The sequence below is a fragment of the Flavobacterium sp. JAS genome (genome assembly GCF_020991455.1).
GTDB lineage: Bacteria > Bacteroidota > Bacteroidia > Flavobacteriales > Flavobacteriaceae > Flavobacterium.
The window spans coordinates 57,672-115,342 of the sequence record NZ_JAJMOX010000010.1; the positions used below are offsets into that span (position 1 = coordinate 57,672).

57 protein-coding genes (1 of these 57 only partly in view) are annotated in these 57,671 nt (G+C 33.4%); 24 read left to right on the forward strand and 33 right to left on the reverse strand.

Going from position 1 to position 57,671, the window contains the following annotated elements; all coding sequences use genetic code 11:
* Nucleotides 1-56: 56 nt before the first annotated feature.
* The 3 genes from LPB88_RS15950 to LPB88_RS15960 all read left to right on the forward strand — a co-directional run bounded on the left by LPB88_RS15950 (nucleotide 57) and on the right by LPB88_RS15960 (nucleotide 3,774).
* Complete coding sequence (locus LPB88_RS15950; RefSeq protein WP_230716648.1) at nucleotides 57-1,442, forward strand: MATE family efflux transporter; 1,386 nt, start codon at nucleotides 57-59, stop codon at nucleotides 1,440-1,442.
* A gap of 85 nt (nucleotides 1,443-1,527) precedes the next feature.
* Complete coding sequence (locus tag LPB88_RS15955; protein ID WP_230716649.1) at nucleotides 1,528-1,755, forward strand: hypothetical protein; 228 nt, start codon at nucleotides 1,528-1,530, stop codon at nucleotides 1,753-1,755.
* 84 nt (nucleotides 1,756-1,839) lie between these two features.
* Nucleotides 1,840-3,774 carry an LTA synthase family protein gene (locus tag LPB88_RS15960; RefSeq protein ID WP_230716650.1) on the forward strand — a complete coding sequence of 645 codons (1,935 nt, stop codon included), beginning with the start codon at nucleotides 1,840-1,842 and terminating at the stop codon, nucleotides 3,772-3,774.
* A 69-nt stretch (nucleotides 3,775-3,843) separates the two neighbouring features.
* Here LPB88_RS15960 and meaB read toward each other — a convergent pair whose 3' ends face one another.
* From meaB to LPB88_RS15985, 5 genes are all read right to left on the reverse strand, one after another.
* Nucleotides 3,844-4,941: a methylmalonyl Co-A mutase-associated GTPase MeaB gene (meaB, locus tag LPB88_RS15965; RefSeq protein ID WP_230716651.1), complete on the reverse strand. Its 1,098-nt coding sequence runs from the start codon at nucleotides 4,939-4,941 to the stop codon at nucleotides 3,844-3,846.
* A gap of 172 nt (nucleotides 4,942-5,113) precedes the next feature.
* Entirely contained in the window at nucleotides 5,114-5,755 is a 642-nt protein-coding gene (locus LPB88_RS15970; RefSeq protein ID WP_230716652.1) for an NAD(P)-dependent oxidoreductase, read from the reverse strand.
* 57 nt (nucleotides 5,756-5,812) lie between these two features.
* The gene (locus LPB88_RS15975) at nucleotides 5,813-6,220 is read right to left on the reverse strand and encodes an Rrf2 family transcriptional regulator (RefSeq protein WP_230716653.1); all 408 of its coding nucleotides are present in this window, start codon (nucleotides 6,218-6,220) and stop codon (nucleotides 5,813-5,815) included.
* Between the two features lie 142 nt (nucleotides 6,221-6,362).
* Nucleotides 6,363-6,827 carry a hypothetical protein gene (locus tag LPB88_RS15980; protein ID WP_230716654.1) on the reverse strand — a complete coding sequence of 155 codons (465 nt, stop codon included), beginning with the start codon at nucleotides 6,825-6,827 and terminating at the stop codon, nucleotides 6,363-6,365.
* A 55-nt stretch (nucleotides 6,828-6,882) separates the two neighbouring features.
* Nucleotides 6,883-7,449 (reverse strand): Crp/Fnr family transcriptional regulator, encoded by a 567-nt coding sequence (locus LPB88_RS15985; RefSeq protein ID WP_230716655.1) that lies wholly within the window; start codon nucleotides 7,447-7,449, stop codon nucleotides 6,883-6,885.
* Between the two features lie 320 nt (nucleotides 7,450-7,769).
* Here LPB88_RS15985 and LPB88_RS15990 point away from each other — a divergent pair, with 320 nt between their 5' ends.
* Together LPB88_RS15990 and LPB88_RS15995 are read left to right on the forward strand one after the other, a co-directional pair.
* A complete protein-coding gene (locus tag LPB88_RS15990; RefSeq protein WP_230716656.1) occupies nucleotides 7,770-8,681 on the forward strand; it encodes an AEC family transporter in 912 nt (303 codons plus the stop codon).
* 141 nt (nucleotides 8,682-8,822) lie between these two features.
* Complete coding sequence (locus LPB88_RS15995; protein ID WP_230716657.1) at nucleotides 8,823-9,461, forward strand: peroxiredoxin; 639 nt, start codon at nucleotides 8,823-8,825, stop codon at nucleotides 9,459-9,461.
* Between the two features lie 70 nt (nucleotides 9,462-9,531).
* On the opposite strand, the gene LPB88_RS16000 is transcribed toward LPB88_RS15995, so the two are convergent.
* The 5 genes from LPB88_RS16000 to LPB88_RS16020 all read right to left on the reverse strand — a co-directional run bounded on the left by LPB88_RS16000 (nucleotide 9,532) and on the right by LPB88_RS16020 (nucleotide 14,884).
* On the reverse strand, nucleotides 9,532-11,769 hold the full coding sequence (locus LPB88_RS16000) for a cation:proton antiporter (protein WP_230716658.1): 2,238 nt from the start codon (nucleotides 11,767-11,769) through the stop codon (nucleotides 9,532-9,534).
* The gene (locus LPB88_RS16005) at nucleotides 11,766-11,918 is read right to left on the reverse strand and encodes a hypothetical protein (RefSeq protein WP_230716659.1); all 153 of its coding nucleotides are present in this window, start codon (nucleotides 11,916-11,918) and stop codon (nucleotides 11,766-11,768) included. The genes LPB88_RS16000 and LPB88_RS16005 overlap by 4 nt, the downstream gene beginning before the upstream one ends.
* 137 nt (nucleotides 11,919-12,055) lie before the next feature.
* Nucleotides 12,056-13,402, reverse strand: a complete 1,347-nt coding sequence (gene purB, locus LPB88_RS16010; protein WP_230716660.1) for an adenylosuccinate lyase — start codon at nucleotides 13,400-13,402, stop codon at nucleotides 12,056-12,058.
* A 91-nt stretch (nucleotides 13,403-13,493) separates the two neighbouring features.
* The gene (locus tag LPB88_RS16015) at nucleotides 13,494-14,186 is read right to left on the reverse strand and encodes a sterol desaturase family protein (protein WP_230716661.1); all 693 of its coding nucleotides are present in this window, start codon (nucleotides 14,184-14,186) and stop codon (nucleotides 13,494-13,496) included.
* Nucleotides 14,183-14,884, reverse strand: coding sequence for an NAD-dependent deacylase (locus tag LPB88_RS16020; protein WP_230716662.1), 702 nt, complete (start codon nucleotides 14,882-14,884; stop codon nucleotides 14,183-14,185). Before LPB88_RS16020 ends, LPB88_RS16015 begins: the two co-directional genes overlap by 4 nt.
* Nucleotides 14,885-15,289: 405 nt before the next feature.
* Between LPB88_RS16020 and cysC the strand changes: the two genes are divergently transcribed.
* The 4 genes from cysC to LPB88_RS16040 all read left to right on the forward strand — a co-directional run bounded on the left by cysC (nucleotide 15,290) and on the right by LPB88_RS16040 (nucleotide 18,339).
* Nucleotides 15,290-15,823 (forward strand): adenylyl-sulfate kinase, encoded by a 534-nt coding sequence (cysC, locus tag LPB88_RS16025; RefSeq protein WP_230716663.1) that lies wholly within the window; start codon nucleotides 15,290-15,292, stop codon nucleotides 15,821-15,823.
* A gap of 125 nt (nucleotides 15,824-15,948) precedes the next feature.
* Entirely contained in the window at nucleotides 15,949-16,632 is a 684-nt protein-coding gene (locus LPB88_RS16030) for an aspartyl/asparaginyl beta-hydroxylase domain-containing protein (protein WP_230716664.1), read from the forward strand.
* A 10-nt stretch (nucleotides 16,633-16,642) separates the two neighbouring features.
* Entirely contained in the window at nucleotides 16,643-17,602 is a 960-nt protein-coding gene (locus LPB88_RS16035) for a sulfotransferase family protein (RefSeq protein ID WP_230716665.1), read from the forward strand.
* 74 nt (nucleotides 17,603-17,676) lie between these two features.
* Nucleotides 17,677-18,339 carry an RNA methyltransferase gene (locus tag LPB88_RS16040; RefSeq protein WP_230716666.1) on the forward strand — a complete coding sequence of 221 codons (663 nt, stop codon included), beginning with the start codon at nucleotides 17,677-17,679 and terminating at the stop codon, nucleotides 18,337-18,339.
* A gap of 111 nt (nucleotides 18,340-18,450) precedes the next feature.
* On the opposite strand, the gene LPB88_RS16045 is transcribed toward LPB88_RS16040, so the two are convergent.
* The 13 genes from LPB88_RS16045 to LPB88_RS16105 form a co-directional block, all read right to left on the reverse strand.
* Nucleotides 18,451-19,350: a YARHG domain-containing protein gene (locus LPB88_RS16045; protein ID WP_230716667.1), complete on the reverse strand. Its 900-nt coding sequence runs from the start codon at nucleotides 19,348-19,350 to the stop codon at nucleotides 18,451-18,453.
* Nucleotides 19,347-19,982: a DUF2306 domain-containing protein gene (locus tag LPB88_RS16050; RefSeq protein ID WP_230716668.1), complete on the reverse strand. Its 636-nt coding sequence runs from the start codon at nucleotides 19,980-19,982 to the stop codon at nucleotides 19,347-19,349. The genes LPB88_RS16045 and LPB88_RS16050 overlap by 4 nt, the downstream gene beginning before the upstream one ends.
* Nucleotides 19,983-20,105: 123 nt before the next feature.
* Nucleotides 20,106-21,701, reverse strand: coding sequence for a PepSY-associated TM helix domain-containing protein (locus tag LPB88_RS16055; RefSeq protein ID WP_230716669.1), 1,596 nt, complete (start codon nucleotides 21,699-21,701; stop codon nucleotides 20,106-20,108).
* 98 nt (nucleotides 21,702-21,799) lie between these two features.
* Entirely contained in the window at nucleotides 21,800-23,959 is a 2,160-nt protein-coding gene (locus LPB88_RS16060) for a TonB-dependent receptor (RefSeq protein WP_230716670.1), read from the reverse strand.
* Nucleotides 23,960-24,029: 70 nt separating this feature from the next.
* Complete coding sequence (locus LPB88_RS16065; protein WP_230716671.1) at nucleotides 24,030-24,407, reverse strand: hypothetical protein; 378 nt, start codon at nucleotides 24,405-24,407, stop codon at nucleotides 24,030-24,032.
* Between the two features lie 243 nt (nucleotides 24,408-24,650).
* The gene (locus LPB88_RS16070) at nucleotides 24,651-25,610 is read right to left on the reverse strand and encodes a transporter (protein WP_230716672.1); all 960 of its coding nucleotides are present in this window, start codon (nucleotides 25,608-25,610) and stop codon (nucleotides 24,651-24,653) included.
* A gap of 359 nt (nucleotides 25,611-25,969) precedes the next feature.
* A complete protein-coding gene (locus tag LPB88_RS16075; RefSeq protein WP_230716673.1) occupies nucleotides 25,970-27,010 on the reverse strand; it encodes a cytochrome-c peroxidase in 1,041 nt (346 codons plus the stop codon).
* A gap of 153 nt (nucleotides 27,011-27,163) precedes the next feature.
* Entirely contained in the window at nucleotides 27,164-27,967 is an 804-nt protein-coding gene (locus tag LPB88_RS16080; RefSeq protein WP_230716674.1) for an MbnP family protein, read from the reverse strand.
* A 112-nt stretch (nucleotides 27,968-28,079) separates the two neighbouring features.
* Nucleotides 28,080-28,457 (reverse strand): hypothetical protein, encoded by a 378-nt coding sequence (locus LPB88_RS16085; protein WP_230716675.1) that lies wholly within the window; start codon nucleotides 28,455-28,457, stop codon nucleotides 28,080-28,082.
* Nucleotides 28,458-28,626: 169 nt separating this feature from the next.
* Nucleotides 28,627-31,968: a preprotein translocase subunit SecA gene (secA, locus tag LPB88_RS16090; RefSeq protein ID WP_230716676.1), complete on the reverse strand. Its 3,342-nt coding sequence runs from the start codon at nucleotides 31,966-31,968 to the stop codon at nucleotides 28,627-28,629.
* Between the two features lie 87 nt (nucleotides 31,969-32,055).
* Nucleotides 32,056-32,277 carry a DUF2795 domain-containing protein gene (locus LPB88_RS16095; RefSeq protein ID WP_007138072.1) on the reverse strand — a complete coding sequence of 74 codons (222 nt, stop codon included), beginning with the start codon at nucleotides 32,275-32,277 and terminating at the stop codon, nucleotides 32,056-32,058.
* Between the two features lie 261 nt (nucleotides 32,278-32,538).
* Nucleotides 32,539-33,108 (reverse strand): cob(I)yrinic acid a,c-diamide adenosyltransferase, encoded by a 570-nt coding sequence (locus LPB88_RS16100; protein ID WP_230716677.1) that lies wholly within the window; start codon nucleotides 33,106-33,108, stop codon nucleotides 32,539-32,541.
* Nucleotides 33,109-33,168: 60 nt separating this feature from the next.
* The gene (locus tag LPB88_RS16105; protein ID WP_230716678.1) at nucleotides 33,169-33,873 is read right to left on the reverse strand and encodes an ABC transporter ATP-binding protein; all 705 of its coding nucleotides are present in this window, start codon (nucleotides 33,871-33,873) and stop codon (nucleotides 33,169-33,171) included.
* 309 nt (nucleotides 33,874-34,182) lie between these two features.
* Here LPB88_RS16105 and LPB88_RS16110 point away from each other — a divergent pair, with 309 nt between their 5' ends.
* Nucleotides 34,183-34,842, forward strand: coding sequence for a DUF6565 domain-containing protein (locus LPB88_RS16110; protein ID WP_230716679.1), 660 nt, complete (start codon nucleotides 34,183-34,185; stop codon nucleotides 34,840-34,842).
* A gap of 57 nt (nucleotides 34,843-34,899) precedes the next feature.
* Here the strand turns inward: LPB88_RS16110 and LPB88_RS16115 are convergent, their stop codons facing one another.
* A complete protein-coding gene (locus LPB88_RS16115) occupies nucleotides 34,900-35,679 on the reverse strand; it encodes an O-methyltransferase (protein WP_230716680.1) in 780 nt (259 codons plus the stop codon).
* 170 nt (nucleotides 35,680-35,849) lie between these two features.
* Here LPB88_RS16115 and LPB88_RS16120 point away from each other — a divergent pair, with 170 nt between their 5' ends.
* Nucleotides 35,850-37,400, forward strand: a complete 1,551-nt coding sequence (locus LPB88_RS16120; protein WP_230716825.1) for an SDR family oxidoreductase — start codon at nucleotides 35,850-35,852, stop codon at nucleotides 37,398-37,400.
* A gap of 96 nt (nucleotides 37,401-37,496) precedes the next feature.
* On the opposite strand, the gene LPB88_RS16125 is transcribed toward LPB88_RS16120, so the two are convergent.
* From LPB88_RS16125 to LPB88_RS16140, 4 genes are all read right to left on the reverse strand, one after another.
* Nucleotides 37,497-37,970, reverse strand: a complete 474-nt coding sequence (locus LPB88_RS16125; RefSeq protein ID WP_230716681.1) for an FKBP-type peptidyl-prolyl cis-trans isomerase — start codon at nucleotides 37,968-37,970, stop codon at nucleotides 37,497-37,499.
* Nucleotides 37,971-38,027: 57 nt separating this feature from the next.
* Entirely contained in the window at nucleotides 38,028-39,032 is a 1,005-nt protein-coding gene (locus LPB88_RS16130) for a hypothetical protein (RefSeq protein ID WP_230716682.1), read from the reverse strand.
* Nucleotides 39,033-39,279: 247 nt separating this feature from the next.
* On the reverse strand, nucleotides 39,280-41,142 hold the full coding sequence (locus tag LPB88_RS16135; RefSeq protein WP_230716683.1) for an ABC-F family ATP-binding cassette domain-containing protein: 1,863 nt from the start codon (nucleotides 41,140-41,142) through the stop codon (nucleotides 39,280-39,282).
* A gap of 93 nt (nucleotides 41,143-41,235) precedes the next feature.
* Nucleotides 41,236-42,201, reverse strand: coding sequence for a T9SS C-terminal target domain-containing protein (locus tag LPB88_RS16140; protein WP_230716684.1), 966 nt, complete (start codon nucleotides 42,199-42,201; stop codon nucleotides 41,236-41,238).
* Nucleotides 42,202-42,347: 146 nt separating this feature from the next.
* On the opposite strand from LPB88_RS16140, the gene LPB88_RS16145 reads away from it, so the two are divergent.
* Complete coding sequence (locus LPB88_RS16145; RefSeq protein ID WP_230716685.1) at nucleotides 42,348-43,766, forward strand: undecaprenyl-phosphate glucose phosphotransferase; 1,419 nt, start codon at nucleotides 42,348-42,350, stop codon at nucleotides 43,764-43,766.
* On the opposite strand, the gene LPB88_RS16150 is transcribed toward LPB88_RS16145, so the two are convergent.
* Nucleotides 43,767-44,504 carry a tyrosine-protein phosphatase gene (locus LPB88_RS16150; RefSeq protein ID WP_230716686.1) on the reverse strand — a complete coding sequence of 246 codons (738 nt, stop codon included), beginning with the start codon at nucleotides 44,502-44,504 and terminating at the stop codon, nucleotides 43,767-43,769. It lies immediately after the preceding gene.
* A gap of 149 nt (nucleotides 44,505-44,653) precedes the next feature.
* Between LPB88_RS16150 and LPB88_RS16155 the strand changes: the two genes are divergently transcribed.
* Nucleotides 44,654-45,844: a DUF5009 domain-containing protein gene (locus LPB88_RS16155; RefSeq protein WP_230716687.1), complete on the forward strand. Its 1,191-nt coding sequence runs from the start codon at nucleotides 44,654-44,656 to the stop codon at nucleotides 45,842-45,844.
* 72 nt (nucleotides 45,845-45,916) lie between these two features.
* Here the strand turns inward: LPB88_RS16155 and LPB88_RS16160 are convergent, their stop codons facing one another.
* Nucleotides 45,917-46,318 (reverse strand): hypothetical protein, encoded by a 402-nt coding sequence (locus LPB88_RS16160; protein ID WP_230716688.1) that lies wholly within the window; start codon nucleotides 46,316-46,318, stop codon nucleotides 45,917-45,919.
* A 5-nt stretch (nucleotides 46,319-46,323) separates the two neighbouring features.
* Entirely contained in the window at nucleotides 46,324-46,917 is a 594-nt protein-coding gene (locus LPB88_RS16165; RefSeq protein ID WP_230716689.1) for a hypothetical protein, read from the reverse strand.
* Between the two features lie 143 nt (nucleotides 46,918-47,060).
* Here LPB88_RS16165 and LPB88_RS16170 point away from each other — a divergent pair, with 143 nt between their 5' ends.
* The 11 genes from LPB88_RS16170 (at nucleotide 47,061) to ftsY (ending at nucleotide 56,217) form a co-directional block, all read left to right on the forward strand.
* Nucleotides 47,061-48,242 carry a hypothetical protein gene (locus LPB88_RS16170; RefSeq protein ID WP_230716690.1) on the forward strand — a complete coding sequence of 394 codons (1,182 nt, stop codon included), beginning with the start codon at nucleotides 47,061-47,063 and terminating at the stop codon, nucleotides 48,240-48,242.
* 31 nt (nucleotides 48,243-48,273) lie between these two features.
* Entirely contained in the window at nucleotides 48,274-49,437 is a 1,164-nt protein-coding gene (locus tag LPB88_RS16175) for a glycosyltransferase family 2 protein (protein WP_230716691.1), read from the forward strand.
* An 84-nt stretch (nucleotides 49,438-49,521) separates the two neighbouring features.
* Complete coding sequence (locus LPB88_RS16180; protein WP_230716692.1) at nucleotides 49,522-50,841, forward strand: dihydrolipoamide acetyltransferase family protein; 1,320 nt, start codon at nucleotides 49,522-49,524, stop codon at nucleotides 50,839-50,841.
* A 218-nt stretch (nucleotides 50,842-51,059) separates the two neighbouring features.
* Nucleotides 51,060-51,830, forward strand: coding sequence for a 3'-5' exonuclease (locus LPB88_RS16185; RefSeq protein ID WP_230716693.1), 771 nt, complete (start codon nucleotides 51,060-51,062; stop codon nucleotides 51,828-51,830).
* Between the two features lie 90 nt (nucleotides 51,831-51,920).
* Nucleotides 51,921-52,532: a fumarylacetoacetate hydrolase family protein gene (locus LPB88_RS16190; RefSeq protein ID WP_230716694.1), complete on the forward strand. Its 612-nt coding sequence runs from the start codon at nucleotides 51,921-51,923 to the stop codon at nucleotides 52,530-52,532.
* Nucleotides 52,532-52,876, forward strand: a complete 345-nt coding sequence (locus LPB88_RS16195; RefSeq protein WP_230716695.1) for an Hpt domain-containing protein — start codon at nucleotides 52,532-52,534, stop codon at nucleotides 52,874-52,876. Before LPB88_RS16190 ends, LPB88_RS16195 begins: the two co-directional genes overlap by 1 nt.
* Nucleotides 52,877-53,093: 217 nt before the next feature.
* The gene (locus LPB88_RS16200; RefSeq protein WP_230716696.1) at nucleotides 53,094-54,347 is read left to right on the forward strand and encodes a CinA family nicotinamide mononucleotide deamidase-related protein; all 1,254 of its coding nucleotides are present in this window, start codon (nucleotides 53,094-53,096) and stop codon (nucleotides 54,345-54,347) included.
* Nucleotides 54,348-54,418: 71 nt separating this feature from the next.
* Complete coding sequence (gene rpmB, locus LPB88_RS16205) at nucleotides 54,419-54,655, forward strand: 50S ribosomal protein L28 (RefSeq protein WP_008468080.1); 237 nt, start codon at nucleotides 54,419-54,421, stop codon at nucleotides 54,653-54,655.
* Nucleotides 54,656-54,682: 27 nt separating this feature from the next.
* A complete protein-coding gene (rpmG, locus tag LPB88_RS16210; RefSeq protein WP_008253902.1) occupies nucleotides 54,683-54,865 on the forward strand; it encodes a 50S ribosomal protein L33 in 183 nt (60 codons plus the stop codon).
* A gap of 77 nt (nucleotides 54,866-54,942) precedes the next feature.
* Entirely contained in the window at nucleotides 54,943-55,095 is a 153-nt protein-coding gene (locus tag LPB88_RS16215) for a DUF4295 domain-containing protein (protein ID WP_007805819.1), read from the forward strand.
* Between the two features lie 168 nt (nucleotides 55,096-55,263).
* A complete protein-coding gene (gene ftsY, locus LPB88_RS16220) occupies nucleotides 55,264-56,217 on the forward strand; it encodes a signal recognition particle-docking protein FtsY (protein WP_230716697.1) in 954 nt (317 codons plus the stop codon).
* A gap of 235 nt (nucleotides 56,218-56,452) precedes the next feature.
* Here the strand turns inward: ftsY and LPB88_RS16225 are convergent, their stop codons facing one another.
* A complete protein-coding gene (locus LPB88_RS16225; RefSeq protein WP_230716698.1) occupies nucleotides 56,453-56,962 on the reverse strand; it encodes a hypothetical protein in 510 nt (169 codons plus the stop codon).
* A gap of 427 nt (nucleotides 56,963-57,389) precedes the next feature.
* On the reverse strand, nucleotides 57,390-57,671 hold the 3' portion of the coding sequence (locus LPB88_RS16230; protein ID WP_230716699.1) for a serine hydrolase. 783 nt of this gene lie beyond the right edge of the window; 282 of the gene's 1,065 nt are visible here — the last part of the coding sequence; its start codon lies beyond the right edge, outside the window — the gene reads right to left on this strand; it ends in the stop codon at nucleotides 57,390-57,392.

Sequence of the window (57,671 nt, forward strand, 5' to 3'; positions counted from 1 at the left end):
AATATTATCAAAGAATCCAAAGCTTCTGACTATCTTTGCCGACAAAAAGAATAGAAGTGAATTTAAAGCAGTACACCAAAGAGTTTTCATACAATTTAAGATTAGCATACCCTATTATATTAGGAATGGTCGGGCATACTTTAATAGGCATTGTAGATAATATAATGGTAGGTAAATTAGGAAGTACTGAACTTGCGGCAGTTTCATTAGGAAACAGTATGATTTTTATTGCCATGTCGTTAGGAATTGGTTTCTCGACAGCAATTACCCCAATTGTCGCCGAAGGTGATGCCGAAAAAAATGATTCTAAAATTCGTTCAGCATTTCATCATGGTTTGTTTTTGTGTATTATTTTAGGATTATTACTTTTTGGAATAATTGTTCTGGCAAAGCCAATAATGGAATTGCTGCAACAACCAGCCGACGTAATTGCGCTTGCAAAACCATACCTTGACTGGGTTGCTTTCTCCTTGATTCCGCTAATTATGTATCAGGGATACAAACAATTTGCAGACGGAATGTCGATGACAAAATATTCGATGTATGCCATGGTTATGGCAAATGTGCTGCACGTTGGGATTAATTATATGCTGATTTACGGAATCTGGATTTTTCCAAAAATGGGAATTGTTGGAGCAGCATTAGGAACCGTAATTTCAAGAATATTTCTAGTAATGTTTATGCATATCATGCTTTCAAGAAGAAATGATTTGAAACAATATTTCAAGAACTTCAGTTTTGATGAAATTAAAAAAGAAACCATAAAAAAAATTATAAGTATTGGTTTTCCATCGGCAATGCAGATGCTTTTTGAAGTAGTATTGTTTACAGCATCAATTTGGCTTTGTGGTAATATTGGTAAAACGAGTCAGGCGGCTAACCAAATTGCGTTGAGTTTGGCTTCGATGACCTTTATGTTTGCGATGGGATTAAGCGTAACTTCTATGATTAGAGTTAGTAACCAAAGAGGATTAAAGGATTATAAAAACTTAATTATTGTAGCCCGTTCTATTTTTTTACTGGCAATTATAATCGAAACTGTTTTTGCCATTCTATTTGTGGCTTTCCATGAATTTTTGCCTCATATCTTTTTGAATATGGAAAATAGCGGACAGCTTCTGGATAATAGCGAGGTAATAAGTATTGCATCAAAATTACTTTTAATAGCAGCAGTTTTCCAGATTTCTGATGGAATTCAGGTTGTTGTTCTTGGAGCTTTACGTGGTTTGCAGGATGTCAAAATTCCAATGTACATAACATTTGTGGCCTATTGGATAATTGGTTTTCCAATCTCTTATTACTTAGCCGAATATACAGATTTGAAAGCACAAGGAGTTTGGATAGGACTTTTGGGAGGATTAACTTCTGCAGCGATATTTTTGTACATTCGTTTTCATTTCCTAACCAAAAAATTAATCAAAAATTCAGATTCAAATAGTTAAATTTGAACCTTATAAAATAAAAAAATTGCCAATCCAAATAACTATCGGGATTGGCAAAAAAACAATAACAAATACATAAATAAAAATGGAATTACCTAAATTTTTACTCGGAGATAATACTGATTTTCCAGAAGATATTTTTATCATTCACCTTGATTACCCAAGATTTATAATCAACTTAAAAGATGATGAGGTTGAGTTTATGGAAGAAGCAGAAGATCTTGATGAAGCCGAATTAAATACCGAAATGGAAGGCTTAATTGAACAGGCTAATGAATTTTACGACAGAGAAATAAAACGTTACGAAGAGTAGAGAAGCACAGCAGTACGTCTCTATAATAAGAGCATGCGTCTTTAAATTATGCGTTTCAACCAAAAAACAGTTTAAATCTTTCTAATGAAAAAATTAAGTTTTTTAAAACCCATTTTCAATTTTATAGCAATTGGATTGCTAATAACTACTTTAAGCCGAATCTTTTTATTTTTTATTTTTAAAGAGAGAGTAGTAGAAACACCAAATTTCTGGTATATTTTTCCAATCGGTCTTCGAATGGATTTAATTTTACTTTGTTATTTATCATTTCTACCCGCAGTTTTAATTACGTTTCTACCTAATAAAGCGCTAAAATTCACCAACAAGTTTCTGGTAATTTATAGCTTTTTATTTTTGTTTCTGATTCTTTTTGTAGAATTGGCAACACCAGATTTTGTAAAACAATACGATACACGCCCAAATAAGATATTTTTAGATTATCTTATATATCCAAAAGAAGTTGTGGGAATGCTTTTAAAAAGTTACCTGACTTCGATCATTGTGACATTCTTAATTTTAGGAGTTGTTCTGTATTTTGCTTTCAAAAAAGGAAAAAAATATTTTTATACTACAAGTACGGAGTATAAATTCAAATTAATGATTTTTCCATTAGTTGCTTTCTTGTTGTTTTTTGGAGCACGTTCAAGTCTTACTTCAAAGCGTCCAATTAATGCCAGTAATGCAGTTTTCTCTACAGATCAGTTAACAAATACTTTGGGATTAAATTCATTTTATACCGTCGCTTTTGCAGCTTACTCGATTAAAAATGAAGGAAACACCAAAATGTACGGTAAAATGGATGAAGCCGAAGCAATTGCTCGTGTAAAAAAATACATGATTGCCGGTCCAAATGATTTTACAGATGCTGAAATTCCGTTTCTACATGTACAACAACCAGATACAGTAGTGAAAAAGCCATATAATTTGGTAATTTTTCTACAAGAAAGTTTAGGTGCTGAATACGTTGGGATTTTAGGTGGAAAACCATTAACACCGGAATTTGATAAATTATCAAAAGAAGGTTTATTGTTCACCAATTTATATTGCACAGGAACAAGAAGTGTCCGCGGAATTGAAGCGGTTGTAACCGGATTTTTGCCTTCACCATCTGAAAGTGTCGTAAAGTTAGGAAACTCGCAACAAGGATTTTTTACACTTGCCGATGCTTTAAAACAAAAAGGATATGACACTAGTTTTATCTACGGTGGAATGGCGAATTTTGATAATATGGCTTCGTTTTTCAACGGAAATGGTTTTCAGGATATTGTAGATCAGGAAGATTTTGAATCTGATGGGGGCAAATATGCTTTCAAAGGAACATGGGGTTATTCAGATGAAGATTTGGTGACAAAAGCAAACAATTATTTTAAAGCTAAGGGCGATAAACCTTTCTTCTCTTTAATGTTTTCGACTTCTAATCACGAGCCTTTTGAATATCCGGAAGGAAGAATCAAACTTTTCGACAAGAAGCCTGCAACGGTAAATAATGCCATGAAATATGCAGATTTCTCTATCGGAAAATTCTTTGAAATGGCTAAGAAAGAACCTTATTTCAAAAATACAATTTTCATCGTAATTGCAGATCATAACACAAGAACGTACGGAAAGAATTTAGTGCCAATTAATAAGTTTCATATTCCAGCTTTGATAATGGGACCAGGAGTTCCAAAAGGAGTTTCATACAGCAAATTGGCAAGTCAAATTGATATTCCGCCAACATTGTTAGGATACTTAGGACTTTCATTTGAAACGCCAATGGTGGGAAGAAATCTAAATAAACTAGATCCAAAAACGCAAGGAAGATCGATTATGCAGTTTAATGATATCAATGCATTCCGTGTGGAAAATCAAGTTGTAATCATGCAACCCAATTTGAAACCTTTGCAATTCGAAATCAAAAATGATACGACTTTAATTCCTGTAAAATTAAATGAAGAATTAGCTAAAGATGCTTTGGCACATGTAATTACAGCAGGAAATTTATATAAAGAGAATAAATATAAGTTAAGGAAGAAATAGGTTCAGAGGAACAAAGGGACAAAGGTTCAAAGAGACAGAGTGTAAAACCTTTGTTGCTTTGAACCTTTGCTACTTTGAACCTTTAGAAAAATACAATTTTAATAAATTTTGAGCAGCTGCAAAAGGTGATATTTCATCATTTTGCACTGCTTTTTTGTTTTGTTCTAATTGTGAAATGATCTCGGGCTGATTGTAGAAATTCAGTTTCAATTGTTCGTTTATGGTTTCCATCATCCAAAATTGATTCTGATCTTTTCGTTTTTCGATAAAGAAGCCAGTCTCATTGGTCATTTCGATATAAGATGAAATAGTATCCCAAATTTCGGAGATTCCATCTTTGGTGATGGCGCTGCAAGTCGTAACTTTTGGCTGCCAATTTGATTTTTTTGGAGGAAATAAATGCAAAGCTCTATTAAATTCCAGTTTCGCCTGATTTGCTTTTTTGATATTGTCACCATCAGCTTTGTTGATAACAATAGCATCGGCCATTTCCATAATACCGCGTTTGATGCCTTGAAGTTCATCACCTGCACCGGAAATTTTTAGAAGCAAGAAAAAGTCAACCATACTGTGAACAGCAGTTTCACTTTGTCCCACGCCAACAGTTTCGATAATAATAGTATCAAATCCTGCCGCTTCGCATAAAATAATTGATTCGCGTGTTTTACGGGCTACACCGCCCAAAGTATCTCCGGAAGCACTTGGTCTTATAAAAGCATTTTCGTCTTTTACGAGTTCTTCCATACGGGTTTTATCGCCCAAAATACTTCCGTGCGAAAGTGAACTACTCGGGTCGACCGCTAAAACCGCTACTTTTTTACCTAAGTTCGTCAGGAAACTTCCAAAAGCTTCAATAAAAGTACTTTTCCCAACGCCGGGAACGCCCGTAATTCCTATTCGGACAGATTTGTTGGCGTGAGGCAAACAGCCGTTAATAACCTCATTTGCTTTTGAGGCATGTTCCGGATTTGTACTTTCAACCAAAGTAATAGCGCGACTCAGTGCCGTTCTATTTCCTTCTAAAATTCCATTGATTAATTCCGTTGAAGAGGGTTGTTGTCTTCTGTTTTTTTTAATTTGACGAATAGCAAAAACATTGGTGATTTCAGGAGGTGAAATTCCGGCTTTTTCTTGTAAGCTGCTTGATTGTTTTTTTGAACTTGACAAAATATACTTTTTGGTACTGTAAAAGTACAGAAAACAAAAACAGTTTCAAAAAGTTAGTTTGCCACGAATTGCACGAATTTTCACTAATTAAATATTCGATTGAATATTTGCTAAGCATAATTAGCATAAAGAAATTAGTAAAAATTCGTGTAATTCGTGGCTATAAAACAAATTAATAAGCCGCAGTAAAACGAACTTGATGGTGTTTTGCATTTTCTGCTTCATCAGCGATAACAACTGCTAAATCTTGTACAGATAAAATACTTCTTTGTTCGTCATTAAAAACTGGGTTTTCAAGACCTAAACGGTATTTTCCTGTTCTTCCTGTTGTAATACCCGGATGCATTTCGAAAGCCGGACTGAAAAATGCCCAATCTAAATCTTTTTCTTCTTTCAAGATATTCAAATAATCTCTTGCTGCAGTTGCGCCAGCGTGATATTCTTTTGGAAAATCTGGAGTATCAACCGCTTGTAAACCTGGAGCTACAAATAAACTTCCGGCACCGCCAATTGTGATAAAACGTTTTACACCAGATTTCTTAACCGCTTCCTGAATTGCTTTTGATCCTGCAATGAAATCATCGTAAATGTTAGGATTCGTCCAACCAGAATTATAGGCATTGATTACAACATCATTTCCTTTTAAAATTTCAGACAACGCGTCAACATTAAAAATGTCAGCACTTTTCCAAGTTACATTTGAGGTATCTTTTGGGTTTCTTGCAATAGCAGTAATGTCATGATTTCTGTTTGCTAACTCGTTTAAAATGGCTGAGCCAACAAATCCGGTTGCTCCAATGATTGCGATTTTCATAGTATATAATTTTAATTAGTAATAAAAAATGTTACAGTTTTGTGTAAAAAAATAGTATTAGAATTGATTAGAAAAATCTTCCAGAGAGATTCCTTCTAATTGTAAACTAACTTTTTGATTCATCTCAGCATATAAAGAACTTAAATTTTGATTGATTTTCTTTCCAACAGGACAATCAGGATTAGGCTGATTTTTTGCATACCCTAAGTTAATGGTTTCAAAGGTCATTTCAAATATTTCTTTTAATGTGATTTTCGAAGGATCGATCGACAGTTTTGTTCCGCCATTTTTTCCTTCTTTGCTTTCTACAATATGATGCGATTTTAAGTTGGCAATTTCTTTTCGAACCAATACGGGATTCAAATTGATACTCCCAGCAATATACTCAGATGACAAAAAATCATTTGGGTATTTGGTGAGTAAAGTCAAAATGTGAATCGTTATGGCAAATTTACCTGAAATCATACTGTAATAAAATATATTACAAATGTAATACGTTTTATCAAATAAAAAAAGTTTTAACTAAAATTTAATTTAAATAGGAGGCAAGATAAAATGGGAAGTTGTGCACATCATTCGTTTGAACAATGTGCATTCCCAAGATTGACTATTTGATTTTTGATTGATTCCTGATCGAAGAGTAATAAACCCAAAGTATAAAAAGAAGCTGTAGCGGTATTCTAAACCATAGATACGAGATGCCTTTACCGCTATAATCGGCAGTTTTTAAATTTATATTGTGGTATGCGGCATAAATATTAGCGGGAAGCAGCACTATAAAAAATAAAATAAGTAGTTTGCCTGTAAGCAATGTCATTTTTGGTATCAAGAGCCCTGCCGCTGCTGCCAGTTCTATAACTCCAGTAATGTATACAATTAAGATAGGCGAAGGCAAAAAAGAGATCATCATTGCCATTCCTTTGGCAAATGCAAAATGACCAATCGCCGTAAATACAAGCATGGCTGCCATAGCAATTCTACTAGCCTGTGAAATTTCAAATCTTTTAGTTATTAGTTTTACAATAAGCAACGCACTTGCAAAAACTCCGAATAAAATAATTAAGGTTTCCATATCTTTTTTTTATGCAAAGTTGCACCCTAAAGAAACTTAAAACAATGAACCTGGGTTAATAAATACGTTTTCTTATTCTGCTCAAAGCTTGTGGAGTAATGCCAATATAAGAAGCGAGGTATTTTTGAGGAATCTTTTGAATCAATTGTGGCTGTTCTGTAAAGAGATTGCGATAGCGTTGCTCAGCAGAATCGTTAAGGAGCGAAAGTTCTCGTTTGGTTTTTTTTAGAAATAAGTCTTCACTTGCAAGACGTCCAATAGTATTACCAATTTTTGTTTCGGCATAAATATACTGAAGATCGCTATAAGATATGCGCCAAAGTACCGTGTCAGCAAGAGTTTCAATGATATAATTTGCGGGCAATCTTGTAATAAAGGAATCATAGCCGCTCGCAAATTCTCCATCAAATACAAATGTAAAAGTAAGATCGCTATCTTCACCGGGAATAAAATATCGAACTAATCCTTTCTCTACAAACGAAAGATAGTTTTCGACCTGACCTGTTTCAAGTATTGGTGTTTTCTTTGAAAATTCCTGGCGTATTAGCTTTGATGAAAAAGTATTCCATTCTTCATTCGAAAGTTTTGCCATTCGCTCAAAATTATCTCGTATTAACTGCATTGATTTTTTTTAAATTATATATGTGCCAATCAAGAGTTGAAAGTATTCAAATTGTGCCGTTAGGTACTAAATATTGGTAGTCATATCGGTTCGAAATTCGTTGGCGTGCCGTAGGTACGCAACAAAATGATATCTATTGCGTACCTACGGCACGCTAAACTTATTCCAATTTATGTTTTCTACCAATATTTAGTACCTAACGGCACATTTCAACTCTTGATTAGCATTACACATTAAAAGTAGCAAAAAACTTAAATAAGCGGTATGATTTTTTTTAGGCAACAACTTATAAATGTCTATTTTTGTGACTACTCAACGATATGAACAACTTTATTTTAATATTTTTCTTCCTTGCATTAGGTTTGCTTTTACAAAGAGTAAAAAGCTTTCCAACTAATATTTATAAAGTTTTAAATAAAATTGTAGTCTACTTTTGCTTACCTGCAATTACCTTGTATCATATTCCGAAAATAAAATGGAGCAATGAATTATTGTTTCCAATTGCTTCTGGTTGGATCTGTTTTATTTTGGCTTGTATCTTTTTTCATTTCTTAGGAAGAAGATTTGGCTGGTCCAACAAACTTATTGGATGTCTGATTTTAACCGCCGGATTAAGCAACAGCTCTTTCCTGGGATATCCTATAATCGAAGCTTTGTTTGGAAAAAAAGGTTTAGAAACGGCCGTTTTGGTTGATCAGCCCGGAACTTTTGTTGTGGTTTCTACTTTGGGAGTTTTTGTGGCAGCTTTTTATTCAAAAGGAAGTCCAAATGCATTGAGTATTATTAAAAAAGTATTGCTTTTTCCGCCTTTCCTCACCTTTGTTGTGGCGTGTTTAATGAATGTTACAGACTATCAGTTTGATATTACTATTCAATCGGTTTTATTAACGATAGGAAGTTTGGTGACACCTTTGGCATTACTTTCAGTAGGATTGCAACTTCAATTTGATAGAAGAAGCCAACATTGGAAATTTCTGCGATTGGGACTTTTCTTTAAGTTAATTCTTAGTCCTCTGATAATTTTTGTTTTGTATGTCTTTATTTTTAACCAACATTCTGAAGCTATAAAAGTAACTTTGATTGAAGTTGCTATGGCTCCAATGATTACAGGCGCAATTTTGGCTTCAACCTATGGATTAAAACCCAGATTGAGCAGTATGATGATCGGTTTCGGAATCCCAATTTCGTTTTTAACGATTGCTATTTGGTATCTGATTCTTAGTTTTGTTTAAAATATTCGGATTAATTTTAATTTATTTATATAAAATTGACCGAAAAAGTAGAGTTTCGGTTTTTTTAACTTTTTTTATGAAAATCTATGGTTTCCTTGTTCATTTTTTAAGTAATTTTAGAGGAACTAAAAAAAATAAATTATGTCAACATTAAGATTAGGTGATATAGCTCCGGATTTTCATGCAGAAACCACCGAAGGGCCAGTCAATTTTCACGAATGGTTAGGTAATTCATGGGGAGTTTTATTCTCGCATCCATCAGATTTTACGCCTGTTTGTACAACTGAATTAGGAACGGTTGCAAATTATCTTCCGGAATTTACAAAAAGAAATACAAAGGTTATTGCCTTAAGTGTCGATGGTTTAGAGTCGCATTTAGAATGGATTAAAGACATTAATGAAACTCAAAATACCACGGTTAATTTTCCGATAATTGCCGACGAGGATAAAAAAATAGCGACTTTATACGATATGTTGCACCCAAATGCAAGCGATAAATTCACCGTTCGTTCTGTGTTTGTAATTGGTGCCGATAAAAAAATAAAATTGACATTAACGTATCCGGCTTCAACAGGAAGAAATTTTGATGAATTGCTTCGTGTTATCGATAGTTTACAATTAACAGCAAATTATAGCGTAGCAACTCCCGCAAACTGGAAAGACGGCGAAGATGTAGTAATTACGCCAGCAGTTCCGGACAGTGATATTCCTGCTAAATTCCCAAAAGGACACACGCCAATAAAACCATATTTGCGCATGACACCGCAACCTAATAAATAAGTCTCTAAGTTTCTAAGATGCTAAGTTTAAATCTTAGTACCTTAGAAACTTAGTGCCTTAGTAGCTTAAGCTAAGCTATTTTCATCAACTCAGTCATTTGTTTTTTATTGCCAACAACCCAGATAATATCATTTTTTTCTAAAATCAAATGCGATTCCGGGTTTAAGATACGATTACCATTTCTTTCAAGTCCCACGACAAGTCCGCCGGTTTTTCCTCTAAATTGACCAATACTTTTTTTCGTAAATTCCTCATGAGAAATTTCTAACTGTCTCAATACAATATCAGATTCTTCTACCGCTTTAGGTGCTTCTATTTCGTTTTGATTCAGATATTTATTGAACTCAGTAACCTGAGCATCCGTACCAATTACACAAATCTCATCACCGGGAAATAAGCGCTCATTTTTAGTTGGAATTGGGATTGTGACATCACCTCGTTTTATATAAGCGATATTGATTCCCATTAATTCTCTAATACGTAATTCGGCTAAGGTTTTACCTGCCAGGTTTGATTCTTTTCCAATATCAAAAAATGACATGTGACCGTCCCAAGGCATTAAATTAGCATATCTTCGGTCAATTTTTTTATTTTCACGATCATTCAAATTCTTCAGGAAATGACTTTCAATTTTATGATATTGCTCATTTAATCTCTTAGGGAATATTTGATACACTGTAATAGCGATAATCAAAGCTATAAAAGCAATTAAAGGAGAGAAGAAAATATTCAGTAAAAATCCAATAAAAAATAAACCAAGGCTCATTCTAATTAAAATAAGCATTAATAATGCGCCACGATATTTACGTTCTGCCCACAAAGTATTGACTTCTTCTACGGCAACTCGTCTAAGCGAAAGTGCCCATAAAAACGGAGCAATTATAACTACGGTAATAAGAGCAGCCAAAGTGTTTCCAAATCTTGTATCTTCAACTAAAGGAGCGACAAATTTTGCCGATAATAAAATAATGGCAGTTATAATAATAGTGTGTAATATGATCTGAATAAGATAGGCATTCAGCACTTTTTGCCAAATACTTACCGATTTTATCGCTTGTGCATTTAAACTATAACGGTTGATATTTTTGACCCATTTTTTAGGAAGTTTTTGTTCCAGAAAATGAGAAAACGGCACAGCGTATTTCACCATAAACGGCGTCGTAAAAGTAGTTATAGCCGAGACTGCCACAACAACAGGATATAAAAACGAACTGGTTACATTTAGAGTCATTCCCAGTGTAGCAATAATAAATGAAAACTCTCCGATTTGCGACAAACTCATTCCTGTTTGCACGGATTGTTTTAAAGGCTGACCTGCCAATAGTGCACCAATAGTAGAACTCACAGATTGCCCAATAATAGTCACAAATGTCAAAATAGCAACTGGTAAGGCATGTGTATACAACATTTTTGGATCAATAAGCATCCCAACAGATACGAAGAAAATTGCGCCAAATAAATCTTTTACTGGTTTTATTAAATGTTCAATATGTTCTGCCTGTGTAGTTTCGGCAATAATAGAACCCATGATAAAAGCTCCTAAAGCCGGAGAAAAACCAACATTTGAAGCAAAACTTACCATCGTTAAACATAGTGCAAGAGAAATAATCAGCAACATTTCGTCAGTCAGTAAATGTTTGGCTTTTTTAAGGAGCGTCGGGATAAAAAAGATTCCACCAACAAACCAGGCAGTTAGAAAAAATACCAGTTTTAAAACAGACATCATTAATTCGCTTCCTGAAAATTGCTGACTTACCGCAATTGTCGAAAGCAAAACCATCATTAAAATAGCTACAAGATCTTGGACAATTAATGATCCAATTACAATTCCGGCAAATTTTTGTGCTTTTACGCCAAGTTCGTCAAAGGTTTTTAGAATAATTGTAGTAGAAGAAATCGATAAAATAACGCCCAAAAAGATACTATCCATTTGTCCCCAATCCATCCATCGACCAACCAGATAACCCAATATAACCATTGTAATAATTTGGGTAATTGCCGTTATGGAGGCAGTTCCGCCCACTTTCATCAGTTTTTTAAAACTAAATTCGAGCCCTAAACTAAACAGCAAAATGATCACACCAATTTCTGCCCAAACTTCAACACTTTTCATCTCTGTAATAGTTGGAAAAAAATCAAAATGATTTCCTGCCAAAAATCCCGCAATTAAATACCCTAAAACCAAGGGTTGTTTAATTAATTTAAATAATAAAACGGCAATTCCGGCAGTCATCAGGATTAATCCCAAATCACTGATCAAAGGTTGTAAATGGTGTGTAGTTGTAGCAGCGGCGTTTAAGGAAATCATAAAGTGGTATATTTTTGTTCAGGAGCTAATCCAGCTTTCCATTTCAAGCTTTTACTCAAAAAAGCTATTTTTAATGCAGTTTCAGGAGCTTCCTTTGGTCGCTCTGTTCCTGCAAAAAAATATGCTTTTTTGAGTAAAAAGCTTTTCATTTCAAATGTAATTCACTGAACTCCTATAAAAATAAAAGTTAAGTGAAGTAATCTGGGCTAAAACCCTAACAAGATTTATAAATAAAAAAAGCTATCGATAAAGATAGCTTTTTTTGAGAAAATATTTTAGGTTTTCTTTAAATTCCTACGTAATTACTAGGGGTTATTGCCATTAATTCGGCTCTAACAGCATCAGAAACTTCTAAAGTTGCAATAAAATTATGAATTGCTTTTTTGTCAATCGCTTCATTAGTTCTTGTCAAACCTTTTAAAGCTTCATAAGGATTTGGATAAGCCTCACGACGTAAAATAGTCTGAATAGCTTCTGCTACTACAGCCCAGTTTCTTTCTAAATCTTCAGCAAATTTAGCTTCGTTCAATAACAATTTGTTTAAACCTTTCAATGAAGCTTCAAAAGCAATAATTGTATGTCCAATTGGCACACCAATATTACGTAAAACAGTACTGTCAGTTAAATCACGTTGTAATCTTGAAATAGGTAATTTAGCAGCCAAATGCTCAAAAATAGCATTAGCAATTCCTAGATTTCCTTCAGAATTTTCAAAATCAATTGGGTTAACTTTATGTGGCATTGCAGAAGATCCAATTTCTCCTGCTTTGATTTTTTGTTTAAAATAATCCATTGAAACATACGTCCAGATATCACGATCTAAATCGATAATGATATTGTTGATTCTTTTTAAAGCATCAAAAAATGCAGCAAAATGATCGTAATGTTCAATTTGAGTAGTTGGAAAAGAGTGGTGTAAACCAAGATCTGTTTCTACAAATTTACTTCCAAACTGTTTCCAGTCGATTTGTGGATACGCTACATGATGCGCGTTGTAATTTCCTGTTGCACCACCAAATTTAGCAGCAAACGGAATATTGAACAACAAACGCATTTGCTCTTCAAGACGCTCAACAAAAACCAAGATTTCTTTACCCAAACGAGTAGGAGAAGCCGGTTGTCCGTGCGTACGAGCCAACATTGGAATGTCCTTCCATTCAACGCTTAATTCTTTTAATTTAGAAATTAAAGCAATCAAAGACGGCATATAAACCTGCTCAAAAGCTTCTTTTGTAGAAAGCGGAATTGCAGTATTGTTAATATCCTGAGAAGTTAATCCGAAGTGAATGAACTCTTTGTATTGAGATAAACCTAGTTTTTCAAAAGCATCTTTGATAAAATATTCAACCGCTTTTACGTCGTGGTTGGTTACTTTTTCTGTTTCTTTAATCCAAAGAGCATCTTCAGTAGAGAAATTTTTATAAATGTTTCTTAAACTGTCAAATAAGCTTGAATTTACGTCAGCTAGTTGTGGTAATGGCACTTCGCACAAGGCAATAAAGTATTCAATCTCAACTAATACACGGTATCTGATTAAAGCTTCTTCAGAGAAAAAAGGTGCTAATGAAAGGGTTTTGCTTCTATATCTTCCGTCAATTGGCGATATGGCATTCAATTCGTTTAAAGTAGTCATTGTTATGTTGTTTGTTCGAAAGGTGCAAATATAAGTCATTGTTAAAACTTCTGAAAGTTACAAGAGATATATTATCCTTTAATAGTGAGATTTAAAAAATAGTTTTAAAGATTTTGTCCCAAATGGTAAAATAAAAACCATAATTATGAGATTGATTTTTATGATGATCTGAATGAAATTTGGTTGTTGAAATCCATTTTGTAGCATGATTTTTATACCAGAAATCAGGAAAGATATCTTTTTTCAAATGACCAAATATCCCATATAACAGATTTAAAATTAGATAGATTATAATACTAAGATAATTGAAGTTTAAAACCGTAATCGAAAACAACCAGATAATTCCAAATCCTAAAGTCTCTATAGGATGCAGCACGTACAAACTATATACGCTCGTTTCGACATGCGTGTGATGAAGTTTGTGAATGGGAGAAAACCATTTTAAATAATGCGCCAGAAAATGGAAGCAAAACATAAAGAAATCCATTACCACAACCAACAATAAAGTATCAGTTACGATTGAAAATAATGATGGAGAAAAATCAATTTTGAGAATTCCCAAACGATACAATTCAAAACCCAAAAGCGTTATAAATGTATTGCAGATTAAGGTTGAGAAAACCCATTTTCGATCTGTTTTATTTAGTTTAGTATTTTTATATTCGATTATTTTGGCAAGAACAACCGAAAGTACAATCACGACAAAATTTTCGATCAAAAAGAAAATAAACAAAGAGAGTAAATTGTATTGTGATAATTCTTGTAACCAAGTTTGGAATATCATACTGTTTTTTCTAATTCAAATAATTTATGTTTTAATTCTGCTACACCTTCAGAGGCAACTTTTGCAATAACTTCAACTTTATTTTGAAGATTCGAAATCGAGATTGGTTTTGGATCAATATAAAAAACGGGCGTAATACTATAGGTATAAGAAATTAATCCCGCCGCAGGATAAACTTGCAGCGAAGTCCCGATAACAGCAAAATAATCGGCAGTTTCAGTAATTTCAATTGCTTCTTCAAGCGCTGGAACATCTTCGCCAAACCAAACAATATGCGGTCGCAACTGATGTCCGTTTTCGTCCAGATCTCCGGTATATAAATCTTCAGACCAATCTAAAATATGATTTCTGTTTTGGGTACTTCGCACTTTTAGTAATTCTCCATGCAAATGCAAAACTTTAGTACTTCCGGCGCGTTCGTGCAAATCGTCGACATTTTGAGTAATGATATGAACATCGAAATCTTGTTCTAATTCGGCTAGAATTTTGTGACCTAAATTTGGTTCAACTTCTTTAAGTTGTTGACGTCTTTTGTTATAAAAGTCAAGAACCAATTCCTGATTTTTTCTCCACCCTTCAGGAGTTGCAACTTCCATAACATCATGACCTTCCCATAGACCGTCGCTGTCACGAAAAGTTTTGATTCCGCTTTCAGCGCTAATTCCGGCTCCGGTTAAAACAACTAATTTCTTTTTCATTTCGAATTATATTAAAAGATAAAAATAGTGATTTTTGTTTATTACCATGTGAGTTCATGTAAGTGATTATATGTTTAGGCATTAATTTTTCATGTGCCGTTAGGCACTAAATATTGGTAGAAATGTGAATTGAGATAAATTTAGCGTGCCGTAGGTACGCAATAGCTATGTTTTGTTGCGTACCTGCGGCACGCCAACCAATATCGTACCAAATAACTACCAATATTTTGTACCTAAAGGCACAACTAATGGAATTTAGATTATCAAATTCTTTGAAAAAAGCAACGTTAACTTGCATAATTCTTTTAGTATTTTTGAATAGACAATAAAAGCGTATTTATACTTATTGTTTAGGTCTTTCAAATTATTTAGTTTTAATATGGAATAAAACAAAAGAGATTTTCGATGATTTTAATACAATTTACAGGATTATCAGGTTCAGGTAAAACGACATTGGCAGAAAATGTTCGGCAACTGTTAATTGAAAAAAGTTATAAAGTCGAAATAATCGATGGCGATGTTTACCGAAAAACAATTTGTAAAGATTTGGGATTTTCTAAAGAAGACCGATGCGAGAATGTCAGACGGCTTTTTAATGTTGGCCAAAATTTTATTAGCGCAGATACAATCGTTTTAATGTCTGTGATAAATCCTTACGAAAGCCTGAGAAACGAATTGAGAAATCATGAATTTGTCAGAACTGTATTTCTGGATTGTTCTATAAATAATTTGATTGAAAGAGACCCAAAAGGATTGTACAAAAAAGCACTGTTACCGGATCATGACATTAATAAAATAAATAATTTTACAGGAATAAGTGATATTTTTGAAGTTCCTGCAAAAGCTGATTTAGTACTGAAAACTGATATCGAAACTGTACCTTTTTCAACTCATAAACTCTATAATTTTATTCTGAACAGTTTGTCTGATTTAGCTTGATTTTTAAAATTATAACCTTGAAAAGAAAACTTTTTTAGCTATTTCTTTGATGACAAATCTTTTGTAAATTTTATATATTTACAAGGCACAAGGAATACTTTCTAATTTAATCTTTTAAAAAGCTTATGAATCCTTCTTCCAGTAAACTACCGGTTTCCTTTTCGATAGATAAATTACAAAAAGAACTCGCGCTATGCGAAAACGATTTGTGGACTCCTCATTTTAATACCGGCCGTTATGAAGGAAATTGGACGAGCGTTTCTTTAAGATCTCAATCCGGTTTGATAAACGACATTACTGCTTTCCCCAATAAAGGATATAAAAATACAGAGTTGTTGGATCGTTGTCAATATTTCAAAGAGATTATGGATTGGTTTCAATGCGAAAAAGAGGCGGTACGATTGCTTAGATTAGGACCGGATAGCGAAATAAAAGAGCATGTTGATAATGATACTTCTTATGAAGATGGTTTTTTTAGAATTCATATTCCTATTATAACAAATTCTGAAGTTTATTTTTATGTTGATAAAAAACAGGTTCCTATGAAAATGGGAGAGTGTTGGTATGCTAATTTTCAGCTTCAGCATAGTGTGGAAAATAAAAGTTCAGAACCACGTATTCATCTTACATTAGATTGTATAAGAAACGACTGGTCTGATAAATTGTTTACAGAAATGGGTTTTGATATTAATTTTTCGCCAGAAAAAGTACAATATTCAGATGAAGAGAAGCAAAAAATTATCGCAGAACTTTCTATAAATCCATCAGAAGCCGCAGCAAAAATTATCGCAGATTTATTAGCCGAATAAAATATATAAAATGGAAAATGTAAACCATCCTCTTTCAAATTGGATTCCTTATAAGTTGGTAGAAAAAGATAATGACATTTATTTTGAATGGATTTATCTGGCAGATAAAAAAATTGCGGATCCTTTTTTTGATGAAACAATTGCAAAATGTAAAAGTCATGCTTATAATTCAAAGTCACTTAAAGTAGTTAGTACAGTAGAAAATCTTATCGATTGGTCAAAAGGACTAGTTCCGGTAGAGTTGAAATCATTAGTATTTCATGTCTCGAGATGCGGTTCTACAATGTTGAGTCAATCTTTAGCAACTTCGTCTGAAAATATTATGATTTCTGAAGCGCCAATTATCGATGATATTTTAAGAAGTGATCGTTTTGGTTTAGATAAAAAGACAATTCTTTTAAAAGCTGTAATAACTTTTTTAGGACAAAAAAGATTTCCTGAACAAAAGAATTTAATTCTAAAATTGGATGCCTGGCACATATTCAATGCTGGTTATTTGAGATCAATTTTTCCTGATATACCTTTTGCTCTGCTTTACAGAAAACCAATTGAAGTTTTAAAATCACATCAGAAAATGATAGGAATGCACATGGTTCCGAATTTATTACCGCCCGGCGTTTTTGGAATTACACCTAAGGAAATTAATGAAATAAGTTTCCAGCAATATGGAGCTTTGGTCTTAGAGAAATATTTTCAGGGTTTTATAGATTTTCACGAAACAGATCAAAATGTCACATTACTTAATTATAATGAAGGAATGAAAAATGTTGTAGAGAAATTTATATCTTTTATTAATGTCGATTATTCTTCTGATGAACTGGAAAAAATGTACGAACGTTTAACAAAACATTCTAAGAATGCCAATGCTGTTTTTGAAGGAGATTCTTTTAAGGAGGAAGTATTGCAAATAGATTTTACAAAGGTTGACGCACTGCATGAAAAACTAAGCAATACTCTTATTGAATATTAAGAGCATTGAAAATAAGAATGAATCTTTCTTTCTGTTTTATTTAAAATGTATTTTTGTGCCAAATAAAAATTGAAATGATTGATTTAGATTACCTCGCTTTTCTCGAAAATATATTAACAGATAACCGTAAAGAAAAATTTCTAAAAGTACTCGGAAATCGTACAAAGCATTTTACAATTGTGGTTGAAGATGTTTTTCAAATGCATAATACAAGTGCGGTTATGCGTAGTTGCGAGGTTTTTGGAATTCAGGAACTCAATGTAATCGAGCAGCGTTACGGAAAAAAAATCGATAAAGAAATTGCGATGGGCGCCCAAAAATGGGTTGATATTCATCAGTATGATTCGGTGACCAATTGTATTTCGACTTTAAAGAATCAAGGTTATCAAATTATTGCGACAACGCCGCACGAAAATGATTGTTTACTGGAAGATTTTGATATTACAAAACCAAGCGCTTTATTTTTTGGAACTGAAAGAGACGGTTTGTCTGAAGAAATTCTGGAAAAAGCAGATGGTTTTCTTAAAATCCCAATGGTTGGTTTTACAGAGAGTTTAAATATCTCTGTTTCCGCAGCAATTATCATTCAAAACTTAACCAACAGATTGCGTAATTCAGATATTAACTGGCAATTGTCAGACGAAGAAATTCTGGAGAAACGTTTGGCTTGGGCCAAAAATTCGATTAAAGATATTAAACGAATTGAAGCTCGTTATTTTGAGGAAAATCCCAGATAATTTTGCTTTCCTGCAAGGTTTTCAAAACCTTGTGGGTATTTCTAATGCAGACTTATAAAAATATAAACCTACAAGGTTTTGAAAACCTTGCAGGGAATTAGATGATTTAAATTAACGACCAAAAGAATCATAATTATCTTCGGCATATTTTTCAAAGCGTTTCAACAAAACAACATTTTCTTTTTCAACTTCTGTTAATTGATTGTTGACATTGTCTGAAACTGGAATATACCATTCGACATCATCAAAAAACTGACGAACTGTTTTGGTTTTAAAAGTAAGTCCGTGTCGTGCAAAAATGGTATTTCTCAGAATTTCCAAATCAAGTTTCTTTAGATTTTTTATATCAGATTCTTTTAACTTTTTGGTTGATGAATTTAGGGTAAAAATACTTTCTGAAGCTTCTCTGTATACAGTTGTCATATAAGTTTCCTCTTCTTTAGCATCTTCAGGATTATCACTTTCAGATTCTGTTACTTGTTCTTCTTTCGGATTTTGGTAATCGATGTACATTCCTTCTTCCGGAAGCATCACATTAGCATCGTATTTAAAAGCTTTTTTATGGAGTTCAAATTTTCTTTTACGAACTTCTTTTTTGGTGTTATTGGCAGTCCAGGTTCCTACTAACAGCGTGTCGTTTTTTATTTCAAAATCAAAAACACCGTCGTATTTATCATCTCCGGGTTCATTAAGTAGAAAATGAACTGTATTTCCATCTGTTGTTATTTTACCCTTAAGAGGTCTGCTATTACCAGCAACAACACTTTGTCCTAAAACTTCAGAAGCTGTTATTTTTTTTATTACAATATTAATTTTGTTGCTATACATTTCAGATTCTGGTCTGGTTGTATCACGTTCCAATACTATGAAGTCGCCTACCCATGAACCGTATAAGTCAGTATGGATTTCTTCGGGTTGTGTATTGTTAGTATTTTGAGTTATGTTTTTTTTCTCATTAGAATTGCAGGAAAAAAGGAATATGGATAACAATAAGCAACAAAGGTTTTTCATTTTTTTAATTGGTTATAAAGATAATATTCAACGATTAATAAATTCGGAATCCATCCTAACCAAGCAATTATTTGGTACAAATCCATTGGTGCGGGATGAAACAAATATACAAGAATAACCTTCCAAAAACGCAACGTTACAGCAGAAAAAGTTAGAGCAAAACTTCGTAACATAAATGCTTTATGTTGGTGGATATTTTTGTTTTTAATGGAGGTAAAACCTTTGAGGGTAAAATAAAACCATAAAATTGATAAGCTGACAAAAGATATTTGAGAGTAAAGTCCGCCGTTTGCGAAAAAGCCAATAAATAAACCCGAAGGCGCACTTAGAAAAAGAACTGTAAAAACATAAAATTTACCAATGTTTCTATGTGCTGCGGGAAATCTTTTTAAAAGAGTAGTATTTAATTGAAAAAATCCGGCTAGTAAAACAAAAATAGCTGAATATACATGGGTATAGAAAAAAGGAATATAAAATGGAATTTTCTCTACCTCGGATTGTTTTATTTGAAGAAAAGCAACATCATTATGAAAAGGGATATATTGCCAGGTAATCTTAATCATTAAGATAAAAAAGTAACTAAAACAGATTGTCCAGATTAAGGGAAATAAAAGACTAAGGTTCTTTCTCAATTTTAGTTAGATGATTAGATGCAATCAAATATATGTAAAAAAAGTTTCTAAGGGACTAAGTTACTAAGTTGCTAAGAAAAAAAACTTAGAACCTTAGTAACTTAGAATCTCAGTAGCTTTATATTACTTTTTCAAAAACAGAATAAAGCCGAGAATACTAACAACCAAAATGGTCAAAGCTGCCAAAACCATTGTTAGATCGCGAATGTTTTTTCCTGCCCAATCCATGAATAAGAATTTGTGGAGAATGGCAAACGAATACCCTTCGACCATGTCTGAGCTTTTAACTACTGCCGCTAACCGGGAAGTACCAGTTTCTATAAAATAAGTTGTTTTCTCCGGAGTATTATACGCTAATTTTACAACAGGCAATCTTTTGTTGACAAAGCCATATTCTCTACTTTCGAAATCAGTTAAAACTTTAGATTCTAATAGTTTTGCATTTTCTAATGAAACTTGTGGTTCATCTGAACTTTCTACCATTTCGCAACAAGCCGCTTTTGGTGCTCCATCAGTAAAATAATAAGCCAGAAATTCGGCATATTCAAGATCAATATTTGGCGTGATTTTATTGGTTATTGCATTAATGTAAACCACTTCAGATTTTTGATCTTCTTTTTTATTCCATTTTGAGTTAGAATCTCCTTTTGGCTTTTTAAATTTTTCCTTTTCCAATAATTGACAACGGAAATAAGTAGTGTCATTTAAGGTAATAATGCTCGCATTTTGAAAACGAGTCCAGTCTAAATTCAAAGTATTATTCGCTACCGGAATTTCTTTGGTTTTAAAAGTTGGTTCGTAAACCATTTGCGATAAAGTATAAGGCGCCCATTTTGTTGTGGCGTGATAAGCACCGCTAAAAGAAAATGTCAAGGTAAAAAATGAAACCCAGATTCCAATTTGTCGGTGGTATTTTCTAAGTCCTTTTTTAGGTTGTAGATTGTCAGTTTTTTTGAATTGCTTCCACAGCAAACCATAAATCAGAATTCCGCTCAAGGCAGAAAATCCAATTATAGACAATAAGAAAATCATTGTAATAATTCGGATGCTGTTATTGGTAATCGCATCGATGAAAGACCAATTATGGAAAGTGTCAAAGAACCAAATAAACCATTGTCTTGAAGTTGGATTATAAGTAGCCAGTTTACTTGAAGAAGTTTCTACATAAACTTCCATAGTATCTGCGCGATCAAAACTAAGTTTGTAAACCGGTAAATATCGATTTACATATTTGTATTGCGAAGTAAATTCGGTGACAACTTCGCTCCTTTTTATGACACTTTTTTGATCGTCTAAGAAATATCTTGAAAGCCATTCGGCATATTTTTGATCTCCGTTTTCCAGTTTCTCAGCTGTTGAAGTATCGTAATACCATAATTCACCAATTATAGTTTTAAGCTGATAATAGGTTTTATTGTTGAAGGTAACGATTCTGAAATTTTTGAATTGTGTTAGTTCATTTTTCTGTAAAACTTGCTGAATCGAAAATTTCAATTGGTTTTTATCAATAATCTGCTGTTCCAGTTTGTCGTTTGCAATTTCCGGTTTGAAAAAATGCGCCATAAACGGATGCATCAAACCTGATAATGTCCAGAAGATTACGGGAATAATTGTAACTAAACCAATAACACGATGCCATTTGTACATGTGTTGTTTGATTTTCTTGACAATTTTCGAATCTTTCTTTTTAGACTTTTTTTCTTTTATTTCTTTGCTCATTGTTAGTTTTTTTAGCCCCGATGGAGGCGATATCCTTTTTATGTCCTCGGCGGCGGACATAAAAAGATAAAGCTGAGAGCGGGATTAGCTTCTAATAATTATTTTTTTAATGAAAAATTGTACTGTATTCCAAATACAAAAGTTCTTGGCGCTGCCGCTGTATAAGTTGGTTGCGCATTTGCGGTATTTGCTCTCGAAACATTATAAGCGTATAATTTATCGGTTAAATTAAGTACGTTTCCATAAACTTCAATTCTTTTCCATTGATAACCAACTCTTGCGTTGAATATGTTGTAACCGCTATATTTTACGGTGTTTATCTGATCCTGATAATAACTTCCAACAAGTTGCCATTCGACAGAAGTTCTAAGATTAGGAAGCCAGTTTGGATAATAACTTATTTCTGAATTTCCGGACCATTTTGGGGCAGCGGGCATTTCTTTTCCGTTTAAATTCTGAACCGGATCTGTTGGTTTGTCTGAAAGTTTAAAATCGATATAAGTATGTTGTGCGTAAGTTCCGCCAAGACGAAAGTTGAATTGTTTCGATGGACGATATGAAGCTCCAAACTCAATCCCTTTATGACGCGTTTCTCCCGCTGAACGATAGTCTGTTGAATTATCAGCCAGTTTGATGTTCAAAAGTTCATTTTTTCCTTCCATATAATACAAAGCGTAGTCAAAATTTAATTTATTCTGAAGGAAAGAAAACCATCCGCCAACTTCGTAATTGTTGAAAGTTGCCGGTTCCAGATTATAATAAAAATCTGCAGGAACGCCAGTTGTTCCGCCAGTTCCCGGTTTTGTTCTAAAAATCGAAGTGATTCCCGGAGGCGCAAAACCTTGCGAATAATTACCGTAAAAACCTGCATATTCAACAGGATTGTAGTTTGCACCAGCCTTGAAAGTTATTTTGTCGTAAACTTTGCTTCCTGTAGAATTGTCTAATGCATTGTCATAATTGACTTTCATGTTGTCGTAACGTCCTCCAACGGTGATTACTAATTTTTCTATCGGATTAAAACTTACTTGCGCGTAACCTGCCGTGTTGAAAATATCAGCCGTATAATCTGCTAATTTTGAATCCGGACGTTCGGCGATAATTTCATAAGAAACTACGGTTTGTTTCCCTGGAGTTCCCGGATTCAAGTTCGCTTTTAAATCAATAACATAAGACCAATACGTCACAGGAGAATAGTCGTATAATGCTCCGGCAACAAGTTTGGCATTCAAAAAGTTGAATTTTTGAGTATGTTGTCCGATTGCTCCGTAGCTTTTGAAGTTATTCGAATTTACTTCGCCTTTTGCTGTTGTAGGATTTACGGTTGGACTCCATTTTATTCCGTATGAAGGATTTTGACCTAATTTATTGTCGCGCAAATATGCTGTAATGTAACTGCTTGAATTGCCATTCCAGTCGTGTTCTAATGTTAATCTGGTTCTTAAAGCGTCTGATTTTCTATAGGTAAAATTAGAAGTGCTTTTATAGGTTCTGTTATTAAATGCGTCTTCGTTTACGGTTCCGCTCATGTCTGAATAATATTTTCCATACATGGTATTACTGATCAATCGGGTAGAGGGCGAGATGTTGTAATCGATTCTAGCATTCAAATTGTCTTTGTTGTAATCCGAATACGTCATCCAACCGTTTTCTTGCAGGCTTGAAATTCCCGCAATATGAAAACCAACTTTCCCAATTGTTGCGCCACCGGCAGCCTGAAATCTTCTGTAGCCGTAATTATCTGCCTGAACACCAAATTTAAATTCAGGATCAACAGGTGGTTTTAGCGAAATTAAATTAATTGTTCCGCCAACAGCTTCCGGTCCGTATAACGAAGAAACCGGACCTTTTACCACCTCAATGCTTTGCAAATTAAATTGATTAATCTCTAATAAAGCATTGTGATTGAAGATTCCCATTGGACGAATTGGCAAGCCATCTTCAAGATATAAATAATAAGCATTGGTCGTCATTGGCTGACGAATCGACATCATATGTTGTTCGTTTCCCAAGTTTACCATTAAAACTCCGGGCGTTTTATTTATGATTTCGTAAACCGCCGTCGCTTTAGTTTCGTTGATTGTTTTTGCTGTTATTTTGCTAATAGCAACAGGAGTTTCTTTACGTAAAGTCGCGGTACGATTGGCTGTTATAAAAACGTTTTCGAGTTCCTGAGATTTGGTTGTGTCTTTTTCAACTTTGTTTTGTGCTAAAACACATTGCCCCATTATCAATAGGATAAGGTATATTTTTTTCATTATGAATTATATAAATTTTAAAAGTAACAAGTGGTTTTCTTGCTTTTTTGACAAGAAAGTGTGACTGAATTTATATAAAACAGGAGGGAGGACGGAAAGTAGAATTTGAAACCGAAATTGGTTTTTTATCAAAATAAGCAAAAACTTTTACTTCTGATTTGATTGGCATTATTAATTTGAAATCAGCAATAATTGTGTTTTGAATGTAAACGACTTCTCCTTTTTCTTTCAGATTGTCCTGCATCTTTTTTTCATTGTCCGAATATTTCTTCAGGCTTTTTTGAAGTTCGCAACGACCATTACAACTATTAAAAATCATTTTTCGCTGTACGCAGATGGTTTTAGAAATTTCTTCCTGATTTAATTTGAATGAGGTATAAACAAGGAAGCTGCCAAAAGATGGCAGTAAAAGCATACAGGAAAGAAATAGAATTATAATTTTTTTCAAAGCTTATTTCGTTGTTTTGATAATTTTAATTTTTAATGCGAATCAATTTTAAAATGTGCCTTTAGGCACTAAATATTGGTAGTATATTTGGTTTGAAATGTCGTTAGCGTGCCGTAGGTACGCAATAATTATCGGTTTGTTGCGTACCTACGGCACGCTAAATCTATTCCAACTGATATTTTCTACCAATATTTAGTACCTAACGGCACCAATTGTAAACTTTTAACCCTTTGGCATATTTAATTATAGTGTATAATTCAAATTTACACTCCATCTGTAATTGGCTTCCATTTTTCCGTTTGATAAATTTTGATTGATAGGAAGCATCGCATTTACACCAATCGAGAACTTATCTTTTCCGGCTTCAAAACCAAATTTTCCAAACAGAATATCTCCGGCAGTATTTGGTAAATCCAATCCATGCTGTTTGTTGGTTTGATAAATTTCGCCGGCTAATCCCGCCTGAGGAACTATTTGTACCGATTTTAAATCGAATAAATAAAATAACGTTGCAGCATAATTAAACTGATCTCCGTATTGGTATTCTTTTTTATTTTCAGTTTTAAAAATATAATTCAGCGTTGTGTTTAATCCCAAATTTTTTCTGTTGATCACATATTCTGAAACTACCGAATAATCCCAACTTCCGGTTCCTAACTGAAAACTTTGGTTTACACTTCCTAAATTATTGGCTTCAGTAAATTTACCCGTTGGTATTTTTATTCCTGCACCAATATTTACTTTATGCGTAAAAACGGCGCTGTCTTTTTTTGTTTCAAAAATTTTGTACAATCCCATAACGGTAATATCACCCAATCCCGAAATACTTTCTGTTCCGGCAGTTAATTCGCGTTCGTGAAAATGATACGGAATCAATGCCGAAATCTGAATTTTCTCCGTTACCGGAATTCTTGTCCAAACCTGAACGGTATTGAAATTTTCGTCAATCCACGGTGAATTGTCAAAAATCCCGTCGCGGCTTGTATAGCTTTGTTTAAAATAACGAATGCCCACAAAATTATTATTCAGCATTGAGCTAAAACCCATGCTTCCGCCACTTGCCGAACATCCGCATGCATCGCAATCAAAGTCTTCCATCATTGCCAAACGTTGAAAAGTAAAGGCCGAAATGCTATCTTTTTCTGTAAAACTAAAGACCGAAAAGCCAACCAAGAATGTACAGATTACTATTAATTTTTTCATTTTAATTATTTTTAGGAGCTGATCCCGCTTTTCGTTTCAAGCTTTTCTCAAAATCCCATTTTTCTTGAGTTTATAAAGCTTCCGTTGGTCGCTTCATAAACTCAAGAAAAATTTGGTCTTTTATCAAAAAGGTTTTCCACTTCAATCGGGGCTAGGGCTCCAGTTTTCATTATAATTTTATTTTTTGCCACTTCCGGTAGCTCTCTCGAGTTGTAAAAGTATTTACACAATCTTGTCATTTCGAGGAACGAGAAATCTCCGCAAGTAGCTCCGTTTCTAATGTTGCCAATCTTTGTCGAGTTTCTAATGGAGATTTCTCGTTCCTCGAAATGACAAACTTTGGTAATGAAATTATTCTGTCAATATTCCGAGAAACGTTTATCCGTTAAATATTGATTATCCGTCAATGTTTTCAGAAAAGCTATAATTTGTTTTTTATCCGTTTCAGAAAGTGCAATTCCCAGTTTTCCATTTTTATTTAAAAGCGGATCTAAAGTTACCGATACTACAATACCACTTTCATAATGATCTAAAACACCTTCAAGAGTTCCAAATCTTCCGTCGTGCATATATGGAGCCGAGACTTCTACGTTACGCAAACTTGGTACTTTAAATTTGTAATAATCAGTAGCCAAATCTGTTACTTTATATCTTCCAACATCATTTACCATTGGGTTTACAGCAAGACCATTATTTCGGAATGAATTATCAGTCTGTAAATCTGTAGTATGACAAGAAGCACATTTAGATTTAAATAAATCGTAACCAGCCAATTCATCCGTTGTTAATGTTCCGCCAGCTTCGTCTCGTCGGTATTTATCAAATTTTGAATTAGACGAAACCATCATTACCATAAACTGCGAAAGTGCTTTAAGCATGTTTTCAGTAGTAATCGCTTTGTCATCAAAAGCTTGCCCAAATAGTTTTTGATATTCTTTGTCGGCTTTCATCATTTTTAGAACAGCATTCAAATCACCATTCATTTCGATAATATTTGTAAGCGGAATTATAGGCTGCAAATCTAAATGGTCAGCTGCACCGTCGTACATAAAAATACTTTGGTAAGCCAGATTTTGAATTGGTGGCGTATTTCGCGTGCCCTGAGCATTGTCTATACCGTGACTTACAGTGTGTCCGTGATGCGTAAAAGCATTGGCTTGTATATGACAAAAACCGCAGGAAACCACTCCGTCAGAAGCTAAACGTCCATCGTAGAATAGTTTTTTTCCTAATTCAAATCCTTTTTCTGTTAGCGGATTCAGTGCAATATTGTAAGCTAAATCAGGAAAATTCGAAGGAACTTTAAATTCTAATGGAATATTTACATATTCATCGTCCTGATCAGAGCAACTCCATAACAACGGAATCATTAGCCATAGAAAACATTTTATTTTCAGCATGATTTTTTGTGTTTATTAGAAGTACAAAAGTTGTCGTTTAGCCCCGATGGGAGTGATATCCTTTTGTGTCCGCCGCGGCGGACACAAAAGATATAACGGACAGAGGGACGTCATTTCTGGGAAACCGAAACTTTTGTGCTCCTGAAAATAAAATTAGTCGTTATGTACGTGATCAACTCTAAACATTCCGGATACGTTTTGAGTAATTAATGGCAAATTAGTACCGCCCATGATCATAGCGCCCATTCCTCCTGCATTATTGTCAGAAAGTTTGATTTTGTTTGTGCCGTCGATAATTTTAGAAACGTCAGTAATAAGGTGAACTTCTGGAGTAATTGTAGTACGAACTAATGCTTTTGTTGGTAAATCCAGAGTAACTTCGGTATAGTTATAATCCGTTCCTGTTTTACCGGTGTGAACCATAAAAGGGGTTTCAGCAGCCACAGTTGGAGAGGTAAAAGTTCCTTCGAAAGCAATGAATTTATATCCTGCAGCCCAAGACCACATCATGCCGGCAGCATCAGCCTGAGCTAGAAAATCACCTTGTCCGGCTGCACCTAATTTCCATTGTGCTTCGTCAACTCCAATTCCGAATTTTACTTTTACATAATCTCCCGCAGGAACATCAATAAGTTCAAATTCGCGCCCTTTTGCAGAAGCTTCATCTGCGATAAAATAGCTTTTACTTTTAGGATATGTAAAAGTTGTCCCATCAGCTTTTGTTAAAACTACATTACTAACAATATATTTTACAGTGCTAATTTTTAAAATTTCGTTGTTAGAGGTTTTGTTGGGTTGGGTATTTAGGATAAGATCGTTTGACCCGAAAGCATTATCAAATTCTAATATTAATTTTCCTTGTCCGGATACGTCGTTGCTGCTGTCATCGCTTGAACATGAACCTAAAGTGATAGAAATTGCTACAATAGCAAGAGCTTTGTATAATGTATTTTTCATTTTATGAATTTTATATAATAGAAATTTTAAATTTTATTTGTGTGTAAACACAATTTCATTGTTTGGTGACAACGAAAATTATTTCAACAGAATTGAAATGTTATTTAAAAAATTATATAAAATAGGATGGAGGACGAAATGTAGAATTTGAAACCGAAATTGGTTTGTTATCAAAAGAAGCAAAGAATTTTTCTTTTGATTGAATTGGTGTTGCTAGTTTAAAATTTGCTGTAATTGTACTTTGAATGTAAACAACTTCTGCTTTTTCTTTCAGGTTGTTTTGCATTTTCTTTTCGTTATCAGCGTATTTTTTTAAACTTTTTTGAAGTTCACAACGGCCGTTACAAGTATTGTTGACCATTTTTCGTTGAACACAAATAGTTTTAGAAATCTCTTCCTGATTTAATTTGAATGAGGTATAAACAAAGAAACTGCCAAATGATGGCACCAGAAGCATGCAGGAAAGAAATATGATTAAAATTCGCTTCAAAGCTTTTTGTTGTTTATGGTTGCAAAAGTACTGTTTATTCGATTTAGAAAGAATAAATATTAGTTTTTTTGCAAAAAAAATCCGCAATTACAAAGTAGTTGCGGGTTTTCGATATGACAAACCCGACAGGTTTTTAAAAACCTGTCGGGTTTAGAATTGTAAATATTATTTATTTAACAATAACCCAAGCGCCAGAAGCGATTAGAGTTTCTGCTTTTTTAAATTTCATTTCTTCAGTTCTGCCTGTTGCAACTTCCTGAAGTGTTACAGTATCATTACGATTGATTTTTGGCATATCTCTCACGATAGTTTCTGTAACCTGACGTTGTTGCGTTTCTCCAGCTTCGCGGTTGATGTCTTCGCTGTTTACAATTTCGTCTTTGCTTAATTTGAAGTTTTCTTTTTGACGAACTTCTTTTGCTTCGTGAATTTCAGGAACGTTTTGAGCTGGTAAATCACCTTTGAATAAGAATGAAATAACTTCTTTGTTAACGTTGTCTAACATTCCTCTAAACAAATTAAAAGCTTCTAATTTGTAAATAAGCAATGGATCTTTTTGCTCGTGAACGGCTAATTGAACAGATTGTTTCAATTCGTCCATTTTACGTAAATGTTTTTTCCAAGCCTCATCAACAATAGAAAGTGTGATGTTTTTCTCGAAATCAGCAATTAACTGAGCTCCTTCGCTTTCGTATGCTTTCTTCAAATCAGTTACCACATTTAGAGTTTTGATTCCGTCAGTAAATGGAACTACGATACGCTCAAAATGATTGTTTGGCTCTTCGAAAACTCCTTTAATGATTGGGAAAGCTTCTCTTGCGCTTCTTTCTGTTTTTTCTGTATAGAAAGCTAAAGTTTCTTTATAGATTTTTCCAGTGATTTCAATGTCAGATAATTTCAAGAAATCAGCCTCTGAAATTGGAGACGTAATTCCGAAATAACGAATCAAATCAAATTCGAAGTTTTTGAAATCATTAACCGGTTTGTTTTGACTTACGATTAATTCGCAAGTATCGTACATCATATTCGCGATATCCAGTTTCAAACGCTCACCAAATAAGGCGTGACGACGACGTTTGTAAACTACTTCACGTTGAGAGTTCATAACGTCATCATATTCTAATAAACGTTTACGAACACCAAAGTTGTTTTCTTCTACTTTTTTCTGAGCACGCTCGATAGATTTAGTCATCATAGAATGCTGAATAACTTCACCTTCCTGAAGTCCCATTCTGTCCATTACTTTTGCAACTCTTTCAGAACCAAATAAACGCATTAAGTTATCTTCAAGAGAAACATAGAATTGAGAACTTCCCGGATCTCCCTGACGTCCTGCACGACCACGTAACTGTCTGTCAACACGACGAGAATCATGACGTTCTGTACCCACGATTGCTAAACCTCCGGCAGCTTTTACTTCTGGAGATAATTTAATATCGGTACCACGACCAGCCATGTTTGTTGCAATAGTTACAACTCCGGCTTTACCTGCTTCTTCAACGATTTGAGCTTCTTGTTTGTGCATTTTAGCATTCAAAACGTTATGTGTAACGCCTCTCATTTTCAACATTCGGCTTAATAATTCTGAAATCTCTACAGAAGTTGTTCCAATTAAAACTGGTCTTCCTGCGTTTGATAATTCAGTAACATCTTCGATTACAGCATTGAATTTCTCACGTGTTGTTTTGTAGATATAATCTTCTTTGTCTTGTCTCAACATACCACGGTTGGTTGGGATTTCAACAACGTCTAATTTGTAAATCTGCCATAACTCTCCAGCTTCTGTAACCGCTGTACCTGTCATACCACCTAGTTTGCTGTACATTCTGAAATAATTCTGTAATGTAACTGTTGCAAATGTTTGTGTAGCAGCTTCGATTTTCACATTTTCTTTAGCTTCGATCGCCTGGTGTAAACCGTCAGAATAACGACGACCATCCATGATACGACCTGTTTGCTCATCGACAATCATAATTTTGTTGTCCATGATAACGTATTCTACATCTTTTTCAAAAAGAGCATACGCTTTTAAAAGTTGTGTAAGAGTGTGAATACGTTCGCTTTTTACTCCAAAATCCTGGAATAATCTTTCTTTAGCTTCAGCTTCACCGTCTTTATCTAACTTTTGTTTTTCGATAGCAGCAATTTCGGTTCCAATATCCGGAAGTACGAAAAAGTCAGCATCTGTATCTCCTGAAAGGTATTGGATACCATTATCAGTCAATTCAACTTGATTGTTTTTTTCTTCAATTACAAAATACAAAGCTTCATCAACTTTATGCATTTCGCGATTGTTGTCCTGCATGTATTGATTTTCGGTTTTTTGAAGCAATTGTTTAACTCCTTCTTCACTCAAAAATTTAATTAATGCTTTATTTCTAGGTAAACTTCTGTAAGCTCTCAACAATAAGAATCCACCTTCTTTGGTGTTTCCTTCTTTGATTAATCTTTTAGCTTCAGATAAGAAACCATTCGCCAACTGACGTTGTTGAGATACTAAGTTTTCGATTTTTGGTTTCAACTCATTAAATTCATGACGGTCTCCTTGCGGAACTGGTCCTGAAATAATAAGTGGTGTTCTTGCATCATCAATTAATACAGAATCGACCTCATCGACAATGGCATAATTGTGTTTTCTTTGAACCAGATCTCCTGGCGAATGTGCCATGTTATCTCTTAAGTAGTCAAAACCAAATTCGTTATTGGTTCCGTAAGTGATATCAGCGTCGTATGCTTTTTTTCTTTGTTCTGTACTTGGTTGGTGATTATCGATACAATCAACAGTTAAACCGTGGAATTCGAATAAAGGTGCTTTCCATGTACTATCACGTTTTGCAAGGTAATCATTCACGGTTACTAAGTGTACTCCGTTTCCTGTCAAAGCATTTAAGTAAAGCGGAAGTGTAGCAACCAACGTTTTTCCTTCACCCGTTTGCATTTCGGCAACTTTACCTTCGTGCAAAACCATACCACCAATTAACTGAACATCATAATGAATCATGTCCCAGGTAATTTCTTTACCGGCAGCATTCCATTTGTTAGCCCAGGTAGCTTTGTCACCTTCAATAGTAATATAAGTTTTTGAACCTGAAAGTTCGCGGTCTTTTGGAGTTGCAGTAACTTCGATAAAAGAATTGTCTTTAAAACGACGTGCTGTTTCTTTTACAACAGAGAATGCCTCAGGAAGGATTTCCAATAAAGTTTTCTCTGAGATTTCGTAAGCTTCTTTTTCAAGAGCATCAATAGCATCATAAAGATCTTCTCTTTTATCGATGTCTTCGATGTTTTCTACTTCGGCTTTAAGCGAAGCAATTTTAGCATCTTTGTCAGCTCTGGCTTCTTTTATTTTTTCTTTAAAAAATGCGGTTCTAGCTCTTAATTCGTCGTGAGACAAACCCATTAAGCTGGTTTCGAATGTTTTAATTTTATTTAAATACGGCTGTAAAGCTTTGACATCTTTCTGTGATTTATCACCTACAAAGACTTTAATAATACTGTTTATGAAACTCATGATTTATTGTATTTCTATTTTATGTAAATGTGTATTTGAACCAAAAAAAAAGCCTCGGTGATGAGACTTTTTCCTTTGGTTTATTTTTTAATATTCATCCTCATTCCAAAGATAATCTTCGTCTGTTGGATAATCAGGCCAAATTTCTTCCATTGATTCATATATCTCGCCTTCATCTTCAATTGACTGAAGGTTTTCTACTACTTCTAATGGAGCACCAGCTCTAATAGCGTAGTCAATAAGTTCGTCTTTGTTAGCAGGCCATGGCGCATCACTTAAATAAGATGCTAATTCTAATGTCCAATACATCTGTTATCTGTTTAGTTTGTGCAAAAATAAATTTTTTACCGAAAAAGACAAGTAAAATTTGATTTATTTTAATAAAATTTAAGAACGTCTCTTGTTAAATTCCTGTTTTTAAATTCCAAATCCCAAAAATATCCTTGAAATCTCAATTTTAAATTCCAAATTCCAATATTTGGAACCGTTATTTTTGATCTTAAAATTCAAAGAATTTTATCTTTTTTAATTTGAATTTGGGATTTCAGAAATTTGGGATTTCAAGAAAATTTATTTTCTAGGTATCCATTTCACTTCATCCGCTTTTAGGTCTGACGACAACTTCCGTGCCAAGACAAAAAGGTAGTCAGAAAGTCGGTTTAAGTACATGATTGCAATCTCTGGAACGGGTTCATTATGGCTTAAATGTACTGCCAAACGCTCTGCACGGCGACAAATACAGCGAGCTATATGACAATGTGACACAGTTGGATGGCCTCCAGGTAAAACAAAATGAGTCATTTGCGGAAGACTTTCCTCCATTTTATCAATTTCGTTTTCTAATAATTCGATATCAGTATCAATGATTCCGAGGTTTTTTAAACGAAGTTCACCGTTTTTTAAGACTTCTTTTTCTGCCGGAGTTGCCAAAATAGCTCCAACAGTAAATAAACGGTCCTGAATTTCGATTAAAATGGTTTTGTAATGTGCATCCATTTCCTGATCGCGAATAAGACCTATATAAGAATTCAATTCGTCGACAGTACCATAACTGTCAATCCTGATATGATCTTTAGGAACTCTGGTGCCTCCAAAAAGAGCCGTTGTTCCTTTATCTCCTGTTTTTGTATATACTTTCATTTTTTTTGAGGTGCTAAGTTGCTGAGTAGCTAAGTAACTAAGTTTTTTAAGTTCAAGCGATTAAAATGATAAATGATTATCCTTTGTGGTATCACTTTCAATTAATCCATCTCTTAAACGAATTACGCGATGCGCATAGGCAGCAATATCTTCTTCGTGAGTCACCAGAATTACAGTGTTTCCTAATGCGTGGATATCTCCAAAGAGTTTCATAATTTCAACAGACGTTTTACTGTCTAAGTTTCCGGTTGGTTCATCGGCCAAAATAATCGATGGCTTATTAACCAAAGCGCGGGCAATTGCAACACGCTGGCGTTGCCCTCCTGAAAGTTGGTTAGGCTGATGGTCCATTCTGTCTGCCAGATTTACTTGATTTAAAACTTCTTCCGCTCGTTTGGTGCGTTCTGATTTAGAATATCCTGCATAAATCATGGGTAATGCTACATTATCTAAAGCTGTGGTTCTTGGTAAAAGATTGAAGGTTTGGAAAACAAATCCGATTTCTTTATTTCGAATTCCTGCCAATTCATCATCTTTCATTTGGCTAACATCTTTTCCATTTAAAATATAACGTCCGGAAGTTGGCGTATCCAAACAGCCTAACAAGTTCATTAAAGTTGATTTTCCGGAACCAGATGGCCCCATTAAAGCTACATATTCGCCTTTATTGATTTTTAAATCTATACCTTTTAATACATAAACGATTTCATTACCAAGGACAAAATCTCGTTTTATATCTGTTATTTTAATTAATGGATCTGCCATTTCGATTTACAATTTTGGATTTAAAAGTACAAAACACTTTTCAATAAACGATAAGTAGTTTCTAATTGATTTTTGTTACAGAAGTTGTCTTTTAAAATCGTGATTTTCTACAAATTATCATTTTTATGAAAAGCTTACTTTAATCGATTAAAAATCTGTTATATGATTTTGTGTTGTTTTTATATAATTATCATATTTAATTATTTTTTATTTAATTATTTTTATTTAAAGTATTAAATTTTTGATAATTATTTATGTTTGTTTAAAATTTTAACTATATTTGATATCTAATATTAAATAATCGGAATTATGAAGAATATGCCATTATTATCAGGAATTGCCTTAATCATATTAAGTTTTACATCGTGTAAAGATGAAAAACAAGAAAAGGCTCAAAAAACAGTAGACTCTTATGTCGCTTATGTCGATTCAGTTAAAAATATTGCTGCAGATGATCTGAAAGCTGACTGGAAAGCGGTAGATGCTGAGTATGATAAAAAAGCTCAAGAAGCTGAATTGGCTTTGGCAGATATTAAAGATAATTCGGTTGCAACCGATAAAGTAAATACCACTAAAGTAAAATACGAAGAGTTTAAAAAAGAAATGACCACCGTTCTTGCCCCACCTGCTCCAAGTCCGAAACAACAATTGCGTAATGCATTATTTGGAGAAGGAAAAATAGGAGATGATATGAGTTTTGCCTGGGTAAATGCTCAAAATATTCATAGCGTATACCAACAATTTGTTCATACAGTTGAGAATAATAAGGATAGATACTCGCGTGAAGACTGGGACGAAATTAAATTAATGTATGAAGCGCTTGATAGCCGAAAAAACACTGTTGAAAAAGAAGGGCTTACCGCTGAAGATAACAGAAAAATTGCTGGTTTGAAATTGAAATTTGCTCCAATGTATACTTTAAATAGAATGGGAGCTAAATCTGAAGAAACTGCAGCAGCTAAAAAATAATTATTTAAATAAATTGAATTAGTATAAAAATGACAATCAGAAATGGTTGTCATTTTTTTATGCTCGAATCACAAAATGTTCTTTTTCCTGTTCATATCTGAAAAATACAAATCCCCATTGAAAAGTGTCAATTGTTACCGTTACTTTTGGATGTGTTTTTATAATTTCCCAAGCTTCTTCCATTTCTGGAGACCAATGAATATCGTCAAAAATCCAAACAGAATCATTTGTTACTGTAGGTAATAAAAGATCAAAATAAGCTAAAGTGGCTTTTTTAGAATGATTTCCATCAAAATAAATCAGATCATAATCTGTAGCCTGAAGATTTGTTGAAACTAAAAAGTTTTCAAACTCGGTTATAATGGTATCAACATTTTTACAATCAAAATTTTCTAAATGATTTTTAGCAACCGTTGCTGTTTGCGGGCAGCCTTCTAATGTAATTATTTTTGCTTTCGGATTTCCCAATGCCAGAGCAGAAGTTGCTAATCCTAATGAAGTTCCTATCTCAAGAATGTTCTTTGGCTGAAAATAATTAGTTACGCGAAATAATAATTCAGCACGTTTTGGCGAAATTCCCGCCGTTGATGCAATTTTCGAAATCTGTCTTCTATTCGATTTAAATACTTTTGAACCCGCACCAAAATCTGTCACTTCAATAAAGTTTTTGTTACTGAGTAATGATTTTCGATAGTTTTTCAGGATCAAATATTCGGGTTTTGTTTTCTTGTCGTAAAAACATTTTGTCAATAAACTAAACACAAACGGCGAATGTACACCATGTTCGTTTTTGGAATCCCAAAGGAATTTTAAAGAAGATTTAATTTGAAATAGCATATAAATGTTTACAAGTAGGCGCGAAGATACAAAAAAGTCGAAAGTCGTAAAGTCGAAAGTTTTAAAGACACTGATGTTGTTTTATGACTTTTGATTTTGAACTTTTCCGACTTTTAAAAAGACTATATTTGCGAACTTAAATTTTAAGCTAATAGTAATACTTTTTTATGATGTTGAAGGAAGAAATAGAAGATAAGAATATAATATCTTCTGAAGAAATTAATCGATGCATTGCTATTTTAGCACAATTGAATACGAATACTGATCAGATTTTTGATATTCCAAAAGAACAGCGAATTGCTTTAATCAAAGAAGCAGGACTTTTTTCAAGACCTGATAGAGATGAGTTTGCAAGACGGGTTAAAGATGGTTTGCAAGCTGCCAAACGTAAAAAAGAAAAGAAAGACAAAACCGCTCGTAAAGAAACCGGAATTCGTCATGCAAGAGAAGCAAGTATATTTGTTGCGCCTAAATTATTGGCTTTTAACGATCTTGCCAGCAAAGAACAATTAGAACTTGAAACTCCCAGAAATTGTTATGTCTGTAAAACAGAATTTACTAAAATGCATCACTTTTATGATACGATGTGTACGGATTGTGGTGATTTTAATTATGCCAAACGTTTTCAAACGGCAGATGTAAAAGGGCAAATTGCAGTTATCACGGGTTCCCGATTAAAAATTGGTTATCATATTACATTGATGCTTTTGCGTGGCGGTGCAACGGTTATTGCCACGACACGTTTTCCAGTAGATTCGGCTTTGCGTTTTGCAAAAGAAGACGACTTTATGGAATGGGGACATCGTTTAAAAATTCACGGTTTAGATTTAAGACATATTCCGAGTGTGGAAATCTTTTGCAATTTTATAGAGCAAAAGTATGAGCGATTGGATATTTTGATAAATAATGCAGCTCAAACGGTTAGACGACCTTCAGGGTTTTATTCTCATTTAATGGGGAATGAAGAGTTACCAATAAGTGCATTACCTAAACAGGCACAAGAATTATTGGCAGATCATCTTAATTGTCTGGACGAACTAAAAGTTTTAACAACCGGATTTTCTTCCAATGAAAATATGCCGGTAACCTGGCATGGACCAGAACCTGGAATTGGTTTGCGTGCTTCGGCTCAATTGTCTCAAATTCCATATTCTTTTGATAATGCACTTGTAGCAAATGAGGTTTTTCCGGAAGGAGAACTTGACGCTGATTTACAACAAGTCGATTTACGAAAAACGAATAGTTGGCGTTTGCGTTTAGGGCAAATAGAAACTACCGAAATGATCGAAGTGCAATTGGTAAATTCTGTTGCGCCTTTTGTATTATGTAACCGACTTTCGGAAGTTATGAAGAAAGATAATACGGGGAAAAAACATATTATTAATGTTTCGGCTATGGAAGGAAAATTTCATCGCTTTTTTAAAGAAGACCGCCATCCGCACACGAATATGGCAAAAGCGGCTCTGAATATGTTAACACATACGTCATCAGGAACTTTAGCAAAACATGGTATTTTTATGAATGCGGTTGATACAGGCTGGGTAACTGATGAAGATCCGGCCGAATTGGCAAAAAAGAAACAAGAACTAGAGGATTTTCAACCGCCATTGGATATTGTTGATGGTGCCGCACGTGTTATGGATCCTTTGTTTGACGGAATTAATACTGGAAAACATTGGTGTGGAAAATTCCTGAAAGATTATAACCCGATTCCTTGGTAAGATTTTTTAGTATCAGATTTCAGTCTTAGTTAGAAATAAAAAAACCACAACAAATAGCTTTTTGTTGTGGTTTTTTATTAATCGTTATTTCGTAAGTTAGTTTACGGATAGTAATTTAACGTCAAAAATAAGCACAGATCCTCCAGGAATACCGTTGTTATATAAGGGACCGTAACCTAAATGTGAAGGTACTAATAGAATCCCGCTTCCACCTACTTTAAAATAAGGAATACCTTCTGTCCAGCCATTAATTACTTTATTTAACGGGAAAGCTACTCCCGTATCTTTACTTTGATCAAAAACTTTCCCATCGCTATAATAACCTTTATAGGCAACAGTTACATTAGATGTAGAAGTTGGCTGAGCTCCGGTTCCAGGTTCGTTGATTACATAATATAATCCGCTTGAGGTTCTTTGCGCGGTTAATTTATTCTTAGCGATGTAGTCTGTTATTTCTTTTTCGTTTTGAACAGTGTAGTCTTTAATTTCAGGTATTCTTTCTAATCCGTCATCACTAGCGCAAGAAATAAAAAGTGTCATTACCATTAAGGCAGATAGGAGATGTTTCATAAAAAAATTGTTTTTTAAAATGTAAATATAATGAAATTAGGTATTTTATCTTGGGGCTTATTTACAAATTACATATTCATAAAATGGTCTGGCTCCCATGGGGGTAACTACAAATGTCCCTTTATTGGACAATGTCATCGTAAAATCACTATTGTATTCTTCATTTGCATCAGTATTATGAAAAATGATTTTTCGTGTTTTTAATTTTTTAGATTGTATTTCGATATTTCCAATTTCATAACTTTTAAATACGAATGGTTTTTCTTTAAAATCCCAGTAGGTAAATTCTTTTTTACCAAAATCCAGATAAGATTTATTTTCGGAATCACAGAATTTTTGCTGTTCTGTAATGTAGTTTTCAATATCTTTTTTGGAATCAAAAGGGATGAAATCTGTCTCTGGATCACTATATGTAGTGTCATCAGTATAATCATAAGATAACCCTACAATCTTTTTCTTTTCTTTTGTAATCGCAAAGTAGAAATTGTAAATTCGTTTTCCACCTACATCCATTGCACGTGCTCTGTAATTGCATTTATCTTCCAATGCATGATGAGATTGAAAAACAGTGTCCGAAAGATTTACATAACCATTGTCAAAATCAGAGAGCTTGAATTTATGCTCATATTTTTCATAAAAAAAGCCTGTTTTCTCAAATTGGGTATCACCCAGATAAGTTGGGAATTTTTCAGAAGAAATGGTTGTATGAATTTTAGTTTCAAACCATTCTGTATGACTCATTTTGTTACCGAAAATTATTAAAGGATAGGGGCCGTCATAAAGATATTCGACAAAACCATCTTTTTCGTCAATGAACTTATTTATTTCTTTTTCATTATTAGTATTAAAAGCTTTTATAAAATCTTGAAAAAAGAGATTTAATTCCGTTTCTGATATTTCTTCCGGAGCTACAACCGTTTTTTGAGCCGTATTTAGTTGTGTTGTATTTGAAATATTTTTTTTAGGCGAATCACTTTTGAATGAAAAAAATAGTATAACAATTAATGCAAATGCAAAACCTATAATTAAACTTAATTTTAAAATCTTGTTCTTTGATTCCATCTTTTTAATGTTGTAAAGTGCTGCTAAACGTTGTTAATGATGATATTATGTTGTTTTTTCTTCTGCTAAAATAGGGATTTACTATTGCAAATAATAAAAAAGACTTTGTTTTTTTGAAATAGTTTCTTGTTAATTTTGAATTGCTTTTTTACAAAAAAAAAGAACCTCAATACTATTAATGTTATCACTAATAGTATTGAGGTTCTTTATAATATAAGTTTCTGTTTTTCTTTCTGAGACTAGTGGATTATCCTTCAATCTTAGCCGAAAGTTCAAACCATCTCTCTTCTTTCTGATCTATTTTATTGATGATGTTTTGTAATTCATTTGCTTTTTTCTCAATATCGGCATCGGCAACTTTTCCGTCAGAAAATAATTGTTCGATTTTAGTTTTGTCTATTTCTAAATCTTTTATTTCTCTTTCTAGTTTTTGATATTCTTTTTGTTCGTTGAAAGTCAGATTTCCTGTTGGATTATTTTGTTTCCAATCTTTCTTTTCAGCTTTGTTTTCTTCTTTTTGAGCAACATCGGCGCTGTCTTCATAAGCTCTAAAATCTGAGTAGTTTCCTGGGAAGCTTTCGATTTCACCTTTTCCTCTAAAGATAAATAAGTGATCTACAATTTTATCCATAAAATAACGGTCGTGAGAAACGACAAGTAAACATCCCGGATAATCTAAAAGAAAACTTTCCAAAACATTTAATGTTACAATATCTAAATCGTTTGTAGGTTCATCCAGAATTAAAAAGTTTGGATTCTGAATTAAAACCGTACATAAATACAAACGTTTTAACTCACCACCACTTAATTTTTCGACAAAGTCATATTGTTTTTTAGCGTCAAAAAGAAAACGTTCCAGCAATTGAGAAGCCGAAATCATTCGACCTTTTGCCAACGGAATAAACTCTCCGTATTCTTTAATAATATCTATAACACGCTGATTTGGTTTTGGATTAATTCCGCTTTGCGTATAATATCCAACTTTTATAGTTTCGCCTTTTACAACGCGGCCACTATCTAACGGAATTGTTCCGGTAAGAAGATTTAAAAAAGTAGATTTTCCGGTTCCGTTTTTACCAATGATTCCAATACGTTCTCCACGTTGAAAATCAAAACTGAAATTATCCAGAATAACGTGATCCTTGAATTTTTTAGAAATTTTGTGAAGCTCGATAATTTTGCTCCCCATACGTTCCATATTAATTTCAAGTTCAACTTTATTTTCAAGACGACGGCTTTGTGCTTTTTCTTTAATTACATAAAAATCATCCTGACGCGATTTTGATTTTGTAGTTCTCGCTTTTGGCTGACGACGCATCCATTCTAATTCTTTTACAAATAAGTTTTTTGCTTTGTCAACGCTGGCATTTTCAGAAGCAATTCTCTCTTCTTTTTTCTCTAAATAATAAGAGTAGTTTCCTTTGTATTGGTATAATTTACCATTGTCAAGTTCTATGATTTCATTACAAACACGTTCCAAAAAGAAACGGTCGTGCGTAACCATAAACAAGGTGATATTTTCTTTTGCAAAATAACTTTCCAGCCATTCGATCATTTCAAGATCCAAGTGATTGGTTGGCTCATCCAGAATTAATAAATCAGGGCGATTAATTAAAATGATTGCTAATGAAAGACGCTTTTTTTGTCCACCAGAAAGATTTTTAACTTTAAGTTTAAAATCTTCCAGTTTTAATTTGAATAAAATCTGCTTGTATTGCGTTTCAAAATCCCATGCGTTATGCTGGTCCATTCCGTCAAAAGCTTTTTGATAAGCTTCTTCATCGTCTGGGTTTTCAAGTGCTTTTTCGTAAGCTTCAATTACTTTAAGTGTTTCATTGTCTGATGCAAAGATGCTTTCTTCAATAGATAACTCGTCTTGTAAATTATTGTCTTGCGAAAGAAATGCCATTCTGATTCCTTTTCTCAGAACTACCTGACCAGTATCAGGCTCATCCAAACCATTGATAATACTCATAATGGTTGTTTTTCCTGAACCATTTTTAGCTATAAAAGCAATTTTTTGGTCTTTATTGATTCCAAATGAGATATTGTCAAAAAGCGTTCTTTCGCCAAATGACTTCGATATATTTTCTACAGATAAGTAATTCACTTTGTAAAATATGAGTTATAAATTATAAGTTATGAATGTTTTACAAAACATAACTTTTTTGCAAAAGTAAACTTTTATATTACCATTTACGAATTATTTATGGAGATAGGAATTCAATATTGGGCTTAAGTCAATGCGATGAATTTGTTGCGGAACATTGATTACCGGTTTCCGAACCAAAGATTCATTTGTCAAATAATAATGTAAACCATCTTGGGTGGCGATGCCTTCAATTTGCAGAATAGGAAGTTTTATAGCAATCCTTCGTTTATTTCCGGATAAAAAATCATTGTTTTTATAATCATATAAAAGATATAAAAATGGCTTTCCTAATTTTGAATAACCACAAAGTGCGAGGAGTTTTTTAGATTCTAAGTAAGTAGCGCCAGTGACTAAACCTTTTGTGTTAAGTGTATCTTTTAGCTGCGCAACATGATTGCCGGATCTGTTCGGTAGTGCATAAATACTAGTTTTGGAGGTGCTCCATTCTTTGGTAAACAAATAAATACTGTCTTTGCTAACAATAAAAGCTTCGCAATCAAAATTGGTTGTGTTTTGTTTTTTTGGAGAAAAATCGGTTTGATTAGAATATTGAAACGAAATAATTTCAATGTTTGGATTTCTTGCTAAGAAAGATTCTTTCTCTATTTTCAAAATGTGCAAATCAGTTCTGTTTCCGGTGTAATTATTTCCAAAATCGCCTATGTATATATGCGTGCTATCTTGCGAAATTTCTTCCCAGTCATTGTTTATTGCTTGTTCAAGTACTATTTTTCTTTTGATGTTTCCTAATGTGTCCAGTCCGTAAATAGTTTTATCATGATCATCATTATGTGTCCATAATAAATTATTGAAATAGATTAATCCGGAAGTTTCTTTGATCGAATCGGATGTTTTATTAGAATATTCCGGTTTAATTTTAAGAGAAGCATATAGACAACTCCCATTGTTGATAGTTGCTAATGGATTGTAGTTTTTTGAAAGTGGATCTGTACAGCCTGAAATTTGCGCATTTGCAGAAGATAAAATCAGGCAAAAAAATAAAATTGTTTTAAACATAATCTGCAATATTAAATCTGCATAATATAAAAGTAAACTTTTAAAGAATAGATTCTAAATAGTATCGAAAAATCTAATTAAAATATTATTTTGCAGTACTAATTCTAAATTAAATTTTATTCTAAAATTAAGGATAAAATCCCAACATGAAAATTCTACAAAAACTATCACATTATCGTTTTTCACGCTATTTTAAACTCTTATTTGTTTTAGTAGATGTAGTATTATTGAATTTGGCGACCATTTTGTCTGCATTGGCCAGATTTGGAAGTTTGGATAAACTTTTGTCGAAAGAAGAAAGAACAGTTTCTTTATTAGCTGTTTTAATTTGGATAGCATTATTACTTCAAAATGATTCCAACAGAAGTATAAGAGTTGAGCCAATAGAATCTATTTTGGTGCGAACAATAAAGAAGTTGATAATTCATGCTGCTTTAATCTCAGTTTTTGTCGTTTATTTAAAATATACCGATATTTCAAGACTTAGATTAGTCACATTTTATTTGATTTTCTTTGGGTTACTTATGATCTCTCGTTATTTATCGATGAAACTTTTAAAATATATTAGGGCACAAGGATATAATTTTAAAACTTTTATCGTGGTGGGAGCCAATGAATCAGGCCAAAAAATACGCAAAATATTGGCCAAAGATTTAACTTATGGATATCGCTTTTTAGGTTTTTTTGATGATAATATAGATCCTGAAATTGTTGATTCTTCCACAGTTTTGGGAGGTTTTGATGCTATTAGGCAATTTGTCACCGAAAAAAAAATAGATGAGATGTATGTGTCATTACATATTGACAATATTGAAATTATTAATGAGCTAACCCGAATTTGTGAACAAAATATGGTGCGCATCAAGTTTATTCCTGATTTTCAATTGTACACAAAATCAAGTAAAGTTGAGGTTGCTTTTTATGAAAATACGCCGGTATTAATGTTTCGTACAGAGCCTTTAGAGTTTGCAGTAAACCGATTGGCAAAAAAAGCGTTTGATATTATTTTTTCGGTTTTTGTTATTTTGTTGGTATTTCCGTGGTTGTTTCCAATTATAATGCTGATTATTAAAATAGAGTCGCCGGGACCAGTATTTTTTAAACAGGAAAGATCAGGTCGTGATAATCGAACTTTTATGTGTTATAAATTCAGAAGCATGTATGTTAATGGTCTGGCTCATAAAAAACAAGCCGAAAGAGGAGACCGCCGTATTACTAAATTTGGTGCTTTTATTCGTAAAACAAGTATTGATGAGCTGCCTCAGTTTTTTAATGTTTTTTATGGCGACATGTCAGTAGTAGGGCCAAGACCTCACATGGTAAATCTTGCGAAAGAATACAGTGATTTGATTAATAATTATTTAGTACGTCAATATGCTAAACCCGGAATTACGGGCTGGGCACAAGTCAATGGTTATCGAGGAGAAACTAAAGTCTTAAGTGATATGGAAAGCAGGGTAGAATATGATATTTGGTATATTGAAAACTGGAGTTTATTACTAGATATGAAAATCATTATAAAAACAGTTATCAATATTTTTAAAGGCGAAGAGAACGCTTACTGATTAAAATTTAAAAAACTGATTGTTAGCAATTACTTCTTTTAGATTAGTAATACTGCTTATTTTAATTCTGCTGTCAAAAGAGGCGATATGTTTTATATGATGAACATCAGTTCCTGCAAAATCATACATTCCTTTTTTAAGTAGTTTTTCTGCAACTTTAGTTATTTCTTCATCATAATAACCAACTGTAGACAATAAATTCAATTGAAAGAGACAGCCCGCTTTTTTTAGTTTTTCATATTCACCAAAGTTTTTATGATAAAAGCTATAGCGCTCCGGATGTGCCAAAACAGGAATGTAACCTGCAACTTGCAAATCAAATAATGTTTTGTACAATTGTATTGGAGCGTTGAGGTACGACATTTCTACCAATACATAATTATCTTTTAGTGTTAGAAGTTTTTTGTCTTTGAAATGACTTTCAAATGAATCATCCATCAAATATTCGGCCGCAGCCTGAAAAGGGATTTCCAGATTATTTTCTTCCAGTAAAAGTTGTGTCTTTTTATGATTGTCTATGATATCTTCCGGAGAATTATCCCAAATATAGTGGCTAATATGAGGTGTGACCGTAAATTGAGAAAACCCCATGTCCTGAAAAGCTTTTGCAAGTTGTATAGTATGCTTAATGGTTCTGGCTCCATCATCAATGCCGGGCAATAAATGCGAATGGATGTCAACAAAGCCCCCAGTAATAAGGTCCTTTAAGTGTGGTTTTGGTTTAAAGAATGATAACATGCAGACAAAAGTAAAAAAAATGTAAGGATTTTTAATACTATTGGTTAGAGGATTTATTTAAAACGATTTATAGCAAAATTGTTATAGAAACCTAATTTGACATTTCGTTCATTAGTTTATATTTGTTATTACTAATATGGTGTAATTTTATGAAAATTAAAGAAAATTTATACAATCAAAGGATTATTTCGATAGATGCTTTACGCGGAATTACCATTTTTATAATGATTTTTGTAAATGAGCTGGCGAGTATTACCAATGTGCCACAATGGATGAAACACATGTCTGCAGATGCAGATGCGATGACTTTTGTTGATGTGGTATTTCCGGCCTTTTTATTTATTGTAGGTATGTCGATTCCGTTTGCTTTCAATGCTCGATTATTAAAGGGAGACAACGCTAAAACAATCTGGACGCACACAGTAAAAAGAGCATTGGCTTTAATTATTATTGGTGTTTTTATGGTCAATGCCGAATATGGTTACGATGCAACAAAAATGATTATTGCACCTGCATTTTGGGGACTTCTTGCGTATGCAATGCCTATCCCGATTTGGAATAAATATGCGAAAGACTTTCCGGTTTGGATAAAAAACACACTTCAATATGGCGGAATGCTGGTTTTAGTAGCGCTATATTTTTTATATGTTCGGGATACAGGAGAGATTGGTATGACGCCAAAATGGTGGGGAATTCTTGGACTAATTGGTTGGGCGTATCTTATTACGGTAGTTTATTATTGGTTAGTTTCCGGAAGACTATGGGCTATGATTGTTTTTTTAATTGTTTGTGTTATTGCCAATTCAATTAATTTGACAGAAGGATCTTTTATACAACAAACATCTTGGCTAAGTTTCATCGCAGGACACTTAACGCATGCAGCATTAGTAACTGCGGGAGTTGTAATTTCATTATTGTTCTTCGATCGAAAAGTAGCGGCTAAAATCAATTGGGGAGTAATAGGTTTTGCTGTTTTGTTTTTTGTGACGGGTTATTTATTAAGACCATATTTCGGAATTTCAAAAATAAAAGGTACGCCATCTTGGACTATGTTTTCGGCTACAATTTGTACGGTATTATTCTATTTTCTGTATTGGTTGATGGAAATTAAAAAACAAACCAAATGGAGCAATTTCTTTATGCCGGCAGCAGCAAATCCTTTATTGATTTATATTCTGCCTGGAGTAATTTATTATTTCTGTAAAGCAGTTAATGTTCATATCATTCCGGGATATTTTCGTGTAGGAGTTCCGGGTATTATCTGGTCATTAGTTTTCTCAACGATAATGTTGTTTGTAATGAAGTTATGCAACAAGTATAAAATTCAATTACACTTATAAAAGGGTTCAAAAGTTTCAGGTTTCAAGTTTCACGTTCGCACTGAACGTGAAACTTGAAACCTGAAACAATTTTTAACGTATTCTTTTAAACGCAATTGGTCCGTTTCTTTTTTTATTGTCGACAAAAGTACCTTCTAATGTATTTCCGTCTTCAGACAATTTTAAAGTGTGAGTTCCTGCTGTTGCCCAGCCTTCAATTGGTAAAGCCACAGTTACGGTGTAAACAATTGTATTTCCTGTTCTTTTTCCTGTGCCGCTTTCTACAAATTTTTGTCCTTTCCATTCTAAATAATGTGAGAAAACAACTTTTCCGTTTTGCTCAGATATAATGGCAACAGCATTTTGAACACCGGGATTTATATCTTCCCAAACACCATTAATATCAATTTTTGATTTTGCAGATTTATTTTGGCTATAGCCAAAATTTGAATATAATACAGTAATAAAAAGCAGTAATAAAAGTCTTATTTTCATGTTTTTTAATTTTGAACTATAACTGATTTAATTTCTAAAAATGCTCCTGAAACCGGATTGTAATTCACAAAATTGAATTTGCAAAGGTTATGAATATCTAAAAGCTTTCCGTTTGACAATCCGTCTTGTTTAAAGTCTGACCAGGGAATTTTAATCGTTACAAATTTCTTTGGAGAAGCCGCAATATCAACTCTCGGATGCGAACCGCCATGCACGCAGCCAGTTCCTTCATTATTTCCTTCTCTGGCTTGTAACTTTATAAGATGAGATGATTTATAAGTGATACTTACGAATTTTGAGTTATAAGATAAGTTTGTTGGGCGACCATCGTTTGAATCTGATGGAGTAATCATGACATTCAATTCTATTTCTCCAACCGGATTGTCTTTTGCTGTGACTTTAATTCTTCCTTCTTTTTCTCTAATAGTATTAATAGTTTCCTGATTTTCTTTGGCTGGACCAGCAATGTACCAGATAGAAGATTTTACGAGATCTTTATTTATGTCTAAATGTTCTTGTGCCGAAACAAAACCAGATGTAAAAAAGATTGTTATTATCAGGAGAAAGGAATCAATTAGAATCGGTGTTTTGCTTTTCATAGAGCAACTATTTTAGTTCGAAATCAAAAATATACTTTTTTATAATCTGTTGTAGTTTTTCTTTTTTTATTATTTCTAAAATCAGCTTCTGTTTTAAATTAAATTTTAAATTTGTAAGAAGTTGTCTCTGAAAACCTTACGGAATGAAAAGTGTAAAATCTCTAATAGTTTTATTTTTCCTTTGTTTTATGCCATTTTGTTATTCGCAAAATGACACAATTCGAAATAATCAAAGAGATATTTTGGATGTTCTATATAAGCTTTTCAAAAAGAACGATTCAATAGCAAGAAAAGATAAAAAACTTGCCTTTTCATTGTTGCCTGTTCCTGTAAATGCAAATTCGTCAAATGGACTTGTTGTTTCCTTTTTAACTACTTTTTATTTGGGTGAAGATCACGAAACCACCAATATGTCACAGGTTACTTTTTCGCCTTATTTTAGTTTTAGTAATCAATATGTTTTTCCAATTCAGTCCTATATATATACCAAAGACAATAAATGGAATTTTATTGGAGATTATCGCTATTTGATTTATCCACAGCTTACTTACGGATTAGGAGATCATAATACAAAGGAAGAAATGTCGACTTTAGATTATCAACAATGGCGTTTCTATCAGTTTGTTACCCGAAAAGTTATTGGTAATTTTCGATTAGGTTTAGGATTGTTATTTGATAATTATAAAAATATATCCGAAGATTCAAAGATCGACGAACCAACAGATTATGTGAAATATATGAACGGAGATTTTTCAGATGAAACTTCATTTGGATATGCTTTTCAGGGTTTATACGATTCTAGAAAAAACACTGTTAATCCGGAACAAGGACTTTATGTTGAAGCCGATTTGAGAATAAATACAAGTGGAGTGCAAGGTGATAAATGGCAATCTTTGTATGTTGATGCCCGAAAATACCATTCTTTCAGTAAATACAAACATAGAGTTTGGGCTTCACGTGCTTTTTATTGGTCTACTTTTGGCGGAAAGCCACATTATCTTGATTTGCCAAGTATTGGTTGGGATCGTGATGGAAGAACCGGACGTGGTTTTACCAAAAATAGATACCGAAGTAACGCACTAATTTATTTCGAAACAGAATATAGAACTGATATAACCAGAAATGGCTTTTTTGGCGCTGTGTTTTTTGGGAATATATCGTCAGTTTCTAAGTTAGATACTTATAAATTTGACAAATGGCATCCTGCTGTTGGTACCGGAATCCGAATTAAATGGAATAAGAAGAACAATAGCAATTTGGCTCTGGATTACGGGATCAGTAAAAACGATTGGTCTTTACGGTTGGGATTATCTGAAAATTTCTAACTTTCCGAAAAATTCACAGTAAAAATTCTTCATGCAATTATCAGTAATTATTCTTAATTATAATGTGCGTTACTTTCTGGAACAATGTGTTTTAAGTGTTCAGGAAGCGCTTTCGACTCTTGATGCCGAAATTATTGTAATTGATAATAATTCGGCTGATGATAGTTGTGAGATGATGCAAAATAAGTTTCCGAATATAAAATTGATCGAAAATAAGATCAATTTTGGCTTCCCGAAAGGCAATAATATTGGAGTTTCTCAAGCGCGCGGAAAATACATTTGTATCTTAAATCCCGATACCGTTGTTGCCGAAGATACGTTTATTAAGATTTTGGCTTTCGCCGAAAGGCAAGCAGATTTAGGAATTATAGGCTGTAAGCTAATTGACGGAACAGGAAATTTTCTGCCGGAAAGTAAACGCGGAGTTCCAACGCCGTGGGTTGCCTTTACAAAGATTTTTGGTTTGTATAAAATTTTTCCAAAAACAAATCTTTTCAATCAATATTATGCACAACATTTAGATGAAAATGAAACAGGAAAAGTAGATATTTTAGTTGGAGCTTTTATGTTTCTAAAACGCGATTTGTATCAGGAATTACAGGGTTTTGATGAGGATTGTTTTATGTATGCCGATGATATTGATTTGTCGTACCGTGTTTTGCAAAAGCAAAAAGTAAATTATTATTTTCATGAAACAACCATTTTGCATTATAAAGGAGAAAGTACGGTAAAAGACGAAAAGTATATGAAACGTTTTCAGGAAGCAATGAATTTCTTTTACCAAAAGCATTTTAAGAAATCCTGGTTTTTTACTTTTTTTATCCAAATTGGCATTTGGTTTTTCTCTTTTGTAAAAATGTTTCAGGGAAAAGTTAAGTCAAAACCGTTGCCGGAAAGTGTCGTTTTTTACTCTTCAAATAAAATTTTGTCTGAAAAATTACCTTCTATTTTAAAAAATAAAGTACTCTTTTTAGATTTCAAAAAAGAAAAAATGGTAAATTCGTGGCTAGTTTTTAAGGGTAAAAGAGGGGAGATTATTTTGGATAATCAGTATGTTTCGTTCAAAAAATGTATCAAAATCATAGAAACTCTTAAAGATAAGAACATTACTTTTAAGATTTTCCCCAAAAACACCAATTTTATTATTGGAAGCAATTCCCGGAACGACAGAGGGCAAATTATAAAAATTGAGTAAAAAATTATATTAAGTGTAATTTATATTTAAAATATTCAGTAATTTCGCAATCAGAAAATCAAAATCATCCTTTAGATTAACAATATGGCAAGATTTGAATTAAAGCTTCCTAAAATGGGAGAGAGTGTCGCTGAAGCAACCATTACAAACTGGTTGAAAGAAGTTGGAGACAAAATTGAAGCTGATGAAGCAGTACTGGAAATTGCAACTGATAAGGTTGATAGTGAAGTACCAAGCGAAGTATCAGGAATTTTGATTGAACAATTGTTCGGTAAAGATGATCTGGTTCAGGTTGGGCAAACCATTGCGATTATTGAAACAGAAGGTGACGCGCCAGCTGCAAAAATTGAAGAAGCTGCTGCTCCTGCAGAAGTTGCTGAAATCGAAAAAACAATTGAAACAGTAAAAGAAGTTGTTACTGCACCTCAAGATTTTTCAGGATCTGACAAATTCTTTTCTCCATTAGTAAAAAATATTGCGAAGGAAGAAGGTATTTCTGTTGCTGAATTAGAAAGTATTGCTGGTTCAGGAAAAGATGGCCGTGTAACAAAAGAAGATATCTTAAAATATATTGAAAACCGTAAATCAGGAATTGTAGAAGCTCCAAAAGCTGTAGTTCCTGCGCCAAAAGCAGCAGAACCAGTTGCTGCTCCGGTTCAAAAAAGCCAACAAGCAGTTCCGGTTTCTGTAAATGGAGGTGATGAAATCATCGAAATGGACAGAATGCGTAAACTGATTTCTGGTTATATGGTAGCTTCGGTACAAACGTCTGCTCACGTGCAATCGTTTATTGAAGTTGATGTAACGAACATTGTAAAATGGAGAGATAAAGTTAAAACTGCTTTCGAGAAAAGAGAAGGTGAGAAGTTGACTTTTACGCCAATTATGATGGAAGCGGTTGCAAAAGCGTTAAAAGATTTCCCTGGAATGAATATTTCTGTTGATGGAGATTATATCATCAAAAAGAAAAATATAAACTTAGGAATGGCTGCAGCTTTACCAAACGGAAATTTAATTGTTCCGGTAATTAAAAATGCTGATCAGTTAAACCTTGTTGGAATGGCAAAAGCGGTTAACGATTTAGGAAACCGTGCAAAAGCAGGAAAACTAAAACCAGATGATACACAAGGCGGAACTTATACGGTGACGAATGTGGGAACTTTTGGAAGTGTTTTTGGAACGCCAATTATCAATCAACCTCAAGTTGGGATTCTGGCTTTGGGTGCGATTCGTAAAGTACCTGCAGTTATCGAAACTCCAGAAGGTGATTTTATTGGAATTCGTCAAAAAATGTTCTTGTCGCATTCTTATGATCACAGAGTTGTTGATGGAGCATTAGGTGGAAGTTTCGTGAAACGAGTAGCGGAATATTTAGAAGCTTTTGATGTAGACAGAGATTTCTAAAAGCATCATAAAAATAAATTCAAACCCGGGAAATTTTAATAATTTTCCGGGTTTTTTGTTTTGTAAGAAAAGGTTAAGAAAATGAATGCAAGCCAACTTTGAGAATGAATTTAAACGTTAAAATGTCGAAATTGCATTCCTTTTTGTTTAAAAAAATCAAGAATAAAAGAGGAAATTCGGCTTTAAAAATTACATTTGTAATCTTATAAAAATTAAAAATGGAACTCAAACTCAACAAACCAATTTGCTTTTTTGATCTTGAAACAACCGGAATTGATATCGGTAAAGATCGAATAGTAGAAATTTCGATATTCAAAGTTTTTCCAAACGGAAATAAAGAAAGTAAAACATGGTTGGTGAATCCAACGATTCCAATTCCACCACAAACTACTGCTGTTCATGGTATCACAGACGAAAAAGTAGCAAACGAACCTACTTTTGCAGAGCTGGCTCCACAAGTCTTTAATATGATTAAGGATAGTGATCTGGGCGGATTTAATTCAGATCGTTTTGATATTCCGTTGCTGGCTGAGGAATTGCTTCGTGCTGGAGTTGATTTTGATATGAAAAATAAAGTTTCAGTAGATGTGCAGACTATTTTTCATAAAATGGAAGAGCGTACCTTAAGTGCTGCGTTGAAATTCTATTGTGGAAAAAGTCTTGAAAATGCACATTCGGCAGAAGCGGATACAATGGCGACTTACGAAATTTTAAAAGCACAATTAGATCGTTATCCGGATTTAGAAAATGATATGAAATCATTGTCTGAATTTACAACTCGTAAAAAAATCGCTGATTTTGCAGGAATGATTGCTTTTGATGCAGACAACGAAGAAGTTTTTACCTTCGGAAAACATAAAGGAGTAAAAGTTGATAAAGTATTAGAATCAGAGCCTGGATATTTCAGCTGGATTCAAAATGCTGACTTTCCTTTATATACCAAGAAAGTCTTAACGGCAATTAAATTAAGAAAGTTAAATACTAAATAAGGTTCTAAGTCGCTAAGACTCTAAGGTGCTAAGTTTTTTGCATAGTTTCTTAGAGTCTTAGTAACTTAGCGACTTAGAGGCTATAAAAAAATGAAGATAATCTGTATCGGTAGAAATTATACCAATCATATAGAAGAATTAAAAAACGAACGTCCGTCAGAACCAGTAGTTTTTATGAAACCGGATTCGGCAGTTTTATTAAAGCAGCATCCGTTTGTAATTCCAGAATTTTCTGAAGAAATTCATCACGAAATTGAGATAATTGTTAAAATTAATAAGGTAGGAAAGTATATCGAGCCTAAATTTGCTCATAAGTATTATGATGAAATAAGTGTAGGTATAGATTTTACAGCCAGAGATTTACAGGATAAATTAAAAGCGAAAGGACTGCCTTGGGAGAAAGCAAAAGCGTTTGATGGCTCTGCGGTTATTGGAGATTTTTTGCCAAAAAGCGATTTTGTTTCGATGGAAAATCTTACATTTGAGTTGACAAACAATTCCCAAACAGTTCAAAAAGGAAATACAAGCCTAATGCTTTGGAAAATTGATGAGCTGATTTCTTATGTTTCGCAATATTTTACATTAAAAATAGGCGATATCATTTTTACAGGAACGCCTGAGGGTGTTGCTGCGGTTAAGCCAAATGATGTTTTAGAAGGCTTTTTAGAAGATAAAAAATTATTCAGAATACAAGTAAAATAATGGCTTTAAAGTACAACCTTTCGAAAGTATATGCACTTTCAGATAATGATCCTGAATTTGTAAACGAAATTCTAAAATTATTTGTTACCGAAGTTCCTGAGGATTTAAAACAAATCAAAGAGGGAATTAGGAAAAAGGATCATAAGTATGCTTATTCTTATGCTCACAAAATAAAACCCACATTAGATCTAATGGGGTTAAACGTAGCTTTTGAAGAAATTCTACAAGTTGAGGCCTGGACAAAAGCTGAAGGCAAGAAAAAAGAAATTGTCGAAACTTTTAAGAGCATTAAATTGCAGGTAAAAGAGGCAATAAAAGAAATCAAAAAAGACTTTGATTTGTAAGATATGGGCATGACCTAATTTTTGACCTTTTTAAATTTAGGTCAAAAATTGGGTCGGGTTATTCACTGTATCTTTTGTTTCAGAAAACTTCGTTAAACAAGTATTTATCAGGTGTCACAAAAGGATGCCGTTTCTACCCCTCACGCAAAATCGTTGCGACAAGAACCTTCTTTATAATAATAACTTACAATGTCGTAAGTAAATATATTCCACAGCTATGAAAGCAACTATCATTACTATTGGAGACGAAATTTTAATAGGTCAAATTGTAGATACAAACTCAGGTTTTATCGCAAAATCTCTAGACCGAATCGGGGTTGAAGTTCATGAAATGATTTCGATCAGCGATGATAAAAAACACATTTTAGATACATTTGCTCAGTTACAAAACAAAGTTGATGTCGTGATTGTAACAGGCGGTTTAGGACCAACAAAAGACGATGTTACTAAGAAAACCTTCTGCGAATACTTTGATGACGAATTGGTGGTGAATCCGGAAGTTTTGGCACACGTGACAGAATTGATCGAAGGTTTTTATAAACGACCGATATCGCAGTTAAATAAAGATCAGGCCTTAGTTCCATCAAAATGTACCGTTTTGCATAACAAAGTAGGAACGGCGCCGGGAATGTGGATGAAGAAGGAGAATACAGTGTTTATTTCGCTTCCGGGAGTTCCGTACGAGATGAAATATTTAGTCGAAGAAGAGATAATTCCTAAAATAGTTCGGGAGTACAAACGTCCGTATATCATTCATAAAACCATTTTAACCTATGGTCAGGGTGAGAGTTTAGTTGCAGAGCGTATCGAAGATTGGGAAAATAATTTGCCTGAATTTATCAAGCTTGCTTATTTGCCAAATCCCGGTAGAGTGCGTTTACGTTTGTCTGCAAGAGGAACAAATAAAGAAGAATTAGAAGCAGCAATAGAAGAGAATGTGAAATCACTAGATGCTATAATTAATGATATTATAGTAGGTTATGAAGAAAACGAAACAATAGAATCCGTAGTTGGAAAAATTCTGACCAAGCAAAATAAAACTATTTCGACCGCCGAAAGTTTTACGGGAGGGAAAATTGCTTCGCTTTTGTCTGCTATTCCCGGAGCGTCAAATTATTTTAAAGGCAGTATTGTTTCTTATGCAACAGAGGCGAAGGTCAATGTTCTTGGTGTCTCACAGGAATTAGTTGATAAATTTACGGTGGTAAGTGCAGAGGTTGCTTCGGCTATGGCTTTGAATGTGAAAGAGATACTAAAAACAGACTATGCAATCGCGACAACTGGGAACGCCGGACCGACAAAAGGAGATTCAAATGCTGAAATTGGAGCTGTTTTTATCGCTTTGGCTACTCCTAGCGGAATAATTGTTGAAGAATTTAACTTTGGCCAACCACGTGAAAAAGTGATAGATAGAGCCACAATTAAGAGTTTAGAAATATTACAGAAAGAAATTTTAAAAAATGTGTACTAATTTTTTGTTTCAATCGTTTATTTTTCTTTTCTTTGCACCCTGATTTTGAATAACGATAAAAGATAAGTATAATGTCAAGAGTTTGTGACCTTACAGGTAAAAGAGCGATGGTAGGAAATAACGTTTCTCACGCTATGAACAAAACTAAGAGAAAATTTTCTGTTAACTTAGTTAAAAAGCGTTTTTATCTTCCAGAAGAAGATAGATGGATTACTCTTAGAGTAGCAGCATCTACGATAAAAACAATTAATAAAAATGGAATCACTGCGGTTTTGAAAAAAGCTCAGTCAGAAGGATTTATCAAATAATCTTTTCCTAAATAAATATATAGCAAGATGGCAAAGAAAGGTAATAGAATCCAAGTAATTTTAGAATGTACTGAGCACAAGACTTCTGGTGTTCCAGGAACTTCTAGATACATTACAACTAAGAACAAAAAAAATACTCCAGACAGATTAGAGATTAAAAAATTTAATCCAATCTTGAAAAGAGTAACTGTTCACAAAGAAATTAAGTAATAATTAGGGATTTTTGTAAATCTCAAATGGTTTAGCCATTTCGAGTTTTATAAGAAACTTCAAATAACATTTGAATCATGGCAAAGAAAACCGTAGCATCGTTACAAACATCTTCTAAGAGATTATCAAAAGCCATCAAAATGGTAAAATCTCCTAAAACTGGTGCATATACATTCGTAGAATCTATTATGGCTCCTGAAGAAGTTGATACTTTCTTGAAAAAGAAATAATTACAATCACATTATATAGAAAAGCTACTTTCATTCGGAAGTAGCTTTTTTATTTTTTATATTTGTCTAAAATTTAAAGAAGCATACGTAATTTTGGGTTTCTTTAAATATTAAGGATTATTTAGATCGTAAAATCGAATAATCTAAAAAACTAACAATCTATAAAAAATGAGTTTTTTTAAAAAAATATTCTCTACTGATAAAAAAGAGACTTTGGACAAAGGTCTTGAAAAATCAAAAACTACCTTTTTCTCAAAGTTAAGTAAAGCCGTTGCCGGAAAATCTAAAGTCGATGACGATGTTCTGGATGATCTGGAAGAAATTCTGGTTGCATCAGATGTTGGTGTTGATACAACTTTGAAAATAATCTCAAGAATTGAAAAACGTGTTGCTGAAGATAAATATTTAGGAACTGACGAATTGAATCAAATTCTTCGTGAAGAAATTGGTGCTTTGTTGTCTGAGACTAATACTGGTGAAGCTACAGAATTTGAAATTCCGAAAGATAAAAAACCTTATGTTTTAATGGTGGTTGGTGTCAACGGAGTTGGTAAAACAACGACTATTGGTAAACTAGCTTATCAGTTTAAGAAAGCGGGTTATAATGTGGTCTTAGGAGCCGCAGATACTTTTCGTGCTGCTGCCATCGATCAATTGCAAGTTTGGGCGGATCGTGTAGGTGTGCCAATTGTGAGACAAAACATGGGTAGTGATCCTGCTTCTGTTGCTTTTGATACGCTGCAATCTGCAGTTGCTCAAAATGCTGATGTAGTTATTATTGATACTGCTGGGCGTTTGCATAACAAAATCAATTTGATGAACGAACTTACCAAAGTAAAACGCGTAATGCAAAAAGTCGTTGCTGATGCTCCGCATGATGTGCTTTTGGTTTTGGACGGTTCTACTGGTCAAAATGCTTTTGAGCAAGCAAAGCAATTTACTGCTGCGACTGAAGTGACTTCACTTGCTGTAACCAAATTGGACGGAACTGCAAAAGGTGGTGTTGTAATTGGTATTTCAGATCAATTTAAAATTCCTGTAAAGTATATTGGAATAGGTGAAGGAATTGAAGATTTACAGGTCTTTAATAAATATGAATTTGTGGATAGTTTTTTTAAATAATCTTTTTTAGATAATTTCAATGAGTTTTTCTTCTTTAAAAAATATAACACCTGTTAGTTTTTATTTTGCAAGCGTTGTATGTTTTGTTTTGGCGAATGTATTAAAAGATAAAAGTTTGCCTTTTTATTATATTCTGTTAATTATTGGGTTGGTTCTCTTTTTTATGGGAATGCTAAAAAGATTACGTACAAAATAGTATGTCTTTATTCTAAAATGGAATCTTTAGTTTTAGGAACTATTTTTTTAGATTCCATTTTGTTCCATCTGAAAACACAACATAATAGGCTCGTGCTGATATAATTGTATTGGCATCAGTTGAGAAATCTTCCCATATTTGAGATCTGCTTTGATGAGGTTTAAGTAAATCATCAGTATAACCCTCAGCTTTTCCTTTTATGAAAAAGCTTCTTCCGCTTGCGGGTTTTTCAAAGCCATTTTCACAATACCACTCAAACCGAATGGCTTTGATGTTTTTATTACTTACATTTTTATAAAGTAATTTAATGTCTTTGTGGTCTGAATATTGAGTTTTAGACAGTTTTGCAGAGATAATTTTGACTGGTGATTTTTTTATATTAAGCGTGTCTAAAAAGGTCTTTTTTATTGAATCTGTTATGGTTAGAGTGTTATTTTGTGTAATTTGTTGGTGCTCTATTTTAACAGGTATAACTATTTGAGTAGTGCTCTTTTTTTTAGTGCACGACAGGGATACTAATATAATAAAAACGAGTAGCGTTTTTTTCATAGTTGATTATAATAGCTTTTGTTTAATCGCATATTTCCGTATTTCCTTGAAGGATTTTTTTTAATAGATAAAACATTAAAAATCAATTAAGTGTGTTGTTTTTATTGCTTCTAACTTACTGTATAAATCCAATTGATTTTGAAGTTGTATTTTAGTGCAAAAATCTTGTTTTTTTTATCTTGGATAACCATAAGAAGTTTTAAAAACAATGTAATAAGACTATTGTTTAGTTTGTGCTGTTTTGAATTTTAAGGAAAAGAAAAAGACCCTTTAGTTTTGAAAGAGTCGTTTAAAAAAAGACGTTATAAAGAATTTGTATGCTTCTTTATAACGTCTTGTAATTGCAGAAATAGTGATCTAACTTATTGAAAGACTATAAGATAGTTAAACTCTTTATTAAGTATTTAAAGAGGTTAATCTACTAAGTTTATTGATACAAAGCACTAATTTTCTCCCATAAAGTTTTATCAAAATCAGACAAGGCTAAGTTGACATTGTCTGCGGCGTCTCCCATTCTGATGATGACCATGTTTTTGCTGGGAACAATGTAGATTTTCTGATCATTTTTGCCTAATGCCATAAACATATCATTTGGGGCTGTTGGAATAATGCTTCCTTGAAAAGTAAGTTGTGATTGTGGTAAATGATAAGACGCTTTTCCGTTTAACCACCATAAATAGCCATATCCTAAATTAATATTTTGCGAAGT

What these genes read in the sequence shown, in the direction of transcription:
- LPB88_RS15955 (WP_230716649.1), top strand. Translation starts at nt 1,528, where the DNA reads ATGGAATTACCTAAATTTTTACTCGGAGATAATACTGATTTTCCAGAA.
- LPB88_RS15960 (WP_230716650.1), top strand. Translation starts at nt 1,840, where the DNA reads ATGAAAAAATTAAGTTTTTTAAAACCCATTTTCAATTTTATAGCAATT.
- LPB88_RS15970 (WP_230716652.1), bottom strand. Translation starts at nt 5,755, where the DNA reads ATGAAAATCGCAATCATTGGAGCAACCGGATTTGTTGGCTCAGCCATT.
- LPB88_RS15975 (WP_230716653.1), bottom strand. Translation starts at nt 6,220, where the DNA reads ATGATTTCAGGTAAATTTGCCATAACGATTCACATTTTGACTTTACTC.
- LPB88_RS15980 (WP_230716654.1), bottom strand. Translation starts at nt 6,827, where the DNA reads ATGGAAACCTTAATTATTTTATTCGGAGTTTTTGCAAGTGCGTTGCTT.
- LPB88_RS15985 (WP_230716655.1), bottom strand. Translation starts at nt 7,449, where the DNA reads ATGCAGTTAATACGAGATAATTTTGAGCGAATGGCAAAACTTTCGAAT.
- LPB88_RS15990 (WP_230716656.1), top strand. Translation starts at nt 7,770, where the DNA reads ATGAACAACTTTATTTTAATATTTTTCTTCCTTGCATTAGGTTTGCTT.
- LPB88_RS15995 (WP_230716657.1), top strand. Translation starts at nt 8,823, where the DNA reads ATGTCAACATTAAGATTAGGTGATATAGCTCCGGATTTTCATGCAGAA.
- LPB88_RS16000 (WP_230716658.1), bottom strand. Translation starts at nt 11,769, where the DNA reads ATGATTTCCTTAAACGCCGCTGCTACAACTACACACCATTTACAACCT.
- LPB88_RS16005 (WP_230716659.1), bottom strand. Translation starts at nt 11,918, where the DNA reads ATGAAAAGCTTTTTACTCAAAAAAGCATATTTTTTTGCAGGAACAGAG.
- purB (WP_230716660.1), bottom strand. Translation starts at nt 13,402, where the DNA reads ATGACTACTTTAAACGAATTGAATGCCATATCGCCAATTGACGGAAGA.
- LPB88_RS16015 (WP_230716661.1), bottom strand. Translation starts at nt 14,186, where the DNA reads ATGATATTCCAAACTTGGTTACAAGAATTATCACAATACAATTTACTC.
- LPB88_RS16020 (WP_230716662.1), bottom strand. Translation starts at nt 14,884, where the DNA reads ATGAAAAAGAAATTAGTTGTTTTAACCGGAGCCGGAATTAGCGCTGAA.
- cysC (WP_230716663.1), top strand. Translation starts at nt 15,290, where the DNA reads ATGATTTTAATACAATTTACAGGATTATCAGGTTCAGGTAAAACGACA.
- LPB88_RS16030 (WP_230716664.1), top strand. Translation starts at nt 15,949, where the DNA reads ATGAATCCTTCTTCCAGTAAACTACCGGTTTCCTTTTCGATAGATAAA.
- LPB88_RS16035 (WP_230716665.1), top strand. Translation starts at nt 16,643, where the DNA reads ATGGAAAATGTAAACCATCCTCTTTCAAATTGGATTCCTTATAAGTTG.
- LPB88_RS16040 (WP_230716666.1), top strand. Translation starts at nt 17,677, where the DNA reads ATGATTGATTTAGATTACCTCGCTTTTCTCGAAAATATATTAACAGAT.
- LPB88_RS16045 (WP_230716667.1), bottom strand. Translation starts at nt 19,350, where the DNA reads ATGAAAAACCTTTGTTGCTTATTGTTATCCATATTCCTTTTTTCCTGC.
- LPB88_RS16055 (WP_230716669.1), bottom strand. Translation starts at nt 21,701, where the DNA reads ATGAGCAAAGAAATAAAAGAAAAAAAGTCTAAAAAGAAAGATTCGAAA.
- LPB88_RS16060 (WP_230716670.1), bottom strand. Translation starts at nt 23,959, where the DNA reads ATGAAAAAAATATACCTTATCCTATTGATAATGGGGCAATGTGTTTTA.
- LPB88_RS16070 (WP_230716672.1), bottom strand. Translation starts at nt 25,610, where the DNA reads ATGAAAAAATTAATAGTAATCTGTACATTCTTGGTTGGCTTTTCGGTC.
- LPB88_RS16075 (WP_230716673.1), bottom strand. Translation starts at nt 27,010, where the DNA reads ATGCTGAAAATAAAATGTTTTCTATGGCTAATGATTCCGTTGTTATGG.
- LPB88_RS16080 (WP_230716674.1), bottom strand. Translation starts at nt 27,967, where the DNA reads ATGAAAAATACATTATACAAAGCTCTTGCTATTGTAGCAATTTCTATC.
- secA (WP_230716676.1), bottom strand. Translation starts at nt 31,968, where the DNA reads ATGAGTTTCATAAACAGTATTATTAAAGTCTTTGTAGGTGATAAATCA.
- LPB88_RS16095 (WP_007138072.1), bottom strand. Translation starts at nt 32,277, where the DNA reads ATGTATTGGACATTAGAATTAGCATCTTATTTAAGTGATGCGCCATGG.
- LPB88_RS16100 (WP_230716677.1), bottom strand. Translation starts at nt 33,108, where the DNA reads ATGAAAGTATATACAAAAACAGGAGATAAAGGAACAACGGCTCTTTTT.
- LPB88_RS16105 (WP_230716678.1), bottom strand. Translation starts at nt 33,873, where the DNA reads ATGGCAGATCCATTAATTAAAATAACAGATATAAAACGAGATTTTGTC.
- LPB88_RS16110 (WP_230716679.1), top strand. Translation starts at nt 34,183, where the DNA reads ATGAAGAATATGCCATTATTATCAGGAATTGCCTTAATCATATTAAGT.
- LPB88_RS16115 (WP_230716680.1), bottom strand. Translation starts at nt 35,679, where the DNA reads ATGCTATTTCAAATTAAATCTTCTTTAAAATTCCTTTGGGATTCCAAA.
- LPB88_RS16120 (WP_230716825.1), top strand. Translation starts at nt 35,850, where the DNA reads ATGTTGAAGGAAGAAATAGAAGATAAGAATATAATATCTTCTGAAGAA.
- LPB88_RS16125 (WP_230716681.1), bottom strand. Translation starts at nt 37,970, where the DNA reads ATGAAACATCTCCTATCTGCCTTAATGGTAATGACACTTTTTATTTCT.
- LPB88_RS16130 (WP_230716682.1), bottom strand. Translation starts at nt 39,032, where the DNA reads ATGGAATCAAAGAACAAGATTTTAAAATTAAGTTTAATTATAGGTTTT.
- LPB88_RS16140 (WP_230716684.1), bottom strand. Translation starts at nt 42,201, where the DNA reads ATGTTTAAAACAATTTTATTTTTTTGCCTGATTTTATCTTCTGCAAAT.
- LPB88_RS16145 (WP_230716685.1), top strand. Translation starts at nt 42,348, where the DNA reads ATGAAAATTCTACAAAAACTATCACATTATCGTTTTTCACGCTATTTT.
- LPB88_RS16150 (WP_230716686.1), bottom strand. Translation starts at nt 44,504, where the DNA reads ATGTTATCATTCTTTAAACCAAAACCACACTTAAAGGACCTTATTACT.
- LPB88_RS16155 (WP_230716687.1), top strand. Translation starts at nt 44,654, where the DNA reads ATGAAAATTAAAGAAAATTTATACAATCAAAGGATTATTTCGATAGAT.
- LPB88_RS16160 (WP_230716688.1), bottom strand. Translation starts at nt 46,318, where the DNA reads ATGAAAATAAGACTTTTATTACTGCTTTTTATTACTGTATTATATTCA.
- LPB88_RS16165 (WP_230716689.1), bottom strand. Translation starts at nt 46,917, where the DNA reads ATGAAAAGCAAAACACCGATTCTAATTGATTCCTTTCTCCTGATAATA.
- LPB88_RS16170 (WP_230716690.1), top strand. Translation starts at nt 47,061, where the DNA reads ATGAAAAGTGTAAAATCTCTAATAGTTTTATTTTTCCTTTGTTTTATG.
- LPB88_RS16175 (WP_230716691.1), top strand. Translation starts at nt 48,274, where the DNA reads ATGCAATTATCAGTAATTATTCTTAATTATAATGTGCGTTACTTTCTG.
- LPB88_RS16180 (WP_230716692.1), top strand. Translation starts at nt 49,522, where the DNA reads ATGGCAAGATTTGAATTAAAGCTTCCTAAAATGGGAGAGAGTGTCGCT.
- LPB88_RS16185 (WP_230716693.1), top strand. Translation starts at nt 51,060, where the DNA reads ATGGAACTCAAACTCAACAAACCAATTTGCTTTTTTGATCTTGAAACA.
- LPB88_RS16190 (WP_230716694.1), top strand. Translation starts at nt 51,921, where the DNA reads ATGAAGATAATCTGTATCGGTAGAAATTATACCAATCATATAGAAGAA.
- LPB88_RS16195 (WP_230716695.1), top strand. Translation starts at nt 52,532, where the DNA reads ATGGCTTTAAAGTACAACCTTTCGAAAGTATATGCACTTTCAGATAAT.
- LPB88_RS16200 (WP_230716696.1), top strand. Translation starts at nt 53,094, where the DNA reads ATGAAAGCAACTATCATTACTATTGGAGACGAAATTTTAATAGGTCAA.
- rpmB (WP_008468080.1), top strand. Translation starts at nt 54,419, where the DNA reads ATGTCAAGAGTTTGTGACCTTACAGGTAAAAGAGCGATGGTAGGAAAT.
- rpmG (WP_008253902.1), top strand. Translation starts at nt 54,683, where the DNA reads ATGGCAAAGAAAGGTAATAGAATCCAAGTAATTTTAGAATGTACTGAG.
- LPB88_RS16215 (WP_007805819.1), top strand. Translation starts at nt 54,943, where the DNA reads ATGGCAAAGAAAACCGTAGCATCGTTACAAACATCTTCTAAGAGATTA.
- ftsY (WP_230716697.1), top strand. Translation starts at nt 55,264, where the DNA reads ATGAGTTTTTTTAAAAAAATATTCTCTACTGATAAAAAAGAGACTTTG.
- LPB88_RS16225 (WP_230716698.1), bottom strand. Translation starts at nt 56,962, where the DNA reads ATGAAAAAAACGCTACTCGTTTTTATTATATTAGTATCCCTGTCGTGC.